Genomic DNA, 57,671 nt, shown 5'->3' on the forward strand with positions numbered 1-57,671 from the left:
TGACGAATAACACCTGGGACATCGGCAAGAACTCTTATAGCCAGGTGGGAATTCTCGGCGATATCAAAACAACACTCCCACTGATCAACAACCTTGTTCGTCAGAACCCCCCAGCAGAGGCGGTAAAGCGCAACGAGAATCTGCGACAACTCAATGTCCAGCGACATCAACAGTGGCAACAATATTTGGAACTAGCACTAACAAAAGATGAGATTTGGGCTGTTGTCATTGCTGACGCGCTCCGCGAGGCGATTCAGGAGCGTGGTCTGGAGAAACAGTTTGTGTACGTCCATGAGGCAGTCTCCGATCCAGCACCGTTCCAGTATTTTCTTCCACTTGGCAATGATGGGGCCACACCCATTAGCTACTATTGCGTAGCTGGCGGCTCCCTCGGCTGGTCAATGCCTGCTTCTCTGGGAATTAAACTCGAAAGCTTTGGTTGGCAAGGCATCGAGACGCGCCTGGTCGTTAACGCCGTCGGTGATGGCTCATCGCTGTTTTATCCGCAAACTTGGTGGACTGCGGCACACCGCGAACTCGGCATACTCTATATCATTACGAACAATCAGGAATACCAAACACTGCAAAGCGGACTGCAACAGGTCGTCGCTGCATATAGCTCTGCACCTGGCTATGGCTGGAAACCGAAGACTAACGACCCTGAGTATCTGCGAATTGAGAGGCCAAAACTCGACTTTGTAGCTCTGGCGAAGGCCTTCGGTGGTCAAGATGGTGAGATTGTAGAGACTTCCCAGGACGTTAGTTCTGCTGTACGGCGCGGCATCGATTATGTATTGGAGAACCGGCGCTCGTATATCCTCGATGTACGAACTGCCAAAGACACGCTCTCAACGCCATTGACCCAGCAGATATCTGCACGCTATACCGCACAACCGCCACTCAACTTTTTTCATCGTCAGGTGGAAAAATCATTTTTGCGGACGCAGGCTCCTAGCGCAGCGGTGAATGTTCCGATTATTTTTTAAACCAAACACCAATAGAGGATGACAAATCATGGCAGAAATCGATATTGCGATCGTCGGTGGTGGTGTATCAGGCGTTTATAATGCGTGGCGGCTCAAACAAGCCTACCCAGATCAAAATATCGTTGTCTTCGAGGGGAGCGATTATATTGGGGGGCGTTTGCTCTCAGTGCGCCCGCCCGATATTTCAAACATGGTTGCGGAACTTGGGGGAATGCGTATTCTCCCAGCAGTGCAACCACTGATCGCAAAGCTCATCGGAGAGCTTAATAAAGTCCTCCCACTAGAGCAGCAGATTGAGTTGTATGATTTTCCGGTCGATCAACCACAAAACATCGCCTATCTCCGTGGCGTCTATCTTCGGCTTTCCGATTTCACTATCAAACCGGATAAAGTGCCGTATCATCTCTCCTTTCTGGAACGTGGTGGTACAGCAGGCAGCATCATCATCAATGCGATTGAGCAGATTGTACCGGGAATCACAAATCCAAAGCTTACTGAATCTCAACGCCGAGAGATGGCGCATAACGCGAGCTTTGCTGGAACACCGCTATGGAAACAAGGCTTTTGGAACGTGCTAATACGCATCATCAGCGGCGAAGCTTACGAGCTTGGCATCGATGCTGGCGGCTACAACTCAACACTCACTAACTGGAATGCCGCTGATGCAATTCCCTGGTATCTCTCCGATTTTGGCATTGACCCGCAATACAAGGGTTTTAAGAAAGGATTTCAGGAGGTGCCCAAATCATTAGCGCAGCTTTTCTCCAAAGCTGGTGGCGAAATTCGGCTCAATACTAGGCTCGACGGCTTCGATTGGAAAAACGCCACATTTGAACTGAGCATCCAAGGAGAAACGATCACTACAAAATCATTGATCCTCGCTATGCCGCGCCGCTCACTCGATCTGCTTGTGCCTACAAGTCCACCTATGCTGGAGATTCAGCACCTCATCACTAGCGTCACACCGCGCCCACTCTTCAAGCTCTTCACAACCTATACTAACCCGTGGTGGCGTGCAGCAGGCTACACGGACGATGGTAAGTTCATTCCAGTTGAGTCTGGACGAACAGTCACAGACCTGCCAGTGCGGCAAACCTATTACTGGCCCAAGGACGACGGCAAACCAGCCACCGAGGGGCCATCGATGCTGATGGCAAGTTATGATGATGGCACAGACATCGGCTTTTGGGACGGTCTCCGCCCACGACGACATCAGGCTTGGCAAGCGCGTCGGCAGGTTGCGGAATTAGTGAAAAATCCATACCTGGGGTCAAGCAAGCAACAGTTTAACAGCGAATGGGACAAATACGTGGCACCGGCACCGATGGTTGAGGAGGTGGCACGCCAGCTTGGGATCATCCACGGTCTCAACTATACACCGGATGTTCAGAACGCCGCATTCCGCGACTGGGGTGACGACCCATTTGGCGGTGGATGGAACAGTTGGAATATCGGTGTAAAAAGCTGGGAGGTGAAGCAACAAATTATCCAACCGCTCGGCACTGATTGCTCACTCTACATCTGTGGTGAAGCCTATTCAGACGCTCAGGGTTGGGTTGAAGGCGCACTGCAAACGTCCGACATGGTGCTGGAAAAGTTCGGTATTAGCCCCTTACTGTCTAGTACAGTACAGCGTAAAAAGCAGACCATTAAATAGCCAAAACTTTGCCCTTGTATGTCCACTTAAAAGGTCACGAGAAACGCATCTTATTTACTTACTAATAAAAACTAAATGGACATAGCCACAACAAGCAATACCCGTGTTCAGTTCTAAAAATACTAAGGAGTCATGATCATGAGTACTAAACCAGAACAAAGTCCATTAAGCTTTGTTGCCCCAATTAAGGCCCCAGTGCCAGAAAACTATAAAGCCCTAAAGGAAATTTTAGAAACTGGGACTTTTGGAACAGCACTAGATCAGATTGGTACAGTGCATTTTGGGCGTTTTATGTTCCTCGAAAAAGTTACGCCAGAATCAGGGGAAGAGTATTATGCTAAATTTGCACTCTTTACTGCCTATGACGGAGATTTTAAGAAATATGTTGATGACTTTGTTGCAGTAGTTAGTGACTTTTTCAATGCAGTGTTAGTGCATTTAGAAAATGCTGAAGGGTTAATTCCAGTCCAAAAAGACTCCGAAGCTTTTGCTGATTATATAAAAAAATATAATCAGCCAGTAAAAGTTTGGTATAGTGCTTACCCTACTTTAAGTGTGGTTAAAATTCGTCAGCTAGCGTCTAACGGTTAAGAGGTTATCTGGAAAGTGTTTCACTGTGACTTTATGCACTTTTAGATCCCCCCTAACCCTTCGATAAATCGGGGGAAACCGGAATCAAAGTCCCCCAATTAATCGGGTAATTTAGAAGGATCTAAACTTTTGATACCGACAAGAGGACTTTTCAAACATCCTTTAAACTAAAACTTACTTTAGTGGCAACCACACCCCTAGAGTAAGTTTTAGTTAATTAATCTGAAAACTTCTATTTGGCAACGCTTTTATTTAGAACTGGACTGAGCAAAAAGGCAGAAGATATAAGTTTTTGTCGCCAACTTTAAGGCAATAATTCTCCATTTGTCAAACATTCTACTTCTGAAATTGAGAAAATCTATGACAAATGAAAAAACTCTAACGCAGCTTAACTTTAGTGATATCCAGGGTTATATTATCCGTGGCTATAACATGAACAATGTGCGACATTTTGTTCTATATATTAAAGATGCGAAGGCCGCAAAGAAATTTATTGGTAGCTTGGTAAGCGGTATTGATGAATCAATTCCTCAGATCACCACTGCTGCATGGTGGGACATAAAACCGAGTTATTGCTTAAATATTGGATTTACTTTTGAAGGTTTAAACGCTCTCCAAATTGTTGCAGATATTGGTAAATCCTTTTCCGGTTCCAACTACAAATCATTTAGACAAGGTGCTATTGCTCAAGCAACTCAAGTAGGTGATATTGGAGAGAGTGCCCCTGACAAGTGGAAAGGTGGATTAGGAACATCTAATACTCATGTTTTGCTCTCGCTCTATGCTCAAGATAGTAAGGTGTTAGAGCAGCAATCGGATAAACTGCGATCGCTCTTTAAAGAAGGAGACGCACTTAAAGAGTTATCTTGCTTTGATGGAGCTAAACTTCCTGATGAGAAAGGCCAACCCAGCGATATAGTTCATTTTGGTTACAAAGATGGAATTTCACAGCCGAAAATAGAAGGTGTTCCTACAAAGCGTGGACTTTCAAAATTCCTCGACCCCCAACCTATTATTCCTGCTTATGAGTTTATCCTGCTGGATGATGAAAAAGCTCCTTACTACGTACCGACACCTCCGGAGTTGGGCTTGAATGGTAGTTTTGCTGCTTTTCGAGTCCTGGAACAAGATGTAGCTGGCTTTGAAAAGTTTCTCCAAGAGCAAAAAGATAAAATTGATTCAGACAAACTGGCAGCTAAAATGTGTGGCCGATGGCGCAATGGTGTCCCTCTAGACCTTTCTCCAGATGCTGATCAACTAACCCCTCCTAAAGAACCAATTATTTACGAACAATTTAATAATTTTGATTATTCTAATGATCCACAAGGATATAAATGTCCGATTGGTTCACATATACGACGCACAAATCCTCGTGCGGCAAAAATACAAGGGGTGACAAATATTCACAGACTCATCCGTAGGGGAATTCCCTATGGGTCTCTTTATAATCCTAACTCTCCTAATGATGGCATTGAAAGGGGATTGCTAGGTCTATTCATCTGTGTGAATCTCAAACGTCAATTTGAATTTGTCATGGAAGAGTGGGTGAATAAAGGAGATTTTGCTGGTTTACCTACAGATGCTAAAGCTCCCCTGATTGGTGCTAATGACAATAAAAGTGGTCAATTTGATATTCCTGTCTCCCCAGACAACCCTTCCATCAAGTTGACGGGTTTTGATCGATTCATTACAACCAAAGGAGGAGCTTACTGTTTTATACCTAGTATTACCGCGTTGCAACACATAGCTACTCATTCAACTAAGTAAGTCGGGAAGAAAATTTATAGTCTTCGTCGAAAGGAAAAGAGTTTCACTAAGTAAACTTATTTACCAATCTTGAGATAATTCCTATGACATTTACCGATCAGAATCTAGCTACACAGCGACCGGATAGTCTAAAAGACTTTTGTTTGCCTCGACGCGAGAATTACTTTCCCTCCCCTGCGGATTGGAGAAATGAAGTGCTTTATTTTCTCTTACCCGATCGCTTTAGCGATGGTAAAGAGGATACACGTCCTCTGCTGAATCGACAGCAACTGAATCTGGCCCGCCCTAATCTACCGAATGGGCAGTCTTGGCGATTTGATAAATGGGCAGAGTCGGGAGGCGATCGCTGGCAGGGTGGGACACTCAAAGGATTAGAGTCGAAACTGGATTATCTGAAGCAACTGGGCATGACGACGATCTGGGTAGGTCCAGTTTTTCAACAACGGGGTCACTTGGATAGCTACCACGGTTACGGCATTCAAGATTTTCTAGAGGTCGATCCTCGCTTTGGGACTCGCCAAGATTTGGTCAGTCTGGTCAATAAAGCCCACGAAAAGAGACTACGCATTATCCTAGATATCATTTTTAACCATTCAGGATCTAACTGGCTCTATGCTCCGAATACTCCTGGAGGAGAATTGGAACCACCTTATACGTCTGGTTGGTATCAGTTTGGCTCATGGCTAGGCGATCGTGGGCAACCCATTGCGGTAAAGCCTCAAACGAGCGCAGAAGGAGTGTGGCCGAAGGAACTTCAGGAAGCAGATTGCTACACTCGTGCTGGCAAGGGAGATTTGGGGCGAGGAGACTTGGATGATCCCAATGCGGAATTCCGGCGTTCGGATTTCATCACACTACGAGATTTTCAGTTGGAGTATCCCCATCTATTAGATAACTTAGCCCGATGTTATAAATACTGGATTGCGCTGACAGACTGTGATGGCTTTCGGATTGATACACTCAAGCATGTGACCTATGAACAAGCCCGAAATTTTTGCGGAACTATTAAGGAGTTTGCAGCCAATCTAGGTAAGAGTGACTTCTTTCTAGTGGGAGAAATAGCAGGCGGAGACTATAACGAAGACCGCTATCTGGATGTGGTGGGGCAAAATCTAAACGCTGCTCTGGATATCGCCGAGATGCGGGTAAATCTTAACCTGGTTGCTAAAGGGCTGATAGATCCAAGAGCCTACTTTAACGGGTTTGATCCAAGGAAAGCTGTAATGGGGTCGCATCGGAATATCGGACGGCGGCATGTTTCAATTTTGGATGATCACGATCATGTATTTGGTGAAAAAATCCGCTTTTCCAGTGAAGCTGCATCGGATCATCAGGTGATTGCCGGAGTAGCATTGCAACTGTTTACATTGGGAGTGCCCTGCATTTACGCTGGAACTGAGCAGGCATTGGCAGGGCCAGAACCGTCTGAGCGAAGGTGGTTGCCCGACTGGAAGAAATCCGATCGCTATTTACGGGAGGCGATGTTTGGTCCAGAGCATCCCCGACAATCTGGTGTGGCGGGACTGCAAGCCCTCGATCAAAACTTACCTGGTTTCGGGCCATTTGGGACAGCAGGCGCTCATTGTTTCGAGCCAAATCACCCTGCCTATGTCCGGATTACGGCAATGGCAGCAATCCGTAAGCAGTTCCCAGTGCTGCGATTGGGACGGCAGTATTTGCGACCGATCGCGATTCCCTTCTTAAACTTGCCCTTTGGCGACCACGGACGGAGTGGAGAAATTATCGGTTGGTCAAGGATTCTAGATGATGAAGAGGTGATTTGTGTGCTAAACAGTCATGGAACTGATAATCGAGGAGCAAGAGTTTTGGTGGATGCCAATCTGAACGCGATTGGAAGTTCAATGACGGTGATTCTGAATACGGCTGAAGTGGCAAATCTGCCGGGTTACACAGGTCCTCACAAAGTGGGATCAACAGTATTGGTGCAGCACCAAGATGGAACTGCCTATGTTGAAATCCAACCGATTTCAGCATCCGAATTTTTGATTCTGACGAATCATCCCTGAGGTCAAGCTGAGGTTGTGCGATCGCAGATGCTAAACAACTGACTGATTTCCTACCAGGAGAATAGTAGTCTGCCAACCCAAAATTGTTAGGTGAGGGCTGGGAAAAGGTTAAAGGTTAAAGGAATAAACATCTTTTCCCTTTCCCCCTTCCCCCTTGCCCTTTACCCCGCCAAGTTTCCTTGGCGAACCAATAGGAGGAAACTATGAAGATGAACAGGAAAAACAGTTATTTTCCCTCGAACCGATTTAAATATCTAGCAAAATCATTAGGCGTGTTCATCCTGACTCTCTGTTTTGCGATCGCTGTCTTTCCCACATCAGCACAAGCCAGAGTTATGCAATACCAGAAAGGTAATCCTGCTGATGTGAATCCACTCTCAATACTTTTCGGTTAAGGGGGAAAGGGGAAAGGGGAAAGGGAAAGGGAAATTCAAACCCTTTCCCCATTGCCCTTTAACCTTTCCCCAGACCAAAAGAGAGATTATTGGGTTTAACCGAAAAGTATTGAATCCACTCTTATCTGGGATGGTCTATGACTTAGGCGGTGGGGGGCGTGATGTTGATCCGGCAATTCAGTGGATTGGCTTATTCGTCTCAGAAAGCTCCCTCCAGATTTAAAAACAATATGTGTATTCTGTAACTGTTTCTAACAGTCACGCCAGTATGTTCTTAGCAAAAATTTCCTGGTTAACAGCTATGTTTTCTTTGACAAAGTAAGAATTATGTGCACAAACTGAATCATAGCCAAACCATTGTTGTGAGCAACTTGTTGGGTTAAGTTTTAGAGTTTCCTCACTGATATCGAATATACCCCATAAAGTACCGCCAACGAAATCACCTTTGGCATCAAGGTTGATCCATTTGTTTACCATAGAGGGTCGGCGACCATCTCTATTTTCTGGGCGTAAGAAGTCGCGCACCGTTCCAATTGATAAAGCACTACCTACGGTAAAAAAGTTCGAGACATATCTTTGTAAAAATTGCTCATTAGCTTCAAGTTCCCGCAATCCTTCGTAGGCAACTACAGTACCCCAACTGTGAGAAATGATGTCGATTTGGTTGTTATTAATCAGAAGAGGCTTGACAACATCTGTGAAGCAATCAATGATGCGCTGGCGCATTCTGCTGTTTAACATATAAATGAGAAAGTCATCAATTGCCAGAGCCGCTGCATTGCTTTCTACCCAATGAGTCTGCATTGCTGAACTTCTGTGGAAACCACCGTTGGTATTTGTCGCTAGTTCTTGTCGCCGTCGATCTTCTAAAATAGCCATAATTTCTCGCCGCAGTTGCTTTTGCTTGTTGGTATCAACTGCATTGACAGCATTGACAAAAGTTTCGGTATTGACTAAATAACTCCATAGCACCTCCAAGCGCGTGTCACCAAGGTTTCCGTTCTTGAAAACTTCTCCGACGTGCGGTTGTAACGCCTGCCACCAACTGTCGGAATAATGCTCTCTATGTTGGCTAATCCCGTGTACATATACAAGATAATGGTTTCCAACTATGCGTGGTGAGCCATTGCCTAACTGTTGCGATCGCGTGATTGTATCTCCTGAGAAGACACTCCCATCTAGTAGTTGTTCCTGACCAGAAATCGAAATTCCTACCGCATCGAAGGCGCGGGCGATCGCCTGCAACTTTGCATTCCGAACCTCAATCGCATCGCCTCGGAACAAGGTACGACCAACGAGTTCAATCGCCCGCCGACTGTCTCTGAATAAGGAAGTCCGAGAGAGATACTGAGTCAATGTTAGGTAGAAAAGCGCTGCAAGACTTTTGTGATCAAACAGATAAGCTCCTTGCCTATCCTTAGCTGTCATAATTTTGTAGGCAGCTAAATTGTGGATGCCGCTGTTGAAGTGAACGCCTCCCCAGTCACCGGCTTCAGTAATCGGCAAGTTCAGGTAATCTCGCATATGTGCAGGTTGCCGATATTTGCTAGGGTTACTGAGATCCCGGAGCGGTATCCCCGTACCTTGAAGTTCCTCTCCCATTTCCCAGTTCCATGCAGACAGATTTGGCTCTTCAAAATTAGAGACAATGATCCCAAAAATATCTGAGTAGGATTCGTTTAAAGCTCCAGATTCCCCCACATACTGGAGCCGTGCCGTCCGATCAGTTACTCCGTGGAATATCTCGTGGGCAACAACATCAAGCCCTACAGCATAAGAACGGAGCTGTCCACGAACTTTCCTTTGACCATACACCATTTGCCCTTCTACCCAGGCCGCGTTCCGCCACTCCTGACCGTCCGGACTTTCATTTGCAACTATGCAGTTGACGCTGGAAATTAACGGCCCACCTATATTGTCAACACCATTGCGACGGAGAACGTCCCGCAGGAAAATTGCTACCACCGCTGCGTTGGCGTGGGCACTGATCGCTCCTGGTGCCCACTCTGGTGGTTTACCCACATAATTACCTGGTAACAATCCCGAATTCAAGTCCCTAAATTCAAAGTCGTAAGTATGAACATTCAAATCAAGGTCTTGTAGTGTTTTCCTATCTCCTGTCATTAAGCACGAAATTTTACGAAGCTTTTCAAGACCGTCTAGTGCTTCTTCAACCTGTTGTTGAGAAGGAGAGGCTCTATCTAGAACAGCGACACTCGGCGTTCGAGGTAATTTAGCAACGATCTCGCCATTATGTGCATCAATTAAGTAGTCCATTAACAGTGGTATATGCTTGTCTGTTTGTGTTTTCTCCCGACTTTGTTGGCGTACATCCTCAATTAGGTATATTAAGCGCCATCGATCAACTGCGGTGTCGAAGTAGTAACACAAACGGGGTGTTGCTTCGAGTGGTTTCAATCCATATCCCGCTAAGTCACGAACCTTATTCAACGCCTCGGCTGGTGAAATCTGCGCTATGGTGTCTACATTTATCGGCTCTCCCAGTGACGAGTTGACTGCAAGTAGCTCGTTCCCATAGTCCATCTCAATAGTGATTAAGGAACCGTAAACTGGAATTTTGTTGTATGTTTGACGAAACTTTACAGTTTTCGTCTCAGTAAGGGGCAATGTCTCGGTGCCAAGGATTTTGAATTCACAAGTGGCGTTGTTCACTTCTGGAGCAGTAAACTGCGGCAGTTCCTTACTTGCCAGAGCCTGATTTAAGTGCTGACGAGCGGCTGTTTCTGGATCAAGGTTACGCAGACCTACAGCTTTTGTCGTGGCGAAGGCAGCTAACGAAGGTCTTTCAGTCCGCAATATATTAGCTACCCGATCTGAAGTTTCGTCTTTTGTGTGGAATGCAAAGGTGTGAAGTCCGTTCTTACTCATTTATTTTTCCTCCTTTTTAATCGTGGAGTCAACTCCTAATGTGTGATGAGTTACAGACATAATTTCAATCTTTAGCAAGAGCTAAAGCAAAGAGAGTTAAATCAAGAGCAACTATCGAATTATTTTTCTTTATTAATTGTTTTAATCAACATAGAACATCAAAATCTAGTATTTTAAGTCCTTTTGATAGATAAAATGGTTTAGACTACTTAATTGGATAAAGTTCAGCTTATAATATCTCAAATTTTAATCAATTATGTTATGAATGAGACAGAGAACTGTAGGAAACTACAGTGCCAAAGTTAATTAGATTGTCAGGTATGTACTCTGAAAGGCGACTTTGTAGATAAAGGAGATACTAACAATAAGTTTCTCAGTAAATAGAGCCTCTCTATTAAGCTTGGGCATTCTGAAGGATAAGAGGATAAGAAATGAAATGTAAAAATGTTCTTATAATTTGAAGGTTATATAAATCTTTTGGCAATGAACGCAATAATTTAAAATTCTTAACGCAAAAATGCTTAAGTACTCGATTCGATTAATAATACATTATTTTAAGTTCTTGGTATTGATTGACCAAATCTTATATTGTGCTAATTAGATCATGATGAAGACGACGTTTTGCTGACAAGGTACTTTAGAAAAGCTAATCTACGATGTTGAACTTTATACTGGGCTACAGGTGCTTGTTGGATTTATATAAGTAACTGGGCGTTGCTGAGTTCGGTATGAATTAATCAAATACCAGGATAAAACGATACTTCAAGTAATGAAGTAATAATCGAATAGAGTATTGCTTCTGGCACCTCAGTAATTTTCATATTGCTGAGATCGAGTTCTATTGCTCCCTCTCGTCGTGCTTTTTCAATACGCTGTTTTGCTTCCCGATAAGCTTTATCTCGTGCCATGACCGAATGGCACTAAGAAAAGCTGAAAGCTTTGCCTGGAGTGGGTGTGGGAGGTGTGGGGAGTGTGGGGAGTGTGGGGAGTGTGGGGAGTGTAGGGAGTGTGGGGAGTGTGGGGAGTGTAGGGAGTGTGGGGAGTGTAGGGAGTGTGGGGAGTGTAGGGAGTGTGGGGAGTGTGGGGAGAATGAGGAGGAATTGAGAATGGGTGCGGCATCTATCGCTTGGGAGCAACACACTACCTCCCACACCTCCCACACCTCCCACACCTCCCACACCTCCCACACTCAAAAGCCTTACAAATAATGGATTCGCCGTTATCTTAGTGCCATTTTGCCATGACCAAATCCTTTCTCTCACTAACAAAATCGGAGTAATAGCCAGACTTTTTCTGGGTAACAGCCGATACAGGTGGTTTAGCCAGAAAATCTCAGCCTACATTCTAATAAACAGCAAACAACGCCAAAGATGAGTCTTCACAAGTTTCTCAACTTCTTATCCTAATGTCAAAAGTAGATCCGGCTTAGTCATTGCTAGCCCTTAGAGACACAGGTGCTTTGAAGATGAACAAGAGAAGCTTTGCAACCATAGACGGTAATGAGGCTGTTGCCCAAGTCGTCTATCGACTCAATGAAGTCATTGCGATTTATCCCATTACTCCTTCTTCACCAATGGCTGAGTGGGCGGATGCTTGGGCTAGTGAAAGCAAACCCAATATTTGGGGTACTGTTCCCTCGGTGGTAGAGATGCAGAGTGAAGGAGGTGTGGCTGGTGCTGTACATGGGGCTTTGCAAACTGGTTCATTAACAACCACATTTACAGCATCACAGGGATTATTGTTGATGATCCCCAATATGTACAAAATTGCTGGGGAATTAACACCTACAGTATTTCATATTGCCGCGCGATCGCTAGCCGCACAAGCTCTATCTATTTTTGGCGACCACAGCGATGTCATGGCAGCGCGTAGTACTGGTTTTGCTATGTTGTGTGCCGCATCAGTGCAAGAAGCACAAGACTTTGCTTTGATAGCAACACGCGCAACCCTAGAATCACGAATACCCTTTCTTCACTTTTTTGATGGCTTTCGTACCTCCCACGAAATTAACAAAGTAAAAACTTTAACAGAAGATAATTTGCGAGAATTCATTCCCGATGAATTAGTATTCGCCCATCGCTCACGCGCTCTCACTCCCGATAAACCAGTTCTGCGCGGTACAACACAAAATCCTGATGTCTACTTCCAAGCTAGAGAAACTGTCAATCCTTACTATCTAACTTGTGCAGATATCACCCAAAAAGTCATGGATGAATTTGCCCAAATGACTGGGCGACAATACCAACTATTTGAATACCACGGCGACTCAGAAGCCGAACGAGTCATTGTACTGATGGGTTCCGGTTGTGAGGCTGTACATGAAATAGTAGATTACCTCAACGCCCGTGGTGAGAAAGTAGGCGTTTTGAAAGTACGACTATATCGCCCTTATGATGCGATGCGATTTGTCACCGCTTTGCCAGCAACTACCCGTAGCATTGCAGTTTTAGACCGCACCAAAGAAACAGGCGCATCTGGTGAACCCCTTTACCTTGATGTAGTTACAGCTTTGTATGAAGTATGGGGAGCAGGGGAAAAATTAGCATTAGATTCCCCTCTGCCCCTCCGCTCTTCGGTCACTGAGCGTAGCCGAAGTGCTGCCCCTCTGCCTAAAGTCGTCGGTGGTCGCTACGGTTTATCTTCTAAAGAATTCACGCCAGCAATGATTAAAGCTGTCTTTGATAACCTGGCTGCGGCTGAACCAAAAAATCATTTTACTATCGGTATTAATGATGATGTCACCTACACCAGTTTGAATTATGACCCTAACTTTAGTATTGAACCAGATACCACGGTAAGGGCGATTTTTTATGGTTTGGGCGCTGATGGTACAGTGGGCGCTAATAAAAACTCAATCAAAATTATTGGAGAAGAAACAAACAATTATGCTCAAGGTTATTTTGTCTACGACTCCAAGAAATCAGGTTCAGTCACCGTTTCGCATCTACGCTTTGGTTCACAATTAATTCGCTCGACCTATTTAATCAGTAAAGCTAACTTTGTTGCTTGCCATCAATGGGAATTTATTGAAAAATTTCCTATCTTGAAAGACATCGTACCAGGTGGAACATTCTTAGTTAATTCTCCTTATGAAAAGGATGAAGTTTGGAATCATCTACCGCCATCAGTACAAGAACAAATTATTCAAAAGCATCTGAAATTTTATGTAATTAATGCCTATAAAGTTGCTCGTCAAGCAGGCATGGCTGGCAAAATCAACACGGTAATGCAGGTTTGTTTCTTCGCCTTATCGGGTGTACTAGCACGAGAAGAAGCGATTACAGCAATCAAAAACTCTATCCGCAAGAGTTACGGCAAGAAAGGCGACGAAATTGTGCAGATGAACCTCAAAGCAGTAGATACCACTTTAGAAAATTTGTTTGAAGTGGGGAATAGGGAATTGGGAATTGGGAATGGGAAAGAAAAACAATCTCCAATTCTTGATGCTGCACCCCCATTTGTCCGTGATGTTCTTGGTAAAATGATTGCCCGTGAAGGGGATGAACTATCTGTTAGCGCTTTACCAGCAGATGGTACTTATCCCACTGGTACGGCGAAATGGGAAAAACGTGACATTGCCCAGGAAATACCCGTTTGGGATACAGATGTCTGCATTCAGTGTGGCAAGTGCGTCATGGTATGCCCTCACAGTGTCATCCGTAGTAAAGTTTACGAACCGCAGCAGTTAGAAAATGCACCATTGATGTTTAAGAGTGCCAATGCCAAAGACCACGATTGGCAAGGTTTGAAATATACTATCCAAGTGGCAGCAGAAGATTGTACTGGCTGCGGAATTTGCGTAGATGTTTGTCCGGCGAAGAATAAATCAGAACTACGCCGCAAAGCTATTAACATGGAACCGCAAAAGCCATTACGCGAACAAGAACGAGAAAATTGGGATTTCTTTTTGAGTATTCCCAATCCAGATAGAAGTCATCTGAAGTTGACTCATATTAACCAACAGCAGATGCAAGAACCATTGTTTGAATTTTCTGGGGCTTGCGCTGGTTGTGGCGAGACACCTTATATTAAGTTAGCAACACAGTTATTTGGCGATCGCATGATTGTTGCCAACGCCACTGGTTGTTCTTCTATCTATGGCGGTAATTTACCAACTACACCTTGGACACACAACGCCGCAGGACGCGGGCCAGCTTGGTCAAACTCGTTATTTGAAGATAACGCCGAATTTGGCCTCGGTTTTCGCATTTCGATTGATAAACAAGCAGAATTTGCCGCAGAATTACTCAAAGACCTGATAACAGATGTGGGTGAAGAACTGGCAAATAGTATCCTCAATGCCCAACAAAAAGATGAAGCTGATATTTGGGAACAGCGAGAACGAATAGAATTGCTGAAAAAACGGCTAGATGAAATCGTCAATTATCAATCAAACCCCAATCAAAAATCCAAAATTCAAAATCTCAAATCCTTAGCTGATTATTTAGTGAAAAAGAGCGTTTGGATTATCGGTGGCGATGGCTGGGGTTACGATATCGGCTTTGGAGGATTAGATCACGTCTTAGCCAGTGGACACAATGTTAATATTCTCATTCTCGATACTGAAGTTTATTCCAATACAGGTGGACAAATGTCCAAAGCCACCCCCAAAGCAGCTGTAGCCAAATTTGCATCCGGGGGTAAAGCTGCGCCTAAAAAAGACTTGGGTTTAATGGCCATGACTTATGGCAATGTCTATATTGCCAGCGTCGCAATGGGCGCACGAGATGAACACACTCTCAAGGCATTCTTAGAAGCTGAGGCTTATCAAGGCCCATCACTAATTATTGCCTACAGCCATTGTATTGCCCACGGGATCAACATGAGTACAGCAATGCAGAATCAAAAAGCTGCTGTCGATTCCGGTCAATGGTTGCTGTATCGGTTTAATCCAGACCGCATCAAGCAAGGAGAAAACCCACTACAACTTGATTCACGCACACCAAAGTTACCGCTAGAGCAATATATGTATCTAGAAAACCGCTTCAAGATGTTGACTAAGAGTAACGAAGAAGGGGCACAGCAATTACTTAAAGAAGCTCAAGCAGATGTGAAGACCCGTTGGCAGATGTATCAATACTTAGCTGCAAGAAATTATTGAAAACTGGAGTCATCATAATGGATTTAACTACAACTTATATGGGAATGAAATTGCGATCGCCTTTTGTTCCCTCTGCATCCCCTCTATCAGAGGATATTGACAACATCCAACGCATGGAAGATGCAGGTGCAGCCGCAGTGGTGATGCATTCATTATTTGAAGAACAGTTGCGCCTAGAACGTTATGAACTCCACCATCACCTCACTCAAGGAACTGAAAGTTTTTCTGAAGCCTTAAGTTACTTCCCTAACTCAGCTAGCTTTCGGGTAGGGCCAGAAACTTATTTAGAGCATATCCACAAAGCCAAGCAGAAGGTGAGCATTCCAATTATTGCCAGTCTCAATGGCTCATCTGTTGGTGGGTGGACAAACTATGCCAAACAAATTCAGCAAGCGGGAGCAGACGCGCTGGAATTGAATATTTATTATGTCCCTACTGATATGGAACTAACAAGCAATGAAATTGAGCAAACCTATATTAATATTCTTTGTGCAGTCAAAGCAGCAGTAACTATCCCCGTAGCAGTCAAACTCAGCCCGTACTTCACCAATATGGCAAATATGGCAAAACGTTTGGATGAGGCGGGTGCAGATGCTTTAGTACTATTTAACCGCTTTTACCAGCCGGATATTAATCTCAATCTCCTTGATGTTGAACCCAATGTACTGTTAAGTACACCGCAATCAATGCGATTACCTCTGCGATGGATTGCCATTCTCTATGGTCGTATTCATGCTGATTTGGCAGCAACAAGTGGTATTCACAGGGGTGATGATGCGCTAAAAATGCTCATGGCTGGTGCCAAGATTACGATGCTTTGCTCGGTACTGCTACGAAATGGGATCAACCACATTAGAGTCATCGAACAGGAAATGCGCGAATGGATGCAAAAACATGAATATGAATCAGTCCAACAAATGCAGGGGAGTATGAGTCAAAAGCATTGTCCAAATCCCAGCGCTTTTGAACGTGCCCAATATATGCGCTCTCTTGCCACTTATAAACCTGAATGGGCAACAATTCACGACACTTCCTATTACTTCGGTTAAAAGTTTGAACACTATGAATATCCAAGTCAATTTTTTAACGAACCGCCAAGGCGCAGAGGACGCAGAGAGAAGAAAGAGAAGGAAAAAATTGCTTAACTGAACTGTATTGGATTTAGACCCATATTCCGTTCTGCTTCACGGCAAGAGGAAGAGGCTCATTTCCCCCTGCCCCCTGCCTCTTTTTCAATTACCTTCTTCCGCACTTGCTATTTCTAAAAGATTTTTCAATACGGAGTCAGGGTTAAGACTGATAGAATCAATACCTTGCTGAACCAGAAATTGGGCAAATTCTGGATAGTCGCTCGGTGCTTGACCGCAAATACCAATTTTACGTCCGTGCTTTTGAACTGTGGCTATGGCTTTGGCAATCATCAGCTTCACCGCTTCATTCCGTTCGTCAAATAAATGCGCTACTAATTCCGAATCTCTATCTACTCCTAATGTCAATTGTGTCAAGTCATTCGAGCCAATTGAGAAACCATCAAAGATTTCACAAAACTCATCCGCTAATTGCACATTACTAGGTAACTCGCACATCACATAAACTTGTAAACTGTTTTCTCCCTGCACCAAACCATGCTTGGCCATCTCTGATAGCACACGCCGACCTTCTTTGGGAGTCCGACAAAATGGCACCATTAAAATTACATTAGTTAAACCCATGCGATCGCGCACATTTTTCATCGCTAGACATTCTAAAGCGAAGCCTTCACGATAGCGTTCATCGTAGTAGCGAGAAGCACCACGCCACCCCAACATCGGGTTTTCTTCTTGGGGTTCAAACTGCTTGCCACCCAAAAGGTTAGCATATTCGTTACTCTTGAAGTCTGACAGGCGCACAATCACAGGTTTGGGATAAAAAGCAGCTGCGATCGTGCCAATACCTTGAGTTAGTTTATCGATAAAGTATGCCGCTTTATCTTTGTATTGGGCAGTTAACTCAGCAATCTGAGATTTTGCAAACTCATCTTCTAATTTATCAAAGTGAATTAACGCCAGTGGATGCGTTTTAATATGATTAGCAATAATAAATTCCATCCGTGCTAATCCCACTCCATCATTAGGGATAGCGGCATAACTCAATGCTTCTTCTGGATTACCCACATTCATCATAATTTTGGTACGAGTGTGGGGCAAATTTTCCAATGCTAATTCTTTCACTTCATAAGGCAATAAACCTTGGTAAACTTTGCCAGTTTCACCTTCTGCACAAGAAACGGTAATTTCTTGTCCTGTTTTCAAAACGGTGCTGGCATTACCACAACCAACTATTGCCGGAATACCTATTTCTCTAGCAATAATTGCACTATGGCAAGTACGCCCACCTTGATTAGTGATAATTGCACTAGCACGTTTCATGATTGGTTCCCAGTCAGGATCGGTGCGATTTGTGACTAGCACTTCTCCAGGCTGAAACTGGTCAATTTGCTGCACATCCAGAATAACTCTGGCTTTACCTTGACCAATCATTTCACCCACACTCCGCCCTGTACTCAACACTTCACCTTTTTGTTGTAATTGATAAGTGCGGAGAACATTTTTTGATTTCTGAGATTGTACTGTTTCGGGACGCGCCTGCACGATAAAAAGTTCATTGGTAATCCCGTCTTTGGCCCACTCAATATCCATTGGTGTGTAGACACCACGAACTTTTGAGTAATGTTCTTCAATCAGACAGCAAGCTTGGGCTAGTTGTAAAATTTCTTCATCACTAAGGGCATATTTTAAGCGATCGCTGGCAACAACACTGATATTTTTGGTCAATTTCGATCCGCCGACATCGTAGACCATCTTGATTTCTTTTGTACCCAGGCGTTTTTCTAAAATTGGGCTATATCCCTGCTTAAGTGTAGGTTTAAATACCAAGTACTCGTCTGAATTGACCGCTCCCTGTACTACATTTTCTCCCAAACCATAAGCAGCAGTAATTAGTGCTACATCTTGAAAACCTGTCTCAGTATCAATTGAGAACATCACACCAGATGTTGCTAGGTCAGAACGCACCATTTTTTGTACGCCTACTGAAAGGGCTATGCTAAAGTGGTCAAAACCTTTGAGTTCCCGGTAAGAAATAGCACGGTCAGTATATATCGAAGCAAAGCACTTGTGACAGGCTTCTAGAATAGCTTGTAACCCGTGGACATTAAGGTATGTTTCTTGCTGTCCGGCAAAGCTAGCATCAGGTAAGTCTTCTGCTGTGGCACTAGAACGGACTGCGACATCAGTGTTTGTGCCATATTGTTTTTCAAGGTCTTGATAAGCTTGGGTAATTGCTTGTTGCAATTCTAGTGGAAATGGAGTTTGCAGTATTAAAGACCGTGCTTGCTGACCAATAAAATGGAGATTGTTCACATCTTCTACATTTAAATTGGCAAACAATTGCTGCAATTTTGGTTCCAAACCAGCACAAGAGATAAAGTAGCGATAAGCGTAAGCTGTAGTGGCGAATCCTGTGGGAACTTTAATGCCTTTGGGTACAAGCTGTTGAATCATTTCTCCCAAAGAAGCGTTTTTGCCACCCACTAGGGGTATATCAGCAATTCCAACTTCGCTTAAAGGTAATACCAAGTCTTTGTCTTGAGAAAGTTGATGAGTAGTTTTTTGATTAACTAGTGCTTCTGGCATGGAAAATTTCCTTTTATCAAGCTAATCACGAGGGTTATAGTCGTCTCATACTTATGGTTATAGAAAGATTATTTGAGGAACTTGTGAGGGTATAGCTAAATAATTTACAGAAAAATACTGCAAATATTAGGTAAGTCGCTATGCTTAATTTACAAAGGTAGCTTTAAGTAAAAAATACTACCTGATCCTATTTTACTTTCAACCCAAATTTGCCCGTTGTGTTGCTCTACTATATTGCGACAAATAGCTAGACCTAAACCTGTTCCACCTTGCTTGCGAGAATCAGAAGTATCCACTTGATGAAACCGCTCAAAAATAGATTCTAACTTGTTAGCAGGAATGCCTCTACCTTGGTCTTGTACCTTCAATAACACATTTGACGTTTGGCCATCTTTTCCTTTAATTTCTTCTACTGCTATTGATACAGTAGACCCTTGAGGTGAAAACTTAATCGCGTTACTCAGCAAATTAGTTAGTACCTGAATAATGCGATCTTTGTCAACTGTTAAGTTAATATTTTGAGGTAAGGCTAACAGATTTATTCCGGCATTGTTAGCCATTATTTGCATTAATTCTGTAGCTTCTATTAATAAGTCAGCAGCATTAACTTGTTTTTTATTTAAAGTAATTTTTCCAGATTGTAATCTTTCTAAATCTAAAATTTCATTTAATAGCCTGACTAAACGTTCAGAGCTTTCTGAAACAATTTTAATGATGCGTTTACCCTGGTCAGAATCAAGTTTTACCAAACCAGTTTTCAATAAGCTTAAACCTCCTTGGATTGAAGTCATGGGTGTACGTAATTCGTGACTAACAACTGAGATAAACTCATTCTTTATTTTTTCTAAAGTATAACGTTGGGTGATGTCTTCACCAATACTCATAGTACCTACTATTGCACCTTGTGAATCTTGTAGTCTTGTATTGTTCCAGGCAATTACGCGTTCTTCTCTAGATTTAGTAATAATTTTGTTCTGGTAGTGAGAATGTAATTCTTGCTCTAACGTTTCTACAAAAATATTTTGGATATTATCTTGCTGATATTGCGGTATAAAATTGGCAATCCACTCTTTACCTAAAATTTCTTCTTGGGTATACCCACTCAATTCTAAAAAGAAAGGATTAACGTATTCAACTTTCCCTGTCTTATCCAGTCCAATAACTAACAACTGCACATTTTCTAATAAGCTACGCCAACGGCGGTCTGCTTCACGCAGTTGAGCTTCAATTTTTGTTTGTTGGTTAATAGTTGCTGTCAGAATATTGATTAATCTATGCAAGTGTGTATTTGCTTGAGATAATTCAGCAGTTCGCTCTGCAACTTTAATTTCTAATTCTGCTTTTGATTGCTGCAAAGCTGCTTCTGCTTGCTTGCGTTGGGTAATATCCAAACAAATACCAAGCATCCGTATTGCTGTACCTTCGTCGTCATAGATACATGTTCCTTTAGCCGCAATCCAGTGAATGCTACCATCAGAACAAATAACTCTGTATTCCACATAATACTCAGATTTATTGTCTTTAGCAGCAATTACTTCCTGGTTCACTGCTTCTCTATCATCAGGGTGGAGACAGGCGAGAAAAGCTTCGTAGTTACTTGCAAACGTACCTGGGGCCATACCAAATAATTGCTCTTGACGACTTGACCATTTGAGATGATTAGTAAAAATATTCCAATCCCAAGTTCCCATTTGAGCTGCTTCTAAAGCTAATCTTAAATGTTCTTCACTTTCCTGCAAAGCAATCTCGGCTTGCTTTTGCTTAGTTATTTCTTTTAAAAAAATTGATATACCTTCCAAAGAAGGATAAATGCGTTTTTCAAACCAGCGTTGGGTTGATGGATAAAATTTTTCTACTTGAAGAAAACTTTGTTCATTTAAAGCTTGTAAATAATCATTATAAGAATTATGACTAAGTAAATCGGGAGATTCTTGCCAAATATTTTTACCAATTAAATCCTTTGCTTTCTTCCCGACAATTTCTGCTGCTTTTTGATTAACGTATGTATAGCACCAATTAGTATCAATTGCCACAAAAGCATCACTAATACTCTCTAATATATTAAATAAACGATTTTTGTTTGCTTCTGCTTCTGCACAAGCAGCTTGTTCACGGATTATCATCTGTGATATTCTTTCTTCTGCTTGCTTGCGCTCTGTGATATTCGTCAGAGTCACTACACTACCAATAATTTGGTTGTCTAAATTTAATAATGGAGTAGCACTCAGCAATAAATTGAATTTGCTACCATCTTGGCGGGTTAATAATACTTCTACTCCTTGGAAACATTGATCTTGTAGCAAGCTAGATAGTGAAAATACTTCTTGCTTTTGCTGGCAATTTGCTGATTTATCAATAAATAAACATTTTTCTATATTTTGATAGCCATTACAATAACTACATTGCAGTGGAAACGACAAATCAAATTGTTGAAATAATGGATTATTACCACACAATTTCTGTGCTACTTGATTGGCGCGAATAATTTGCCAACTGCGATCGCATACAATAATTGCTTCGCCTGCTTGTTCCAGAATAGAATTTGCTAGTCTTTCAGCCGCCACAATTTCCGCATTACGTTTTTGTTCGGTTAAGTCGGTTACTACTATGCAAGTAACGGCTACGTCATCTATTTGCAATGGCTTAAAAGACAAATAAACAGGTATTTGAGTTTCATCCTCAGCAATTAAGTAAACTTCTCCTCGACAAAATTCCTGCTTTGCTTGGCGAAATAATCCTTGAAATACCTGTTTTTCTTGTGGCGCTATGTAATCCTCAAAGTTAGAGCCGATTACTTTCTCTAGTGGCTTTTTAAGCATTACCGCTAACGGGTGATTACAGTAAAGAATTGTTCCGCGATCGTCTATTGTCACAGCGCCTTCATGCATCTCTTGCAAAAAAGCACGGTAAGGATAATCAGCATCTTGCAAAGTAAAAATTCGTTCTTCTTGAGCGCTAAATACAATTAAAGCATCTACCTCACCCATTCTGATAGCTCTAAAAGTCTCTTCTAATACTTGTACTTGATTACGTAGAGCTATATTTTCTAGTTCAAGTTCTTGGCGTGTTTTCACTACAATCACCTATTCACCGACTAATTACTAATTCGTAGTTCGTAATTGATGGTACAATACCCTCAACTCGTTGATAGATAAAAATAACTTTCCCGTGTATTTCCTACCTATAGCTTTAGCAATAGAGAAATACTTAAAAAGTATAGTTGTTCAGTTAAAAATAATTTTGAGCTATCTTTGAATCTCAGGATTTTTTCAAGAAATATCTAAAGCAACAATCACCTTATCAACATTTGTTAAATCGCCAATCAACTGTTGTAAAGGTGGCGGAAGCTCTTTGATTAAAGTAGGCACAGCAAATATATGGTCTTTTTCCAAAATCTCAGGTTGTTGGTATATATCAACAATTTCCATTTCATAGCGTCCTTTTAAATATTTTTCACAAATTCTTTTCAGCATTTGAATAGCACGCATTGATCTAAGGGTATTGCCAGCTACATACAAACGTAAAACATATTTTTGTATGTCTGTATTTGCTAGCGCTTTTTCAAAATCTTCTGTAGATTCTATAATTAGTTCATGTGAACTATCGTTAGTTTGATTTGAATTATTCATGGCTATCCTTCGTTGATATTTAATTGACGTAAATCTAGCCCTACTAAGACTTTTTCAGTATTGGATAAGTCTCCAATTATTTGCTTGACAGGCTCAGGTAATTTTCTCACTAAAGTTGGAATAGCTAATATTTGATCCCCCTTAGCTAATTGGGGATTTTGCATAAGGTCAATTACTTCAATAAAATATTTCCCTTCCAGGTATTCTTCACAAATTTTTTTCAGATTGGCAAATGCTTTTAAAGACTTAGGAGTTTGTCCAGCTACATATAGCCGTAACTCCCAACTTTCTTCTCCTGTATGGCTAGATTGAGATAGGGTATTCATATATTTAACCGTGATAAAAATCTCTATTCATGTGTCAGCTTGGCGCAAATGTAATCTTTGTTTTTGTTCCTCTAATAAAACTTGTTCTTGTGTCTTTTCGAGAGAAATTAACCTTTCAATTTCTTTCTTTTCAATTTCAAATTGAGCTTGTATAGCTTTGACTTGTGCTTCTGTCAGTAAACGTTTACGTTCAATCTCACGCTGTTTTTGCTCAATTTTTTGTTGGCGGGCCATAGCAGCAGATTTGTCTTTAGCTTCTTGTATAATTCTTGCTGTACCTGTTAGTACACCTTCCGTCCCTAAATACACATCTAATAACTGTAGCCCTTCAGTAGTTAAAATAAATTCTCGCACTTGATTAGAGTGTGACATACCGCGAGATTTAAGTACATGAATTAAACGGTTGCGCTCACCATTACTCTCTACAGTTCGCAGCAGTATCCAAGTATCTGCTAATGAAGAAATCCCTATCTCTGTATATTCTACAAAAGCACTATTAGCTTCATTTAAATTTGTAAAAATTGTTGTGATATTTTTTGTTTTCAAATAATCAATCAAGCGCATCATAAAAGATTTCATCTGAATATTGCTACTACCATAAGTTAAGTTAGATATGGGGTCGAGAATGACTGCATTAGGTTGAAAGTCATTAACTGTACTCAGCATATTCACAAGGTGCATTTCTAAACCATAAAATGTTGGGCGTAAGGCTTGGAATTTGAGTAATTTTTTATTAACCGCAGTCTCTAAATTGATACCAATAGAACGCATATTGCGAATAATCTGTTGGGGAGATTCTTCAAAGGCGAAATAAAGACATTTTTCTCCTCTTTTACAAGTAGCATCAGCAAAATGAGCGCAAAATGAACTTTTACCAGTTCCCACAGTACCGGAAATTAAGATACTGCTACCACGAAAAAAACCTTGTCCTCCTAACATGGTATCGAGGCGTTTGATACCACTAGGTATCCATTGGGTTGTGACTGGATAATCTAAGCCGACAGAGGTAATTGGGAGAACGGAAATACCATCTTCCTTAATCAAAAATGGATACTCGTTTGAGCCGTGTCTAGAACCACGATACTTAATAATTTGTAACCATCGGGTTGAAAGTTCATTACTGACACGCTGTTCTACGCGGATGACACAATCTGAAACATATTCTTCTAAACCATGTCGTGTGAGGCTATTCTCTCCACTTTCACTGGTAATAATAGCTGTGACACCTTTGGTTTTAAGCCACAGAAATAATCGCCGCAATTCGGCTCGCACGATCGCAGCGTTATTTAAACCACCAAATAATACTTCTAGTGTGTCGATGACTACTCTTTTAGCTGCGATCGCATCAATTTCATAGCCTAATCTAATAAATAATGCTTCTAGGTCATATTCGCCTGTTTCTTGAATCTGACTGCGCTCAACTTGAACGTGGTCAATTACTATTTTTTTTTCTTTGATTAATTCTGCTACATCCCACCCCAAAGAAGCAACGTTTTGGATTAACTCTTCAGACGTTTCTTCAAAGGCCATAAATACTCCTGGTTCATCAAATAGGGTAGCACCCCGTACCAAAAATTCCATTGCCATCAGTGTTTTGCCACAACCTGCTCTACCACAAAGTAGTACTGGTCTTCCTTGCGGCAACCCTCCATAAGTAATTTCATCTAAACCTTGAATACCAGTTGGGCATTTGGCAAGCGTTGTAGGTTTTAGTCGTGTATTATTTTTTTCTTTATTCATATCTCATCTAGATGCTTATTTGAGAGTAATCACAACAGTATGGGCTAGTATTTCTAATAAAAATTAACTCTAAAAACTACCTTGATTCTATTTCCTTGTACTAATTTATAGAAAGTTTGTGAGGATTTTGTGAAGAAGTGTAATCCTTTCGCAAAACCAATGTATTATCTGGAAAAATAGTTATTGAAAATGATTATCATCTTCTTAAAGGCTGTCTTGTTAAATCAGACGCGGCTGTAGTACTGCCCCAGAATCCCGTGATAAATATCCAACAGAATTCCTGTTTTACTATTAGATTTTTCTTGATTAATTCATTCTTATTAAGAAATTATTATCTTGCTCAACCTATAGCTACTAATTAGCAACATAGAAAGAATATTGGGTTGTGAGATATTTTTATTGCTAGTTATATTAAATTTATTTAAGTTTTTATCCCCTCACAGAATCTTCACAATTATTGGTTAACATCTTATTATTAGGATATTAGACGAATTTTCTAAGCTTATTACTTACAGCCACAATCAAAAGAAAATTTGCTAATCAATACTAGTGTTTGATTGATAAAAGTATCTGTAGAAAAACAAGGGGTAACAAATATGAAAAAGCGGCTATTGATAATTGAGGATGAAGATAGTGTGCGGGAAATTATTCAAATCTCGTTAGAATCATTGGCTGGTTGGGATATACTAACAGCATCTTCAGGTAGCGAGGGAATAAAAATTGCAGCATCTGAGCATCCTGATGCCATTTTACTAGATGTAATGATGCCTGAGATAGATGGGCCGACTACTTTTAAGCAGCTACAGGCAACTGCTGCAACCTGTGACATTCCTACTATTATGCTGACGGCTAAAGCTCAACCTAGCGAACAACAGCAGTTGAGAAATTTAGGAGTAGCAGGGGTAATTACTAAGCCTTGTCTACCCCAAGAATTAGTTGATGACATTTGTAAGATGCTTAATTGGAATCCAGTTATCCATCTATAAACTAAACGACTTTTATAAAAGTATCGAAATGTAGACTACAGTTTTAAAGACTCTACATAGATTATTCTATTAATGATGAAAAGGCTAGTTCTCTCAATGCAAAACCCTCGCTAATTTTCAGCTTCAGGCAATTTTGAACTGGATTTTTACAAAGTCTCATTAAATTTTGTCTTGACGATCGCTGGAGTAATGTCGCCAATGTAAGTACTAAGCGATTGCGCAGTTTCCACTAAGAAATTATTGGCATCTACAAAACATGGACTACAAGCCAAGACTGCTTCTAAAGGAACTGCTACAACTTGTCCATTTTGCCAGGCTACCATCTGTGCAGATTGCCCATCAGCTAATAAATCTACCGCAGCTTTGCCAAAAGCGGTTGCCACCAAACGGTCTAAAGCTGAGGGAATACCACCTCGCTGGATGTGTCCTAAAACGGAAACCCGAATGTCAATTTGATGGTTACTGCAACAGCGAAGTTCATCGGCAATATATTGACCCATACCACAGGATGGCTTTTCGCAGGATGGAGGGCTAGATGAATCGGCTGCTATTTGAGCGCCTTCTGCCACAACGACAATTGCAAATCTACGTTCCCAGCGATCGCGTAATTCTGCTAAATGTTCGCACACACCTCTAATTGTGTAGGGAATTTCGGGAATCAAAATCACATCTGCACCACCTGCAATACCGGAGTGTAGTGCTAAGTGACCTGCTTTGCGTCCCATAACTTCAACAATCATGACGCGATCGTGACTGGCCGCTGTAAATGTCAAACGATTTAGAGCATCAACAATCGTATTAACTGCCGTATCAAACCCAACTACTCTTTCTGTCTTGCCGACATCATTATCAATTGTTTTCGGAATGGCGATAAACTGCCAGTTTCCCTGGCTTTGTAGTTGGTTGAGAATTGCTAAACTGCCATCTCCACCAATACCAATTAAGGCATCTAGTTCTAAAGCATGATAGCCTGCAACAATCTCGTCAATATGAGCTAGAGTATCGCCTTTGTTGATACTACCCAGAATTGTACCCCCCATATTCAACAAGGGGTCAATCCCACGTAGGTCTAGACCATGTATCCTCAGAGGAATTGCCTTTCTCTCTAAAAGCCCTCTAGTTGCATAAGGGATACCCACTACCTGCCAGTTATAGGTGAGGGTGGCGTGACTAACAACTGCCCGAATCACAGCATTAAGTCCGGGACAGTCGCCACCACTGGTAAGAATGCCAAGTCGTTTTTGCATAGTCATCACACCTCAACAATAAAAGTAGAGGAACCACTGACTACGTTCTATCTGTTGTAGCAGGTGGCGTGGCAGAAAGTAAGAGGCGGAAGATTAGGATTTCTTCTGCCTCGGCATTTAAACCCTGTTTTGTCTATATATTGAGGTTAAGCTAAAAATCTGTGGAAGTTGTGAGGATATAAACTTATAGCGTTGATAACGCGGCGAAAATTAGGCATTATTTCCGAAATCATAAGTCTTTTCTCTGGATCTCTGCGCCTGGAGCCTGGTTAAATCATATCCTTATCCAGCAAAGCCAAAAATTTACTTCCTCTCCTCACAAGTTCCTCAAGTTGTTTTCTTATCATCAAAACTGTGAGACTCGTAATATCCTGAAGAGAGGAGAGGCTCAAAGGATGAATTCAATATCTGGTGTTAAAAGTAACAACACAACAAAAATATCTTCTATAACTCATGGTGATAAGCGCTTTAAAATGCTGGAAGCAACTATCAAACGCTACCAGTATGAACAGGATGCACTCATTGAAATATTGCATAAAGCGCAGGAACTTTTTGGCTATTTAGAAAACGATATATTAATTTACATTGCTCATAGTCTCAAACTGCCACCTAGTCGAGTTTATGGTGTTGCCACGTTCTACCATTTGTTTTCACTTGCACCTAGTGGCGTGCATACCTGTGTGGTGTGTATGGGTACAGCTTGTTACGTCAAAGGCGCTCCAGCTATCCTGGCAAAAGTAGAAAAGTCTACTCACATTCACGCTGGTGAAACCTCCGCAGATGGTCAAATTTCACTGTTAACAGCAAGATGTCTGGGTGCTTGTGGAATTGCGCCTGCTGTAGTTTTTGATGGCACTGTTTTAGGCAATCAAACTGCTGAATCAGTCCTTGAGCGCATCAAAGGATGGTTGCAAGATGGATCTACCTGAATTAATTGAAATTTCCGAAAAAGAACGTGCTTTAGAGAAACCTGTGCAAATTCGCTGTTGTGTTGCAGCTGGTTGTCTATCTGCCAATTCACAAGCCGTCAAACAGCGTTTGGAAGAGGCTGTTACAGCAGAAAATTTGGCAGAAACAGTAGAAGTTCGTGGCGTTGGTTGTATGCGTTTGTGCTGTAAAGGCCCATTAGTACAGGTTAGGAAAAACACCGAACCAGAAAGTCTAGGTAAGCTTTATGAGAAAGTTACACCTAGTGATGCCTCCTCAATTATCACTGCTCTCAATGGAGGAGAAACAACAGTTCAACAAGGTGATTTAACTCATCCATTTTTTACTGCTCAGATGCCGATTGTTTTAGAAAACAGTGGCGAAATCGACCCAGAACGCATTCAATCTTATATTGCTACCAAAGGTTATCAAGCGCTTTACCATGTCTTACGGGAGATGACACCCAACGAAGTAGTAGATGCGATTACCCGCAGTGGTTTAAGGGGACGTGGTGGTGCTGGTTATCCTACAGGTTTAAAATGGGCAACTGTTGCGAAAGCAAAAAGTAGCGAACAAAGCGATCGCAAATTCGTAATTTGTAACGCTGATGAGGGAGATCCAGGGGCATTTATGGATCGCAGCGTCTTAGAAAGCGATCCTCATCGCGTTTTGGAAGGAATGGCGATCGCAGCATATTCTGTAGGCGCAAATCAAGGCTACATCTACATTCGGGCAGAATATCCTATCGCTATCAATCGTCTGCAAACTGCCATTCGTCAAGCCCAACGCCTTGGCATCTTAGGCACTCAAATTTTCAACTCTCGATTTGATTTTAAGATTGATATTCGTATCGGTGCAGGGGCTTATGTTTGTGGTGAAGAAACTGCTTTAATGGCTTCTATTGAAGGTAAACGCGGCACTCCTCATCCCCGTCCGCCCTACCCTGCTGAGTCTGGTTTATGGGGTCATCCGACTTTAATTAATAACGTTGAAACCTACGCCAATATTGCACCCATTATTCGCAATGGTGCTGACTGGTTTGCCAGCATTGGCACCGAAAAGAGTAAAGGCACAAAGGTTTTTGCCTTGGCAGGCAAAATCCGTAACACAGGTTTGATAGAAGTACCGATGGGAACTTCATTAAAGCAGATTGTGGAAACAATGGGCGGTGGTGTACCAGATGGCGGTGTGGTAAAAGCAGTACAAACTGGCGGCCCTTCCGGGGGATGTATCCCAGCCACAGCTTTTGATAGTCCGGTAGATTATGAATCACTCACTCAATTGGGTTCGATGATGGGTTCCGGCGGCATGATTGTTATGGATGAAACTACCAATATGGTGGATGTCGCCCGCTTTTTCATGGAATTTTGTATGGATGAATCGTGTGGTAAGTGCATTCCCTGTCGGGTAGGAACGGTGCAGTTGTATCGGTTGTTAACAAAGATGAGTGAAGGTAAAGCATCTCTTGCTGACTTAGAATTGTTGGAAGAACTATGCGACATGGTGAAGCATACTAGTTTGTGTGGTCTTGGGCAGTCTGCACCCAATCCGGTATTTAGTACCTTACGTTATTTCCGTGATGAATATTTGGCTTTGATCAACGAACCCATTAGTTAAAGCTCATATTAGAGAGTGTGACTAAGTTAGTCACCTTAATTAAACAATGTGTGTTCGTCTGGAAGGGATTTATATATTGGTGCATTTTTTGATGACATATCTGATGCTAAATTACCGCTTTTGCCGACAGGGAATTTGAATAATAAACTCTGCACCCTGTCCAGGTGCAGAAATGCACTCTATTGTCCCGTGATGTTTGTCTACTACGATTTGGTAAGTGATTGATAATCCTAAACCAGTACCTTGTCCTACAGGTTTAGTAGTGAAAAAAGGATCAAATATTTTTTGTCTGACACTATTACTCATACCAACCCCATTATCCCTAATGAAAATAGCCACTAAATCAGGATTGATTAGTTGGGTACGAATAGCGATCGCACTACAATCACTCTTAATTTCCTCTGCTGTTGTTTCCTGATTTGACCTTTCTAAAGCATCAATCGCATTATTCAGAATATTCATAAATACCTGATTGAGTTGCCCAGCATAACATTCCACGTTTGGCAACTCACTATAATTTTTGATAATCTCAATTGCAGGCTTACCTGGTTTGGCTTGAAGACGGCTTTGTAAAATGAGTAACGTACTCTCAATTCCCTGATGAATGTTAACAGGTTTCATATCAGCCTCATCTAAACGAGAGAAATTACGCAATGTCAGCACAATTTCTCGAATGCGTTGCGTACCAATTTTCATCGAAGCTAAAGTTTTAGGTATATCTTCTTTAATAAAATCAACATCAATATTCTCTAAAAACTCTTCAATCTCTGGTGCGACATTAGGGTAGATATTTTGATAAATATTAATTAAACTAAGTAAATCCTGTGTGTAATTATTAATGTGATCTAAATTGCCATGAATAAAGCTTACAGGGTTATTAATTTCATGAGCAATACCAGCAATCATTTGGCCCAAACTGGACATTTTTTCTGTCTGAATAAGTTTAGCTTGAGCTAATTTTAATTCATGCAGTGTTTGATTTAATTGGACATTTTTTTTATTTAGCTCTCTCGTTCTTTCCTCAATTTTTTCCTCTAAATTTGCGTAGAGTCTGGCATTTTCTAAAGAAATAGCTGCTTGCGAAAATAGTATTTTTAATACTTGTATTCTATCCGAAGTAAATGCTCCCACTGTCAAATTATTTTCTAAGTAAAGTAACCCAATTAGTTTGCCTTGATTCACAATACAAGTACACATAAGAGATTTTATACGATGCTCAATAATGTACGGGTCTATCGTAAAACTTCCTTCAATACTGGCATCAGATAAAACCACATCTTTTTTTGTTCTTGTGACATAATTAATTACAGATACAGGCAATTTCTGACTATTTTCGACTGGTATTGATTGGCCAACAGTTAAATCATCTTGGTCTACATCTGCTTGAGCCTCAATAAATAATTTTCCTCCTTTATCTAAAAGCAATATACCAATTTGAGCGCCAGCATTCTCAATTACAATTGTCATTAATTTTTCTAGCAAACTTTCCAATAAAATTACTTCTGATAAAGCTTGCGATGCTTTAATAACTGTAATAAAATCTAGTCCGCTTGACTTTTCATTAGCAGTAGAAGTAGTAATAGTATTACTTGTAAAGCCTAGTTGAGAGTGAGTGGGAACCTTAGCAATTAATTCTGGGTATTTTGATTCCAGATCCTTAAATTTAGCACTTGCTCCCCAACGGCGATAACCATAATGTGCCTTTGTCATGTATAGGGAGGCAAATTCATTTCTTCCTAGACTGAGATAAAATTCTGCCGCACATTCATAAGCTAGCGCCTCTTCATGAATATATCCAAAATTATGAGCCCCTTGAATGGCGCGATCGTAGTGTTCCATTGCTACTAAGACTTGGCCTAAAAATCGTGCTTTTTCTGCCTCTACTAGATCGTATTTGTGCTGATTATTTGCAGGTGCATGATCTGCCCATTCTTTTAATTGTTTTTGATTTTGTTCTACTATCTCTATATCAGCTTTTATATCTGTTTGAGAAGTAGTCTTTAAAAAGAAGGCTAATACTGCCAGAGAATAATAAAATTTATATTCACATAAATAAACAGTCCCACCAACGGCAACTTCATACTGTTGTGCTAATTGAGCATTTTTAACAGACTGGCTATAATCTTTAAAGAAATAACTCAAAATGCTTTTGGCAAGATAACTATAAAAGATAGCTGTAATATTTCCTGCCATTCTCTGCATTACAGATTCATTAAAACTATCACCTTCTAAGTAAGATTCATTATCAGTTCCTTGACCTAGTTCGATTACCATCTGTTTTAATATCAGCAAACAAATGGTAAAATGCTCTTGCTTGATCTTGTGTGCTAAATTAATATATTGTTCTAGTCTTTGTTCAACAATTTCTAAGTTTTCTCCAACCCAAAAAGGATGCCAACAAACTAATAATCCATTGTAACCCACATACTCAATATCACCTGTATCTAAACCACTTTGAACACCATCTTGTAAAGGTTCTATAGTTGCTTTAATATGTTCTTTCCAATGTCTAACAAAAATATTAAATAGTGCATAAACTTTAGATTTTATTTCTCTAGCGTTGAATTTATCTAAAATCTGTAAAGATAATTTACCAAATCTATAACCTGATTCAATCTCCTTAAGAGGCCCACATAAAATTAGCCCATAAAAACCATAGGCATAAGCTGCAAAAGATGAATTGCCATACTGCACACATAAATCAACCATCGTAAAAGCAATCAATGGTAAAAGTGCAGGATCAGCTAAATAAGCCGGAGGCATAGCTGTCATTAGTATCCTCATAGCAGCTAGCTTATGAGCATCAGTCATTTCTGGCAGATTGACTAATTCTTCAACTTTTAACTCTGCTGGTGGAGTTTGAGATAAAGAGACTCCCAGCATCTCTAGCACCTGCAAATCTAAATCTAATGCTTCTCGCATTTGATTTTGAGCAACGTAAAACTGAATTTTCTTCTCATATACTTTAACAGCATCAAGAATAGTTTTACTATTGTTTGTAACACTGATAAATAATGCTTCTGCTTGCTCAAAATTTGTATTTAAATACTCTGCTTCTACAGTTTCTACATGGAGGTTAAGAGTTAGTTCATAATAGTTTTGCCAACAATCAACTGCAAGTAAACTCAGACCTTGCCTCAGAAACTTTACAGCAGATTCGTAAGCAGCAGAATCCTTAGCTTTCTGTCCAGAAATAAGATTTAACTTAGCTAGTTTATATCTTTCTTCTGGAGAGGTAATCAGTTCAATACCGATATTTAATTGGTTAACAATATCGAAGATTCTTTCTTCTAGTAAACTTTCGTCTATATTCTTTAATAGCAGTCTACCAATATTTAAATGAATCTCCTTTTTCTGCTCATCGGGTATCAAAGCGTAAGCCGCTTGTTGCACGCGATCGTGAAGAAATTTATAATCAATTACAAAAATATCAACATAATCTAATAGATGTGGTAATTTATAATTATCGCTTAAAGGTAGAATTAAACCAGCTTGTAATGCTTCCCAAATCTCCAAAGCTGTGTCATTATGAGATTTTTCGTTAACACAAGAAAGTATATTTAAATTAAATCGATTGCCAATACAGGCAGCTATTTTTAAAATGTTTTGTGTAGTGTCTTTGAGTTTTTGAATTTTACCTATCATTAATTCAACAACATTCTCAGTAATTCCTAGTGTCTGAAGGTGCTGAATATCCCATTGCCATTGACCAGTGACAAAATCAAATAAAAGTAAATTTTCTTGATGAATAAACTTGAGTAATTGATTGATAAAGAATGGATTGCCAGCAGTTTTATTGAAAATCAATTTTGCTAATTCTTTGGAGTTCTCTAAACTAGATTTTAGAGTGTCACTAACTAATTGACAAACATGAGTAATTTTTAGATTTTGACAATGAATAATCTGGACAGGGCTACTATCTTTTTCAATTTCCTGCAAAACTAACATTAAAGAATGACTAGCATCAACTTCATTATCTCGATAAGCTCCTATGAGCAATAAATATTGAATTTCAGCATCTGTAGTTAATAACTGAATTAATTTTAATGAAGCTAAATCTGCCCATTGTAAATCATCTAAAAATACAACTAATGGATGTTCTTTTTGAGCAAACACATTGATAAACTTTTGAAAAACCAAGTTAAAGCGATTCTGCGCTTCTGCTGAAGCTAGTTGTGGAACTTCTGGTTGTTGACCAATAATCAGTTCTAGTTCAGGAATGACATCAATAATAATTTGAGCATTTGGAACTAAAGCCTCTAAAAGTTTTTCTTTCCAAGTAGATAATTGTGCTTCACTCTCTGTCAGTAATTGCTGCATTAACTCTTGAAATGCTTGAATCAGGGAAGCATAAGGAATATTGCGCTGAAATTGCTCAAATTTACCAGCAATAAAATAGCCTCTGTTTTTGATAACAGGTTTATGAATTTCGTTAACTAATGCTGATTTACCAATACCTGAGTAACCTGCAACCAATATTAATTCTTTATTTCCTTGATTAACTTTTTCAAAAGCATTCATTAAGATATCTATTTCTGCCTCTCGTCCATACAACTTTTCGGGAATTTGCAGTTGGCTAGAATGATCCTGCTGGCCAATAGAAAAGTTGGTTATAGAGTTAGTTTGCTCTAATTGATCGAGACAGGTTTCTAAATCCGCTTTAATTCCAAAAGCACTTTGATATCTTCCCTCAGCAGTTTTGCTGAGTAATTTCATAATAATTGCAGAAATTACTTGAGGGATTTGTGGATTTAATTGTTCTACTGCTATGGGTTGTCTAGCAATATGACAATGAACTAACTCCATTGGATCGGTTGCTGAGAATGGTAACTGACCTGTGAGCATTTCATAAAAAGTTACACCCAAGGAATAAAAGTCTGTACGGTAATCAACTGACCGATTCATTCTTCCCGTTTGCTCTGGAGACATATAGGCTAGAGTTCCTTCAAGCAAACCAGGATTACTGAGTTTGGGTTTCTCTTGAAAAAGTAATGATGAGATAGAAAAATCAATGATTTTAACTTGACAGGTTGCTAAATTAACAATAATATTTTGTGGTTTAATATCTTTATGGATAATATAACTTTGATGTAATTCACCTAAAGCTTGAGTAATTTGAATGCCTATATTGAGAAAATTTCGTAACTCAATTTTTTCTGTCTGGATAGTTTTGTAGAGAGAAATGCCATCAAAGTTTTCTAAAACAATAGCAAAACCATTGTTGTATTTTTCTAAACTATGAGCTTGAATAACTCCTGGGATATCTAAATCTTTGATTAGCTCATATTCATGTTTAAAGGCTGCTATATCTCTTAGCTCAGGGTATTCTGTTTTTAAAAGCTTAATAACTACTATTTGACCATCTTGATTTCTCCTGGCTCGATAAACAGCAGTTTTTATCCCTTCATCAATTAATTCTATAATTTGATAATTTGATAATATAATCATTGGTAATACTAATATTTGAATAACATTTCAAAGTTTTAACTAACGATCCTATTATTCAGAGAATAATAAATACATTTTTAAAGTCCATTGTACAACAAACTTTAAAAATGTATCGGTTTACGAAATAGTCTAGGTTTTAGCAACCTCAATCATGCTAAATTATGTTGAATTTGTCAAAATACTCCTGATTAATTTGAATATACCCTTATAACCAAGAATCCCACTCACCAATAATTTCTTTGGTGTATTTTATATGGAAGCATTGGTTGAGAATAGCTCGTGTTGCTTGCATTGCAGACATGACTGTAGCTTCCACACAACCGGAATTGTAACCGTTGTTAATCCAGTCGCCAGCTAGATAAAGGTTATCAAACCCAGATTCATCAGTTTTGAGTCGATGCTTGCTACTTCCAGGTACAGACAGTACATAGCGTTCTGATGGGTTAATGTTAACTCGCCAGTATTGAGCTTTAAAGCGTTCTACTCCCTGACGGTTTTGAAAATCTATTAGTAAATCCCAATTCAAACCTTGGGGATTTTTTGGCTGAGTAGCATCAGGCCAAAGCTGTCCGATGTGATTGTTGAGGAAGTTAATTGCTTCTTGTTCTACCTTTTTTTGGGCTTTAGCTGGAAAATCATAAGCTGTGTGGGGAGGAATCCCTGGATCTGGAATTACACCGGTGAAATAAGCTGCATTGTAAGGATAATGATCGGAAGGCCAATTTTCTCGTTGTACTAACTCGCTCATATCTGCATAGACATCGAGTGGTTCAACGTAAGCTCCTAGCACAGGGCTAGATTGTTGCCATCCTAATTGCGATAAGGTAGGCTTAAGCCATATTTGTCCCCCTTGAGTAGTTACTGTTTTGACTTGTGTTAACATCTCGCTCCATTTTTGGTGAGCCGGATTTTTTTTAGCATGGAGCAATTCACTGCAAATGGAGGGTAAGGCGGCTATAGAAATTCCTAACAACACAATATCGAAATCATTGCCTTTTGTGAGGGTAATTTTGTCTACATTCTGCCAAGGTGTCCAATATGACTCAAGGTTAATTTCTTGATCTTGGAGTTTTTGGGCTTCTTCATCGACAATCTGATCGTAAAGAGGTTCACTAGGCCAACAACCAATGTCTTTAACTGTGATAAGTGGTTGATATTCTTGCTTTGGGTTTTTTAAATTTACTTGACGAGCCAAAGTTATACTGGCAATTGATTGCTGATTTTGATCCAAATGTAACTGCTTGACAACATGGAAGAACTTGAATTTTACACCGCGACGCTTTAGCACTTCATATAGTGGAGTGATGACTACCTCTGCCATCCCTGATTGCATTTTCCACATGATTGCGCCATTGTATTTGAACAAGATAGTGGTGAGGACACGAATAGCTGTTCCGGCTGCTAGTTGGGGTTTATCGGTATTACCTTCTGGAAAACCATACACTAAATCGTATAAGACGCGAATAAATGCTGATTTAACGCTTGATTCTCTAGCCCCGTGTTTTAGTAGCCAGTCTCTGTAGTTGTACTCATCTAAACTATCTAGGGAACGAAAATGAATTATCTCATCCACAAACAAACCCCGGATGTTTGCTAATGCTAAATCGATGAGTGTTAAACGCCAAAACATATCAGGGTTTTGCCCAATCTTAGATTCTATCTGACAGATTAACTGTTCTTTAAAGCGGTCTATGAGCTTAAGAATTAACTGATGATGTTCGCGTCTGTGAGTTTTGGTATTTTTGGGCAGTGATTTAGCTAGGTTGTAGGCAAGATTTAAGAATACTTTTTCAGAAGTAAAATCTAGGTTTTGAAGGATATTACCAATAAATTGGTTGATATTGTCCAACCATGCTCCCCAAAACATGGGCTGTTGGAGAAATAACTGAATCAACTGGTTAGGAAATTGTAAGAGACTACTATCTGATAAACATTCCATTACCTCTTTGCCTAATGCTATTTGTTTGGCAAGAGATGTTGGAGAACTTTTGGTAGACTTTGACTGACTATAATCATCAATTACTCCGTAAGTCTGAATGACGAATTCAATGGTTGTGCAGATATGTTCCCAAAGGGAAGAAATGCCGCCACCTTCCCAAGGAACTAGAGAATTGGTAGGAAAATCAAAAGGCAGAGTTTTCCAATTTTTATTGATGTATTCTTCTAAGACGATGAGACTGTGAGGTTTGAATGCGTCTTCTATGGTGCTGAAAGGCCCATTACCACCTAATTCGTCGTAGCATTGTTTGAGTAGACGAAAAGCATTTTCGTAGAATCCAAAAAAAATGTGCAGTCCGTGTTCTTCGATGCGATAGTCTGGTTCAGAATTGGGTGTATGGGGTTTGATGTTGCGTCCAGTTGCACATTTACCACCCAAACGCCAACCTGTTTGATAAATAGTAATATCGTAGAGACTATCCCACCCTGGTTGACTGGTTAATTCATAAGCAGTGGCTAGGGATGATATTCCACCGCCTAAAATAGCGATTTTTTTGGGCTTAAAGGTTTCAGACATATTTGTTTTTCGTGATAGGCGCGAGTTGAGAAAGTTTGGGCGACTAGAAGTCGCACGCCAGGTGCTACCCTGCGGGAACGCTAAGAACGAACAAGTCGGCAAAGCCGCCCAACGCACTGGCTTGGCTACACAGGCAAAACCTACCTTCGCAGGTTAGTAAACCCTTGATTTTGCATTAGATGGACTTTGCTTGTGTAGTAGGGAATTATATATTTGCCCAATGCTAATTTTTCTGTGGTGCTTGCCAAACGGCTTTCCCATCTTTGAGGGTGAAGTCGAAGTGCAGTACGAAACCAAGTTTTACGGGGATAGTTATGGATTCGCTACCTGCGGGATAGCCTTTGTGTAGTCCTAAGTCTTGGACGATTGGTTGGCTAGCGAAATTATTGATTTTTAGTTGAAATTGATCGCCAAAGAGTTTTCCGCCATAGAAGGTTTGTAGCTGCATGGGGGATTCAATCAGTGCTTGATAGCAGGCTTTTTTGCTGTTTTCTACGTCGCGGATTTGTTTGAGGGTAACGAGAGGGACGATTTTTTCTAGGAGATATTCGAGGAGATTGAAGGGTAACTGTAAGCCAGGAATCACAATTTCGTTATTGTCAAATAATAAACTAGCGATCGCTCTTGCTGCTTCCTCAAAGGTGTCCCATGTCTTGATGGCTTGATGTTCCTCTCCTGTATTGACGCGTTGAACTTCCAGCAGGCGAGCATCTATAGATTGGCTTGTAGGAGAAAATTCTTTAAATACTAAGGTGTCTACAGTGAATAAATCCGGTTCTTGATTTAATTCAGGGATGTGAAATAGGCCAAGTTCTTTAAAGAAGCCATAGACTTCTCTACCTGAAACTAGGATGGGAGAATTATTCACGTACACGTAAGGCATAAACCAAGCTAGGCGTTCGGCTATAAATAAAGGCCCGACTCTTTTACCTACCACTGTTAACATCCAAAAGATGGCTTCTTCTTCATGCACAGTTCCTTTGTCATAGTCGGGAGGATAGATGGAACTTAAAGAATCTATCTTGTTGAACGTCAGGACGAGATAGTTCATGGCTGGCCGATATTCAATCTCTCCGTTATTGGGATCGTTGAGATATTTATCACACACCTCTTGCAACTTCGCCATTGAACCCTCAACGACAAAGCCGTACATTTTTGTCCCTTTGATTTCATAGGGTTGGTTAAAAGCCTGTCCATCTGCTCGTTCTATATATTTGGGATATGGTGATTTGTCACCACCTCCGCAAAAGTAATTTTTGAAAAAACTATTCATATCTTGTTCCATATTTTTGCCTTTTACTGCTAAATCTTGGAACAATTGATCTGGCTTTTGTTGCATCCAGGTAAAGTAATTCGTGAGTTTTTGGGGCTCCTGAAGTAGGGTCGTAAATTCACTAACAGCACCTAAAGCCGTATGGAAACTTGTTTGCATTATCTGCAAAGGGTTGTTGGGGTTCATCGTATTTTGGGTAAGTGGCTTAGTTTTTTTATACCAGTCTAGTTGCCTAATCATATATACAGAGAGATGAGAATATTAGATACCTCTCTGTTTCTGTCCTATTGTGTCAAAGGAGTTTTAATTTGTCCTTATTAAAATTAGAAATTTTGGAAAAATGCTTAAAAATGCTTATATTAAGTGCGTTTTAAGCTTTTCTGTGGTGCGGGGAAGCTGTGAATAATCATGGTTTTGTCCATAAATTTGGCTACATAGAGAATCTAAATGTTTTGATAGGTTCAGCTTTTGTATTTAGCCGTTGCAGAACTACAGTCAGTATATGAAGTGTCAAAATCGTAAAGGTATTGTGGGGTAATACTTTCATCCTCGATAATTTGTAATTTGAATCCCATTAGTACAGGGTCTTGTTTTAAGTCTTCCCTCAGCAGATGCTTTTATACCAAAAGGATCTGCCAAACCAAATCTTCGCGCCAGATTTCCCGCCAACTCCCCACTCCAATGACCCACATCAGCAGTGATTTCGCAAATTTTGAGATCGACCGCGATCGCCTACCCCTCACATAAGAGAGCGATGCCTACATGGCTAAACTACGCATCCTTAACTTTGACTATGTAATATCTGCTTAACTTCATAGAATTGACAATTTGCCAATGCCTGCGCTGTCACAGAAACCATCGGTAAGTACTGGAATTTCACTAAAAAATGATGGGGCTTCATGTTGCCCAATAGGAATTTCAACTCTTTCTGTCTAGCGGGTAAAATTCATTACCTTTGACTAGGCTAAATAAGCCGTATTCCGGTTCTCTCTTATGTGTTATTCAATACTTATCTGGTGCTTAATTCATCCGTTTGAGCGCGATCGCAAATCCACTGTAATTGCTCTTTAGAAAACTGTAGAAAGCTGTTCAAACAAATCTAACTTGATCAATTCTTCAATACACAACATGAATCAACCTACTAAGTTTGTCTTGCTCAAGCTAAAGATTGATCAGATAGCGCTTACCACCGCAACTGCCATAAGGAGTAGATCAATTATTCCAATAATTTGATCTTAACTTTACAAACGTTAGAAAATAGTAAATTTTTATTCAAGAATGAAAATTAAACTTGCGTAATAGAACGTAAAAGCAGTAGATTTATCAAAAGACTTACACCGAAATCATACGAGATTATTTACCTTTTGTATCTTATTGATTTGTGTGAATAAATGTTTTAAATCCTTTATGAATATCCTATTTAATTCAGTAATACAATCCTTGGTCGGAAGGTTTTGCATTCTCTACTATCACTTACTTCAATCAGATTTATGATGAGTATTTCAGTAATATTATAGGCTATTTTTCATATCAAACTTCATGTAATTGTTTAGCGATTATTCTGACTAATTTAAAGCAACGTAAGACTTTGACTTTATAAGGAATTAATTCACTCAAAAATTTAGTTGAAGAAGAATTCAGAAGTCAGAATCAAGACGCGACGCTCTCTACAAGACGCTGCGCGTAGCGTCTCTAATTGCTATGCCGCAAGCTTTACGCTACGCTATCCGCTTTTTCGTTCAGGGTCAGAATGGGCTAAACCCTAGCTATCCACTAACAGAATGAATTAATTTGTTTTGATTAAAATCACTTGCCCTAAACCTGAAAACTCAATGCTGTATCAAAATTTTCAAACTCAAGCCGAGCTAGATTACCAGTACAATCCCAGTGAACTAGGTCTTGATATACCTGGATACATGAATTTGTATGCAGCAAACAGTGCTAAGGTGCGTGAAAAACTGCGCTGTCATCTAAATGTTTTTTTTGGTTCTACCGTAGTCGAACATCTAGATATTTTTCCTGCAACGCAACCACAAGCACCAATTTTGGTATTTATCCACGGTGGCTATTGGATAATGTCCGACAGTAAAGATTTTAGCTTTGTCGCCCAAGGTCTTGTAGCTGCCAATGTTACAGTGGTGGTGGTCAACTATGCCTTGTGTCCCAAAGTAACTATTGATGAGATTGTCCGCCAAAATCGTTCAGCGATCGCCTGGATTTATAATAATGCAGAAAGCTTTGGTGCAGACCCCAATCGCATCCATGTAGCTGGTCACTCAGCCGGTGGTCACTTAACTGCGATGCTCATGGCTACAGACTGGAAAAACGACTATGGACTACCAGATGACATCATTAAAGGTGGTTGTGCTATTAGCGGTTTGTTTGATTTGATGCCATTTCCCTACACTTGGCTACAACCCAAAATACAATTTACTTGGGGTGAAGTTCTTCGCAATAGTCCTATCCGCCATCTTCCTGAAAAAGCTGGTTCTCTACTTGTAACTTATGGCGGCAAAGAGACTTCAGAGTTTGAACGACAATCGCTAGATTTTCTGGCTGCATGGAAAGAAAAAGAATTGTCTGGTGAATATTTACCACAGCCTAATGAAAACCACTTTACGATCGTGAATGGTTTTTTAGATAGTGACAGTCCATTGTGTACGGCTATTTTGAGACAAATAATGGTATTGGAAAAGGAACCCAAATTATGAAGCTTTAGTTTCTTCTAATACTACAGTAGAGCAATTATTTTTATCTTTTAAGAACGTCGGGATGAGGGGGCTAGCACTGCAATCTTTAAAGTACTGCAACAAATATAATTGTCATCATCAATCCCTGTGGTTAGGGATTAATCTAGCGATCGCTCATACGGAACCGCGATCGCTTTTCTAATGAATCAAGCCGCGATCGCACTACTTCACGAATCCCGCACAACGAACCTACTAGTTCGCCAAGTGAACTTGGCGGGGTAAAGGGTAAAGGGAGAAGGGGGAAAGGTTTCAAATCCCTTACTCCTTACCCCAATACGGTTCGGATAAGCATTTTTAACTTTCCTTGTGGTCTGGGTAAGGGGTAAAGGGGAAAGGATGTATTCAAAACCTTTCCCCTTTCCCCAGCCATCACGCAGCATTTTTGGGTTGGCAGACTACTACAAGGCTTTTGCAGCAAGCCTTAATGTGTGACAGTTTGGCGCACTAGCGGAAATTTTTATTTTTGGGTAGTAGAATATTTTGCACAAAGCGATCGCGCCCTGCTGCCTTTGCTTGATACAATGCCCGATCTGCTGCGGCAATCATTTCTTCCAAGTCAGAATCTGACTGAGGAATTTCTGTCGTAAACCCGACACTAATGGTTACATGAGGACTAACTTGGGAATTTTCATGAGGTATTGCTAATGTTCGGACAGTATGGCAAATTTTCTTGGCAACATGAGTCGCCCCTTCGGTGTCTGTGTTAGGTAAAATTACAGCAAATTCTTCCCCACCATAACGGGCAACTAAATCTCCGGGACGTTTAATAATATTTTTAATGGCCTTAGCAATTTCTTGAAGACAGCGATCGCCTACTCGATGCCCATAAGTATCGTTATATAATTTGAAGAAATCAACGTCGCAAAGAATCAGGGAAAGAGGCCGTTGATCCCGTTTTAGACGCTGCCACTCTTGGTTAAAATACTCTTCAAAGCGTCGGCGGTTAGCTATTTGAGTTAATCCATCAATAGTAGCTAATCGTTGCAATTCCAAATTAACGGTTTCCAGTTTTTGTTGTAACTGAGATTGCTCAATCAAGCGTTTTACCCGTTGTCGCAAAACTGGCCAGTGAATCGGTTTGGTAACATAGTCCATTGCTCCCACTGCAAATGCCCGGTCAACTGACTCTTGATCCTCAAGTCCTGTAATCATTAAAACTGGAGTATGCTTGCTGTAATCAAGAAGTTCTAAGTTAGTGCAACACTCGAACCCATCCATATCCGGCATGATGGCATCAAGAAGTATTATGTCAGGGCGCAGTTCCTTAAAAGCAGTTAAAGCCTCTCTGCCATTTTGAGCTTCCGCTATTTTATAGCCTTCCCGCTCCAAGAAATGCCGAAGTATCATCCGGATAAAAGGCTCATCATCAACAATTAGAACTAAAGATTGGCTTTCTTGAGCAGTAGCTGTCATGGTGTTTCCTTCGCAAGTTCTTTTTCTAAGGCAGTTTTAACTTGTTCATATTCCTGGTATAACTGCGGGAGTAATTCTATGGTGTTTTCTAATTCACTGCTCCGTCCCTGTGTTTCTAAAACCTTGCAAAGCTGTGCTAAAGCGATCGCTCCAATTGAGGCACTGCTAGACTTAAGTTGATGGGCTGCCTTCCATATAGTCTGGGCATCCCGATTTGCGATCGCAGTGCTAATATCTTGTACCAGTCTCGGTGTCTCTGTAAGATAACACTTAATTAGTTCAGCAAATACGACACGATCGCCTCTGACGATATCCCGTAAGGATTGGAGAATTTTGGCATCAATTTTGGCACTTTTTAATGTCTGGTTTTGCCCTTCTTGGAGAATATTTTGCAAAGGTTGCAATTCTAAGTACATCGCTCGATCTTGTTTGACTATGGAAGTGACTTCAAGACTTCTTTGGCGTGGGCATTTGCTGAGTGCCTGAGCTAATTTTTGAAGCTGAATCGGTTTGCTAATGTAGTCATTAATACCAGCAGCAAAACAAATTTCGCGATCGCCTCGCATCGCATTGGCAGTTATCGCAATGATATGCGGACGAAAACCAACTTTCCATTCTTGACAGATTCTCCGAGCTGTTTCTAAACCATCCATTTCGGGCATGTGGACATCCATCAACACTAGGTCATAAGGCTGTTTTTGCAAAGCCTTGAGTACTTCTACCCCATTAGTTACGACATCAGCTGAATAACCTATTTTCTGTAGCATCAGTAAGGCAACTTTCTGATTGACAACCGTATCTTCTGCCAAAAGAATCCGTAATGGCAATGGATGGGCCAAATGCCGATCAACCAAGGGAAAATCAGAAATACTCGCTTGGCTTGGCTGATTTCCTAAAACACGGGTCATAACATCGTAGAGTTGAGACTGTTTGATGGGTTTGCTCAAAAAGACAGCATCGAGATCACTAAAGTCAGAGAATGTTTCTCCTCTACCTAAAGAAGTAAGAATCACTAGAGGTAGATCTTGACAACCAGATTGCCTGCGGATTTGACGAGCTAGGGTTATGCCATCCATTGCTGGCATTTCCATATCTAAAATGGCAATATCAAACTGTGTTCCCTGAGCAAGTTGAGCTAACGCTTCTTTCGCAGATTTGGCAGCATAAGTTTCCATTTTCCAAGACTCTGCTTGCAAGCTGATAATTTGACAGTTAGTCAGATTATCGTCCACAATCAACAGGCGCTTTCCCTGAAGCTGCATCGGCGAATTACTAAATTCAGCTTCTGGTACAGCAGACACTTGGGCAGTAATCGTGAAGTAGAATGTTGAACCTTGGGAAGAGTCAGGAGATGATAATAATTCTCTACTTTTCCATCTAGGGCTAGGATTGCCACCAACAATCCCTTGGCTTTCCACCCAAAGAGTGCCCCCCATCATCTTACTAAGCCGCTTGCTAATCACTAGTCCTAGCCCTGTGCCGCCATATCTTCGAGTCATGGAGACATCAGCCTGAGTGAAAGGATGAAATAACCGCTCTATTTTCTCTGATGTGATGCCAATACCTGTATCTTTGATGGCAAATTGAATTTGGATTGGGGACTCGGAAGAGGCAGAGGAGCAGGGGGAAGGGTGCAGAGGAAAGGAATTTTCCCCCTGCTTCCCTGAATCCCCAGCCCCCAGTTCAACAGAGAGTAGCACTTCTCCATGTTCGGTAAACTTAATGGCGTTGTTGAGGAGATTCATTAAGACTTGCCGCAGACGTGTCATATCGCCAACGATCTGAGTCGGAACTTGCGGTTGGATTAGGTAAACTAGTTCGATATCTTTTTGGGCAGCTTTCGGGGCTAATAGAGAAATAGCCTGTTCTACACAAGCTCTCAAATCAAAAGGCTGTTCTTCTAATTCCAGCTTTCCCGACTCAATTTTTGAGAAATCTAGAATGTCGTTGATGATGGTGAGCAAAGCATCTCCGCTACTGCGAACTGTTTCTACAAAGTCTTGCTGTTGAGGGGTGAGGTCAGTATCCAGCAGGAGATCGGTCATGCCAATAACAGCATTCATTGGAGTCCGAATTTCGTGGCTCATCATTGCCAAAAACTCACTTTTTGCCCGATTTGCGGCTTCAGCCTGACGTTTTGCCTGCTCCAAAGCAAAGTTTTTCAAGGTAAGTTCTTCCCGTCGGCGGGTTTCTTGTTCCAGTAAGTGAGCCTGTGCTAGAGCAATACCCAGTTGAGCCGCTACTGCTTCTAGTAATTCGATTTCGTCTGGTGTCCACTGGCGAAAATAGCTGCACTGATGTAATCCGATCGCACCATTGGGTTCTCCTTGGTATGAGGTGCGGATTGACAGCATAGACTTCAGCTTAATTTTTCGGCAGATAGGTTCAGCCGCCTTAAGTAAAGGATCGGCGTACACATCAGGAGAGGCGATCGCAGTTTCTTGTGCCATCATCTTCTCTGCATGGGGATTATTAATCATGGGAACTTCCAATCCCAACACAGAGCAGGGACTGGAAAGTGTATTATACTGTGCTACTAAAGGAATTTTCGGAATGGGGTCGCAAACATAAGAATGGATCAGACAGCGATCGACTTTAAACGCTTGTCCAATTTGGGTAGCAGCTGTCTCAAAGATTTTGCTGGTATCAAGACTTTGACGAATTTCTTGAGTAATTTGTTCAAGTAGTAGGGTGCGATGCAATTGGCGTTGCAATGCTTCTTTAGCTCGTTTGTTTTCGGTAATATCTTGATTTATGCCAACAGTGGCAACAGTTTCTCCCTGTTCATTCTGTAAAGAGACTACAGTTGTTTCGCAAATTCTCTCACTGCCATCTTTACCAAGAAAGTGTATTTCCCCTGACCAGCGTCCTTGCTGGTTAACTGTTTCGAGAATTTTGGTGCTTAATGTTGCGGCTACTTCCGGTTGATGCAAAATACTGATATGTTTAGCCAAAATCTCAGCTTTAGCATAGCCAAACATACTTTGGGCAGCAGGATTCCAGTCAATAATATTTCCGGTTAAATTTGTGATAATTACGCCATCATTCATGTTTTCAAAAGTGAGAGCTTGCCAATGCAGGCTGGCTTCAGCTTGCTTGCGGTGGCTAATATCTGTCTGAATTCCAATAAAGTGGCTTAACTTACCATTTTCGTCATGAATAGGAGAAATACCCAATTCATTCCAGAATAAGATACCATCTTTGCTATAGTTACGGAGAATAACTTTACAACTTGTTCCAGCTTGAATACATGAGCGCAGTTCATTGAGTGCTGATTGCTGTATATCTGCGTGTTGTAAAAATCTACAGTTTTGCCCAATCACATCAGTAGCGCTGTAGCCTGTTATTTGTTCAAAGGCGCAGTTGACGTAAATTACTGGATTATAGGGAAGTTTAGCATCGGCAGTGATAATTCCATTATTGGTAGCAGCAAGTACCCTCTCCTTCAGCCTCAAGGTTTCTTCAATCTGCTTTAAATCACTAATGTCAAACATAAACCCTTTCAGCGTAGTAGGATTTTCTGCTTCTTCGACTACCCTAACAATGTCTCGCAGCCAAACAACTCGCCCATCGGCTGCTAGCATCCGGTATTCTAATTCGTGATTCTCGCACCTAGCAGTTGCTTCTTGACGAAAACGAACGGATTTTTCCCGATCATCTGGATGCAGATGATTGTACCAAAAATTTTTCTCGTACCATTCTGCGATCGCATAATTTAGCAAGTCTACTGCTTGCGGCCCAACGTAGGTAAATCGACTAGTTTTCAAGTCTAATTCCCAAGGGATGACTTTGACAGTTTCCAGTAGCTGGTGCAGATGCTTCTCACTGCAACGACGGTCAAGTTCTATTTGTTTCTGTTCAAAAATCTTGTGAGTTAAATCCTGATTTATTGCTTTTATCGCCAGGACAAAACAGATTGGTAATGTCAGCGTGACAACCAATAGCCCTGTAATTAATACTACTTGTGTTAATAATTTTGGAGTCTGAATTGAAAGTCGCTGGCAGAGTAAAACTACAGAGATTGAGAAGAAAATCCCCAGCAATAAAGCTAGTAATTTTTGTTTGTGGAAAAATATCACAGCTTTTAACCAGTGATATCGGCACTGTTTGACCACTGATGAACCCTCAAGCACTTTCTTTCAGGGCTTATTACACTAACCTTTACTTTTAAGTAATTTAAAATATCAATAGCAAGGGGACAATTACGGATTTTTTTAAGTAATATATTTGTATATAAACCTTGTCTACTTGAGAAGCGTAGTTTTGTAGTTTTGTAGGTTGGGTGGAGCGATCGCGTAACCCAACATAAATCAGGTGGTAATATTGGGTTGCGTTTCACTCCACCCAACCTACATGAATATATCTTTTAAAAAACTCTTGGTTTCAACATAGATGAGTTTTAATATAATGGAAAAAAATTTAATAACTTCTGCTTCTTAATTAAGTAACTAGGCAAGAATAATCAAAGGAAGTTAAGTAATGTAATAAATACAGAGGATTGCAAGTAAGTGAGGTATCCGATGCAGAATTCACGCATTAGTTTCTATCTCCTGCCTCCTGCCTCTAAACCAATAGCTTTATACTTTATGCAAAGTAAAACTGCTGTATTGAAATTAGTTTGTAGTGAGCGCTGTTCGCTTTCGACGAACTACACCTACACATTTTTAATTTTTTTGCGGGCAAAAAGATACATTAAGAGCAAGGGTTAAAGGGATTGGATTTTCCCCTTAACCCTTCCTTTTTCACCACAAGAATGTAAAAAGATACTAATGAACAGAGTAAGGACAAAGCACCCCCTACGCAAACACAATCTAGAACGAAAATTTCTTTCTCTGTTCCCTATTTTCAAAATAGGTCTATTGCCGAAATTTGTACTTTAAATCACAGATGCTTCGCGTTGGCAATCAAAAACAACCATATATGAAGCATTTGGTATTTCCTGGGGGAGGTGTCGCATATAGCCATCGGCATCAGAACGACTGCGGAAGCGAGCAACAATTTCCCGTTGCGTATTAGGAAGCTGACGAGCGATCGCCCAAGAATTGAGGCGTTCTTTATAAGCAATAGGCTGATTGTCTGATTTAGAAGCTTGGTTAACCGTATTTTCTGGCATAATGATGTTATCCGTATGAAGTTTAATGAAGGGCGTTAATTAGTTTCTAGGTAGGAATGCACTAACGCTTTTTTTTATGCTGCTGCCACCTTGTTATTCGATTATTAATAAGTTGTCAACACTTAGCGCTAAATTTTAGACTAACTAAGTTGTAATTTTCAGGTAGCAATGAATCTCAAAGCCTTAATTTGCAACTGTTTTCAGCATCAAAAAATCTTCAAGCAGAAGGTTTACCAAATATTGAGTTTTCATGATTTGTTTGCATACGCAGAAGGAAAATCAGTATCAGTGGTAAACTTAATGTTAGTGTCTTAAAAGAGACTATCAAAAGCTCATTTGAGAATAATATTAATGTTCCCCCGATAAAATTATAGTTATCATAATGGAAACACCATTTGTAACATCAATCATTCAAAAAGTAGCAGAGGAAATAGGAGCAGTAGTTTTAGTAGATCCAGAATGCACCTTTGTGGGACTGATTACCTTTAAAAATGGGAATCAAACTTTTTTTAGGAATACCAGATTTAGTATTAATTCTTCGGGTTCAACAGCAATAGCAAAAGATAAAAGTGTTTCCAGCTTTTTTTTGAATAATTTTGGCTACAAAGTTACCGAAGGAAAAACATTTTTTAGTGAAGAATTATGCGAAGAAATAGCTAATATCAGAAATATAGATCAAGGATTCTATTATGCTAAAGAGTTGGGATTTCCTGTAATTGTCAAGCCAATTAATCTCAGTCAAGGAATATTTGTTACCAAGATTCATAATAAGCAAGAATATTATCAAATAGCCAAGAAAATCTTGCAAAAAGTCTCAGGTTTTATTGTAGAACGATTTTATAGTGGCAATGATTATAGAATTGTAGTACTTGATGATAAAGTAGTTTCGGCATATCAAAGAATTCCCCTATTTATAAACGGGGATGGTCAGTCTAATGTTTTAGAACTTATGCAACAGAAGCAAGAAAATTTTATCAAAAATGGTAGAAAAGAAATTATAGATTTTGAAGATTACAGAATTAAAAAAAACTTGCGAAGACGGAAGCTAAATTTTAGTAGTGTGATACCTAAAAATAATATTGTATATCTTTTAGATAATGCCAATTTATCGACTGGAGGCGAGGCAGTAGACTTTACAGAAAGCATTCATCCTGATTTTCAAAAACTCGCAGTAAGTATTACAAAAGATATGCAACTGAGATTAGCAGGTGTGGACATTCTTGCTAGTGATATAACCTCACCAATAGTAGATTATACAATCCTTGAAGTAAATGGCGCTCCTAGCTTAAGCCACTATGCTTCATTTGGTGAAGTTCAGACCAAAAGAGTAGAAAATCTATATCTCAAAATTCTCAAAATACTTGAAAACGAAAATAACAGAGAAAAGTATTGATTGTGCTTGGAGGTGCAGCAATACTTACTTGCGTTGACAGTCAAGAGGCAAGAAGGATTTTTGAGTTGTACTGAGTTTTTCAAAAATCAAATATGAGTCCTATCTCTAACTATCTATTCACCAGTTCTTATCTAGTAGAGATTCAAATTCAGCTTGTAAAGCGGTTATATCTGCTAATCTTGCGACTAGTAAATTATCTTTACCAGCATTACTTAAACGTACTTTCCAATAACTAATACTATCTGAGTTGTTCAGCCAAAACTGAATCACGGTATCTACCACTTGATCTAGATTCCAATCCCACTTCGCTGGAACAGATTCTACCGATTCTAGAAAGGTATCTAGTGTACACGTATACATCCCCAAATATTCTACACCTTGGTGGGGTGGTTTTTGCTCATTTTGCTGTTGGTGGTTAAAAAACTGTAAAAGTGGAGATACTCCTACAATATCAAAAGTGTATTTCATGCTAGTACTCCGAGTTATAAATTACTTGCAGGAAGCTTTACTTTATTCTATATTATAATACTTTTAACCTAACTTAAGCATATAGAAAAAGTATACTTTTGGTTTATATCATAGGTATTAAAGTTCAGTTGGATATTAGCACTAACAAGCTTTGAGTGCTAAATTTTTAAATTTTAATTTATTATTAAATAGTTTAAAATATTGATTAAAATTTGTATACATTTTTAATTAGATAGGACTCATATTTGATTTTTGAAAAAATTCAGTATAGCTCAAAGAGCCTTCTTTCCTCTTGCCTATTGTCTGTTGCCTGCCCACAAAAATAAATATGGCTACGCCACGCTGCGCGAACAGAAGTCAAATCGGATTGCTATAGTGAGAAAAATTTTGCAAAAACTCTCTAACTTCCTTGGGCTTGTGGAGAATAATGACTTGCTGATTTGGTGTTAGTTGATTAAGTTTTTCTAAAATTATAGGACGGCGAGTAATTGGGTATGACCAGATATATTTGAGAAATTCCCAATTCAATCTTTCAGGACAATCTGATGCCATATCAGGTCTGGATTGTCCAGCATACATGAAGCGACGCTTAATCACCCGCGACAAACATAAAATCCGAGAAAAATCCAAAAATATTACCGTATCTGCAACCGATAAACGAATGTCGAGAGTACCGCCATAGTTACCATCCATAATCCAAGATTCTCGCAAGGTTAAGTCTTGGATAATACTTTGCCATTTAGCTTTTGGAGTCTCAACCCAGCCAGGATTCCAGTACCAAGTATCTAAGTGAATGACTTCTAAGCCTAAGATGGTTCCCAGTTCGCAGGCTAGGGTAGATTTACCAGCACCCCCCGAACCAATAATCAAGATTTTCTTCATCTTAGGTTTAGAACTTCCTTTTCAAGCTCATCAGGGTAAGCATTACTCACCCAAATAACCGTCTTCAGCGCAGCTCAATACGCCGCTACAATAGTACCACTACAAGGATTATGCCGAAATTAGTGATATTATGACGACTGCTACAACTGTAAAAACTGAGTATGAAGCGATTATTGGTCTAGAAACCCATTGTCAGTTGAGTACCAAGACCAAAATTTTCTCTAATAGCTCTACGGCATTTGGTGCTGACCCAAATACTAACATTGACCCGGTTTGTATGGGTTTACCTGGGGTCTTACCTGTACTCAATGAAAAAGTATTAGAATATGCTGTCAAAACTGGTTTGGCACTGAATTGTCAAATTGCGAGATATAGTAAGTTTGACCGGAAACAATATTTTTATCCTGACTTACCCAAAAATTACCAAATTTCTCAATACGATCTACCGATCGCAGAACATGGTTGGTTAGAAATTGAGTTGGTAGATGCTGAGGGGAATCCCAGCCGCAAACGCATTGGAATTACACGTTTGCACATGGAAGAAGATGCGGGAAAATTGGTACACGCAGGTAGCGATCGCCTTTCCGGTTCTTCCTATTCTCTGGTAGACTACAATCGCGCAGGTATTCCATTAGTTGAAATTGTCTCGGAACCTGATTTGCGTTCTGGATTAGAAGCTGCTGAATATGCCGAAGAGTTGCGCCGGATTGTGCGCTATCTCGGCGTGAGTGATGGCAATATGCAAGAAGGATCTCTGCGTTGCGATGTCAACATCTCTGTGCGTCCTGTGGGACGAGAGGAATTTGGCACCAAGGTAGAAATTAAAAACATGAACTCCTTCAGCGCCATTCAACGAGCGATTGACTACGAAATTGATCGCCAAATCGCCGCCATCGAAGCAGGTGAGCGCATCATCCAAGAGACTCGGCTGTGGGAAGAAGGCGCTCAACGTACAAGTAGTATGCGGGTGAAGGAAGGTTCTAGCGATTATCGCTACTTCCCCGAACCAGATTTAGCACCAATTGAGGTGACGGATTCAGAATTAGAGAAGTGGCGCAACGAATTACCAGAATTACCAGCCCAAAAACGCCATCATTATGAAAGTGAGTTGGGGCTTTCGGCTTACGATGCGCGAGTGTTGACAGAAGATCGTCCAGTAGCGGAATATTTTGAAACTGCGATCGCATCTGGAGCAAATGCCAAAGCTGCTGCAAACTGGATTACTCAAGATATCGCCGCCTACCTTAATAAGCAAAAACTCAGTATTACTCAAATCGGGCTGACTCCTACCAATTTAGCTGAGATCATTACTCGCATTGAAACGGGTAAAATTAGCAATGCTCAAGCTAAAGAAAAGTTACCAGATTTGCTCAGTGGGATTTCTCCTGAAAAAGCTTTTGCAGGTCAAGAGTTAATCACTGATCCTAGTGTACTAGAACCTATCGTTGATGAAGTCATAGCCGCCAATCCCAAAGAACTAGAAAAGTATCGCAACGGTAACACCAACCTCAAAGGCTTCTTTGTTGGACAAGTTCTCAAAAAAACAGCCAAACGTGCTGATCCTAAGCTGACTAACGAATTGGTAGAAAAGAAACTGAATGCTTAGTAGTCTGTCAAAGCAGGTTTAAAGGCTGAGAGAGCAGGGAGTAAGGGAGAAGAGTTTTCCTCTCTGCCCCCTGCCCCTCTGCCTCTTTTCAATGCCCAATGTCCCATACCTAAAGTAAGTATTTTCTCGGTGTTTCTTCATGAAATCTTCATATAAAAACTGGTGACTACCCGCATACCTAAAATGATATAGTGTGGTAAGTAGATGCACCCTGATGATCTGGAGAGCTGCCTAAGTAGCTCTCTTTTTTATCTAATTTTGTGGTATCTACGGAGCATTTTCATTAAAATTTTAGAAGAAATCTTAATCAATAAGTATTAACTCTTAGATAATTAAATATATACTGTGACTAAAAGATGCACCGTAATGATCTGGAGAGCGACCCAAGTTGCTCTCTTTTTTCATAATTTGTCTTTCGTCATAAGAAAGGTAAAACAATTATGCTAATCGCCAACTGGTGCATTATTATTGCCATCAGCAAATAAACTCATAATAGTAACTGGGAATTGGGGAGCAAGGGAACTGGGGGGAAACTCATAACTCTTGTACAGACGGGAGTAATCGCGTCTCTTCGCACTTTTTTAAAGCACAAATTGACCTATCCAACCTGATAGTTGTAAGGAAGAATAATGGCAGATTGGCAAAAAATTACAGGTGGTGTCACAGCACCAAGGGGGTATCAGGCGGCGGGAATAACCGCAGGGTTGAAACCTTCGGGGTTGCCAGATTTAGCTTTGATATTCTCAGAGGTGGAAGCGATCGCAGCTGGTGTATTCACCACCAGTCAAGTTAAAGCTGCCTGTGTAGAATATTGTCGCCAACGCTTGCAAGCCAAACCTAGCGCTCGTGCCATCCTTTGCAACGCTGGACAAGCAAATGCCGCTACAGGTAATCAAGGCTACCTTGATACCCTAGAGTCTTCTCTGGCAGTAGCCCAAGCACTAAACATCTCGTCTGAATCTATCTTATTGGCTTCCACTGGCGTGATCGGTCAAAGAATTAAGATGGATGCTTTGCGAAGTGGAATTCCCAAAGTAGTAGCAGCACTATCTGCAACAGGTTCAGATGCCGCAGCTGGGGCGATTATCACTACAGACTTGGTAACAAAATCTATTGCTTTAGAGACAATTGTAGGCGATCGCCCAGTACGAATTGGTGGTATTGCCAAAGGTTCTGGCATGATTCACCCCAACATGGCAACCATGCTGGCATTTGTTACTTGTGATGCTGTGGTTTCCCCAGCCCTGTGGCAGCAAATGTTAGCAAGGGCGGCTGATAGAAGCTTTAATTCCATTACCGTGGATGGTGATACTAGTACCAACGACAGCTTAATCGCCTTGGCAAATGGTCAATCTCGTACCCCAGCAATTATAGAATGGGGCGCAGAAGCAGAGAAATTAGAGGCGATGTTAACAGCAGTTTGCCAGCATTTAGCCAAAGCGATCGCTCGTGATGGTGAAGGTGCAACCTGTCTAATTGAAGTGGAAGTAACAGGGGCCCATGATGAAATTTCAGCCCGACAAATAGCCAAAACCATCGCCGGTTCATCCTTAGTTAAATCTGCAATCTTTGGACGCGATCCAAATTGGGGACGCATCGCCGCCGCCGCAGGACGTGCAGGTGTGCCATTTGAGCAAGAAAATCTGCAAATTAAGCTAGGAAATTTCTTAATGTTAGAAAACGGGCAACCCTTAACTTTTGACCGTGCAGCAGCGAGTGCCTATTTGAAAAAAGCAGCGACGGGTGCTTATCTCCAAGATGATACGGTGTTAATCTCCGTTAACGTTGGCAATGGTTATGGCGTGGGTAAAGCCTGGGGTTGTGATTTGAGTTATGACTACGTGAAGATTAACGCCGAATACACTACGTAAACTACTCCCAATTGTTTGCGTTGTAGAGACGCGATTCATCGCGTCTTGAGTCAAGGATGTTTTGCAATCATTAATTGAATTGGTATCAGAATAGTCTGACAGTTTCTCATACTGTGGCTGGACGGGGGAAAATGCCTAAGAAGCATATAGAACTTAGAAGGAAGAGGTACTTCAAGCTCAGTTCACAAATCGCTCAGTTGGATAATGCACAATTGGGTTCTCTATTTGACAATAGTGAGTCGCATGAGTCGAGTACGGGTTGGGGAATGAATCACACCATCGTCCTTGGGGAATCCAAGGTCTTTGTGAAACGTGTTCCGGTTACAAACATCGAATATGACAACCTGTTCTCCACCAGAAACCTCTATAACCTGCCGACTTACTGTAATTACGGCTTCGGTTCCACTGGTTTTGGGGTCTTCCGGGAACTCGTTACCCATATCAAGACAACCAACTGGGTATTGTCGGGGGCAATTGTCACTTTCCCACTGATGTGATGTACCATTATCGGATTATTCCTTTCTCTGGGCGGCGGGCGGATGTCGATATGGAACGTCTAAAAGATTATGTGGAGTACTGGGGCAATAGTACCAACGCCGGGAATTATATGTTAGATAGAGCGATCGCCAACTATGAGTTGGTTCTGTTTCTAGAGTATATACCGCATGTTCTGGAAACATGGCTGCGGGAAAACCCCAACAAACTTCAAAAACCCCTGGATGACTTACGCACGACGATTAACTTTTTGAGGACGAAGGGAATCATCCACTTTGACGCACATTTTCGCAATATCCTCACCGACGGTAAGCGGACATATTTGACCGATTTTGGTTTGGTACTTGATAAGAGTTTTACGTTGACGAAAGATGAAGAATCTTTTTTTAAGCAGAACAGATTTTATGACTACGGAGAAGTTCTGCGGAATCTTGGTCATCTGATTCGATCGCCGTATGATTTATGTTCGGAGAACGATAAACGCCGGATTATGGAAAAATATGGCATAAAAGAAGGCTTAAAACCTTATGAACTGCGCTCTATATTACTCGACAACATTGAGCAGATACATGCTGATGGAGTCATGAAGTTAGATAATTTTTATGTTGCCAGCATCGTCAAGTACCGTGGCATCATTGCGCTGATGCAAGACTTCTTTTCTGATATGTGGGAAAACAACAACAAGGACACTAAACTTCGTCACGCAGAACTACGGCTGCTGCTTAAAGAGACGGGGTTTATTCGTGGTGTTGGAAATGGCAGATAGTTGCGCTCGCTGGATAAGAAATACACCTATTTGGGGTGTTTACTTAGGTCTACAGCTTTCCCAGCCTTACCATCTCACTCTCATCGCAATGCGCTCCTAAATTATAGAGATAACATAATGGTTGTGATAAGTAAAAACTTATAGATAACAAATTACTACTAAAATTAAGTTACAAAAGAAGTGGAGATAGTCAATCATAAAGTAAACATGATAGTCTTCATAAATAAGAGTTGATATATTAAAAATTATTACTATAGTTAAGGATAATAGATAAATTTTTACTTATACATCCAATCTAATATTTGTTTAATAATCGCGACTCCAAGTTAACAATTTCGGCTTCAAAGGCTGTAAACTGATTTCAACAAGGTGAATGACACCTCTGCATCACACTATAAAAGCAGAGCCAATAATTTAACCGAGTTCTTATATAGGTAGCTATTTCATTGATGAAATGGCTGCGATCGCTTGATCAAATATAGCTTGATTAATCATTAATAATGCAAGAAACACAAGGTTTTTTGCCTAAATTGTCATAGCTATAAAAAATAACATTTACATTTTCAGGAGATATTTATGACAGAATTTTTTAATCAAATTTCTCGCCGCAAATTCATCTTCACAGCCGGAGCATCTGCGGGTGCTGTATTCCTTAAAGGCTGTTTAGGTAATCCTCCTGAAAACCTAACTGGTGGAAGCACTCAAGCACAACCAACTGCTCAGTCGGTTGCTAATACTAATTCCGGACAAGCACCAGAGACTACTACAGTCAAGCTGGGGTATATTCCCATTGTGGAAGCGGCTCCACTAATTATTGCTAAAGAAAAAGGCTTTTTTGCAAAGTATGGCATGACTAATGTTGACCTTTCCAAGCAAGCTTCTTGGGGTTCAGCAAGGGACAACGTAGAAATTGGTTCTGCCGGTGGTGGTATAGATGGCGGTCAATGGCAGATGCCAATGCCACATTTAATTTCAGAAGGTTTAATTACCAAAGGCAATCAAAAAATCCCCATGTATGTCTTATGTCAATTGATTACACATGGGAATGGAATTGCGATCGCAAACAAGCACGAAGGCAAAGGTATTAATTTACAACTCGCCAGCGCTAAGTCTTTAATTAAGGATTTAAAATCTTCAACACCCTTCACCGCCGCATTTACCTTTCCCCACGTCAACCAAGATTTGTGGATTCGCTACTGGTTAGCAGCAGGCGGGTTAGATCCAGATGCAGATGTCAAGCTGCTGACAGTACCTGCGGCGCAAACTGTGGCCAACATGAAAACAGGAACAATGGATGCTTTTAGTACAGGCGACCCCTGGCCTTATCGCCTTGTTCAAGAAAAAATTGGCTATGTAGCAGCATTAACCGCAGAAATTTGGAAGAATCATCCTGAAGAATATTTTGCCATGAGAGGCGATTGGGTTGATAAAAATCCCAAAGCTACTAAAGCAATTTTAAAAGGAATTATGGAAGCCCAACAGTGGCTAGATAATTTTGATAATCGGAAAGAAGCGGCTCAAATTTTGGCTGGACGAAATTATTTCAATCTTTCTTCACCAGAAATCCTGGCTGATCCATACCAAGGGAAGTATGACATGGGTGATGGTCGCAAAATTGATGATAAATCAATGGCTGCTTACTACTGGAAAGATGAAAAAGGTAATGTTTCTTATCCCTACAAGAGTCACGATTTATGGTTCATAGTTGAAAACGTTCGCTGGGGATTCTTGCCCAAAGATTACATTGACAATAATGCTGCTAAGGCTAAGGAACTTATCAACAAAGTCAACCGCGAAGATATTTGGAAAGAAGCTGCAAAAGAAGCTGGGATTGCTGCTGCTGATATTCCCACAAATACATCCCGTGGTGTAGAACAGTTCTTCGATGGCATCAAATTTGACCCCGAAAAACCAGAAGAATATTTGAAGAGTCTCAAAATCAAGAAGGTCAGTGTTTAGAGACGCGATTCACCACTTGTAGAGACGCGATGAATCGCGTCTGGGACAAATAACAAATAAAATTTGCGGAGAATACAACATCATGACAATAGCTCAAAAACGCCCTGCAAGCCCTAGATTGAGTAATGGCTTTATATCCAGCCTGAAAAAGCAATTTCCT

At 40.6% G+C, this 57,671-nt stretch carries 37 protein-coding genes (2 of these 37 only partly in view); 18 read left to right on the top strand and 19 right to left on the bottom strand.

Annotated elements, in window-relative coordinates:
- From H6G86_RS02820 to H6G86_RS02845, 6 genes are all read left to right on the top strand, one after another.
- On the top strand, positions 1–986 hold the 3' portion of the coding sequence (locus H6G86_RS02820) for a thiamine pyrophosphate-binding protein (protein WP_190933004.1). 934 nt of this gene lie to the left of the window's left edge; the window shows 986 of its 1,920 coding nt (coding positions 935–1,920); the start codon falls outside the window, past its left edge; its stop codon occupies positions 984–986.
- 28 nt (positions 987–1,014) lie between these two features.
- Complete coding sequence (locus H6G86_RS02825; protein ID WP_190933005.1) at positions 1,015–2,643, top strand: flavin monoamine oxidase family protein; 1,629 nt, start codon at positions 1,015–1,017, stop codon at positions 2,641–2,643.
- Positions 2,644–2,781: 138 nt separating this feature from the next.
- Positions 2,782–3,234, top strand: a complete 453-nt coding sequence (locus tag H6G86_RS02830) for a hypothetical protein (RefSeq protein WP_190933006.1) — start codon at positions 2,782–2,784, stop codon at positions 3,232–3,234.
- A 360-nt stretch (positions 3,235–3,594) separates the two neighbouring features.
- On the top strand, positions 3,595–5,001 hold the full coding sequence (locus tag H6G86_RS02835) for a Dyp-type peroxidase (protein WP_190933007.1): 1,407 nt from the start codon (positions 3,595–3,597) through the stop codon (positions 4,999–5,001).
- Positions 5,002–5,084: 83 nt separating this feature from the next.
- Positions 5,085–7,028 carry an alpha-amylase family glycosyl hydrolase gene (locus H6G86_RS02840; protein WP_190933008.1) on the top strand — a complete coding sequence of 648 codons (1,944 nt, stop codon included), beginning with the start codon at positions 5,085–5,087 and terminating at the stop codon, positions 7,026–7,028.
- 203 nt (positions 7,029–7,231) lie between these two features.
- Positions 7,232–7,423: a hypothetical protein gene (locus tag H6G86_RS02845; RefSeq protein WP_190933009.1), complete on the top strand. Its 192-nt coding sequence runs from the start codon at positions 7,232–7,234 to the stop codon at positions 7,421–7,423.
- Between the two features lie 258 nt (positions 7,424–7,681).
- On the opposite strand, the gene H6G86_RS02850 is transcribed toward H6G86_RS02845, so the two are convergent.
- From H6G86_RS02850 to H6G86_RS02860, 3 genes are all read right to left on the bottom strand, one after another.
- Positions 7,682–10,312, bottom strand: coding sequence for a M4 family metallopeptidase (locus tag H6G86_RS02850; protein ID WP_190933010.1), 2,631 nt, complete (start codon positions 10,310–10,312; stop codon positions 7,682–7,684).
- Between the two features lie 737 nt (positions 10,313–11,049).
- Positions 11,050–11,220, bottom strand: coding sequence for a hypothetical protein (locus tag H6G86_RS02855; RefSeq protein WP_190933011.1), 171 nt, complete (start codon positions 11,218–11,220; stop codon positions 11,050–11,052).
- A gap of 12 nt (positions 11,221–11,232) precedes the next feature.
- Positions 11,233–11,574: a hypothetical protein gene (locus tag H6G86_RS02860; RefSeq protein WP_190933012.1), complete on the bottom strand. Its 342-nt coding sequence runs from the start codon at positions 11,572–11,574 to the stop codon at positions 11,233–11,235.
- Positions 11,575–11,777: 203 nt separating this feature from the next.
- On the opposite strand from H6G86_RS02860, the gene nifJ reads away from it, so the two are divergent.
- Positions 11,778–15,413, top strand: coding sequence for a pyruvate:ferredoxin (flavodoxin) oxidoreductase (gene nifJ / locus H6G86_RS02865; RefSeq protein ID WP_190933013.1), 3,636 nt, complete (start codon positions 11,778–11,780; stop codon positions 15,411–15,413).
- A 17-nt stretch (positions 15,414–15,430) separates the two neighbouring features.
- On the top strand, positions 15,431–16,462 hold the full coding sequence (locus H6G86_RS02870; RefSeq protein ID WP_190933014.1) for a dihydroorotate dehydrogenase-like protein: 1,032 nt from the start codon (positions 15,431–15,433) through the stop codon (positions 16,460–16,462).
- Positions 16,463–16,645: 183 nt separating this feature from the next.
- Here H6G86_RS02870 and ppsA read toward each other — a convergent pair whose 3' ends face one another.
- From ppsA to kaiC, 5 genes are all read right to left on the bottom strand, one after another.
- Entirely contained in the window at positions 16,646–19,087 is a 2,442-nt protein-coding gene (ppsA, locus tag H6G86_RS02875) for a phosphoenolpyruvate synthase (protein ID WP_190933015.1), read from the bottom strand.
- 149 nt (positions 19,088–19,236) lie between these two features.
- Complete coding sequence (locus tag H6G86_RS02880; protein WP_190933016.1) at positions 19,237–22,161, bottom strand: PAS domain S-box protein; 2,925 nt, start codon at positions 22,159–22,161, stop codon at positions 19,237–19,239.
- Between the two features lie 195 nt (positions 22,162–22,356).
- Positions 22,357–22,716 (bottom strand): circadian clock KaiB family protein, encoded by a 360-nt coding sequence (locus H6G86_RS02885; protein ID WP_190933017.1) that lies wholly within the window; start codon positions 22,714–22,716, stop codon positions 22,357–22,359.
- A gap of 2 nt (positions 22,717–22,718) precedes the next feature.
- On the bottom strand, positions 22,719–23,042 hold the full coding sequence (locus H6G86_RS02890) for a circadian clock KaiB family protein (RefSeq protein WP_190933018.1): 324 nt from the start codon (positions 23,040–23,042) through the stop codon (positions 22,719–22,721).
- 27 nt (positions 23,043–23,069) lie between these two features.
- Entirely contained in the window at positions 23,070–24,782 is a 1,713-nt protein-coding gene (gene kaiC, locus H6G86_RS02895) for a circadian clock protein KaiC (protein WP_190933019.1), read from the bottom strand.
- Positions 24,783–25,378: 596 nt separating this feature from the next.
- Between kaiC and H6G86_RS02900 the strand changes: the two genes are divergently transcribed.
- Positions 25,379–25,768 (top strand): response regulator, encoded by a 390-nt coding sequence (locus H6G86_RS02900; protein ID WP_190933020.1) that lies wholly within the window; start codon positions 25,379–25,381, stop codon positions 25,766–25,768.
- A gap of 146 nt (positions 25,769–25,914) precedes the next feature.
- Here H6G86_RS02900 and H6G86_RS02905 read toward each other — a convergent pair whose 3' ends face one another.
- Positions 25,915–27,015: an ATP-dependent 6-phosphofructokinase gene (locus H6G86_RS02905; protein ID WP_190933021.1), complete on the bottom strand. Its 1,101-nt coding sequence runs from the start codon at positions 27,013–27,015 to the stop codon at positions 25,915–25,917.
- 395 nt (positions 27,016–27,410) lie between these two features.
- Here H6G86_RS02905 and hoxE point away from each other — a divergent pair, with 395 nt between their 5' ends.
- Together hoxE and H6G86_RS02915 are read left to right on the top strand one after the other, a co-directional pair.
- Complete coding sequence (hoxE, locus tag H6G86_RS02910) at positions 27,411–27,944, top strand: bidirectional hydrogenase complex protein HoxE (protein ID WP_190933022.1); 534 nt, start codon at positions 27,411–27,413, stop codon at positions 27,942–27,944.
- Positions 27,931–29,559 (top strand): NuoF family protein, encoded by a 1,629-nt coding sequence (locus tag H6G86_RS02915; protein WP_190933023.1) that lies wholly within the window; start codon positions 27,931–27,933, stop codon positions 29,557–29,559. The genes hoxE and H6G86_RS02915 overlap by 14 nt, the downstream gene beginning before the upstream one ends.
- A gap of 111 nt (positions 29,560–29,670) precedes the next feature.
- Here the strand turns inward: H6G86_RS02915 and H6G86_RS02920 are convergent, their stop codons facing one another.
- The 3 genes from H6G86_RS02920 to H6G86_RS02930 form a co-directional block, all read right to left on the bottom strand.
- The gene (locus H6G86_RS02920; protein WP_190933024.1) at positions 29,671–35,007 is read right to left on the bottom strand and encodes a trifunctional serine/threonine-protein kinase/ATP-binding protein/sensor histidine kinase; all 5,337 of its coding nucleotides are present in this window, start codon (positions 35,005–35,007) and stop codon (positions 29,671–29,673) included.
- A gap of 205 nt (positions 35,008–35,212) precedes the next feature.
- Complete coding sequence (locus tag H6G86_RS02925) at positions 35,213–37,522, bottom strand: NAD(P)-binding protein (protein ID WP_190933025.1); 2,310 nt, start codon at positions 37,520–37,522, stop codon at positions 35,213–35,215.
- Between the two features lie 223 nt (positions 37,523–37,745).
- Positions 37,746–38,981, bottom strand: a complete 1,236-nt coding sequence (locus tag H6G86_RS02930; protein WP_190933026.1) for a hypothetical protein — start codon at positions 38,979–38,981, stop codon at positions 37,746–37,748.
- A gap of 1,646 nt (positions 38,982–40,627) precedes the next feature.
- On the opposite strand from H6G86_RS02930, the gene H6G86_RS02935 reads away from it, so the two are divergent.
- The gene (locus H6G86_RS02935) at positions 40,628–41,506 is read left to right on the top strand and encodes an alpha/beta hydrolase (RefSeq protein ID WP_190933027.1); all 879 of its coding nucleotides are present in this window, start codon (positions 40,628–40,630) and stop codon (positions 41,504–41,506) included.
- Positions 41,507–41,648: 142 nt separating this feature from the next.
- Here H6G86_RS02935 and H6G86_RS02940 read toward each other — a convergent pair whose 3' ends face one another.
- The 4 genes from H6G86_RS02940 to H6G86_RS02955 form a co-directional block, all read right to left on the bottom strand.
- On the bottom strand, positions 41,649–41,798 hold the full coding sequence (locus tag H6G86_RS02940; protein ID WP_190933028.1) for a hypothetical protein: 150 nt from the start codon (positions 41,796–41,798) through the stop codon (positions 41,649–41,651).
- A 191-nt stretch (positions 41,799–41,989) separates the two neighbouring features.
- A complete protein-coding gene (locus tag H6G86_RS02945; RefSeq protein ID WP_190933029.1) occupies positions 41,990–42,958 on the bottom strand; it encodes a response regulator in 969 nt (322 codons plus the stop codon).
- A complete protein-coding gene (locus tag H6G86_RS02950) occupies positions 42,955–47,073 on the bottom strand; it encodes a PAS domain-containing hybrid sensor histidine kinase/response regulator (protein ID WP_190933122.1) in 4,119 nt (1,372 codons plus the stop codon). The genes H6G86_RS02945 and H6G86_RS02950 overlap by 4 nt, the downstream gene beginning before the upstream one ends.
- Positions 47,074–47,834: 761 nt before the next feature.
- Positions 47,835–48,071 carry a hypothetical protein gene (locus H6G86_RS02955; protein ID WP_012408924.1) on the bottom strand — a complete coding sequence of 79 codons (237 nt, stop codon included), beginning with the start codon at positions 48,069–48,071 and terminating at the stop codon, positions 47,835–47,837.
- A 382-nt stretch (positions 48,072–48,453) separates the two neighbouring features.
- On the opposite strand from H6G86_RS02955, the gene H6G86_RS02960 reads away from it, so the two are divergent.
- Positions 48,454–49,464 carry a cyanophycin synthetase gene (locus tag H6G86_RS02960; RefSeq protein WP_190933030.1) on the top strand — a complete coding sequence of 337 codons (1,011 nt, stop codon included), beginning with the start codon at positions 48,454–48,456 and terminating at the stop codon, positions 49,462–49,464.
- Positions 49,465–49,581: 117 nt separating this feature from the next.
- Here the strand turns inward: H6G86_RS02960 and H6G86_RS02965 are convergent, their stop codons facing one another.
- Positions 49,582–49,932, bottom strand: a complete 351-nt coding sequence (locus H6G86_RS02965; protein ID WP_190933031.1) for a hypothetical protein — start codon at positions 49,930–49,932, stop codon at positions 49,582–49,584.
- A 357-nt stretch (positions 49,933–50,289) separates the two neighbouring features.
- A complete protein-coding gene (locus H6G86_RS02970; protein ID WP_190933032.1) occupies positions 50,290–50,814 on the bottom strand; it encodes a DNA topology modulation protein in 525 nt (174 codons plus the stop codon).
- A gap of 130 nt (positions 50,815–50,944) precedes the next feature.
- Between H6G86_RS02970 and gatB the strand changes: the two genes are divergently transcribed.
- Both gatB and argJ read left to right on the top strand, forming a co-directional pair.
- On the top strand, positions 50,945–52,420 hold the full coding sequence (gene gatB, locus H6G86_RS02975; protein WP_190933033.1) for an Asp-tRNA(Asn)/Glu-tRNA(Gln) amidotransferase subunit GatB: 1,476 nt from the start codon (positions 50,945–50,947) through the stop codon (positions 52,418–52,420).
- Positions 52,421–53,049: 629 nt separating this feature from the next.
- The gene (gene argJ, locus H6G86_RS02980) at positions 53,050–54,291 is read left to right on the top strand and encodes a bifunctional ornithine acetyltransferase/N-acetylglutamate synthase (protein ID WP_190933034.1); all 1,242 of its coding nucleotides are present in this window, start codon (positions 53,050–53,052) and stop codon (positions 54,289–54,291) included.
- Between the two features lie 221 nt (positions 54,292–54,512).
- Here argJ and H6G86_RS38505 read toward each other — a convergent pair whose 3' ends face one another.
- Positions 54,513–54,731, bottom strand: a complete 219-nt coding sequence (locus tag H6G86_RS38505; protein ID WP_242064660.1) for a hypothetical protein — start codon at positions 54,729–54,731, stop codon at positions 54,513–54,515.
- A gap of 53 nt (positions 54,732–54,784) precedes the next feature.
- Between H6G86_RS38505 and H6G86_RS02985 the strand changes: the two genes are divergently transcribed.
- From H6G86_RS02985 to ntrB, 3 genes are all read left to right on the top strand, one after another.
- Complete coding sequence (locus H6G86_RS02985; protein WP_242064661.1) at positions 54,785–55,552, top strand: BUD32 family EKC/KEOPS complex subunit; 768 nt, start codon at positions 54,785–54,787, stop codon at positions 55,550–55,552.
- A gap of 576 nt (positions 55,553–56,128) precedes the next feature.
- A complete protein-coding gene (locus H6G86_RS02990) occupies positions 56,129–57,511 on the top strand; it encodes a CmpA/NrtA family ABC transporter substrate-binding protein (RefSeq protein WP_190933035.1) in 1,383 nt (460 codons plus the stop codon).
- Positions 57,512–57,593: 82 nt separating this feature from the next.
- Positions 57,594–57,671 carry the 5' portion of a nitrate ABC transporter permease gene (gene ntrB / locus H6G86_RS02995; RefSeq protein WP_190933036.1) on the top strand. 762 nt of this gene lie beyond the right edge of the window, so 78 of the gene's 840 nt are visible here — the first part of the coding sequence; its start codon is at positions 57,594–57,596; its stop codon lies beyond the right edge, outside the window.

It is taken from the genome of Nostoc sp. FACHB-133 (assembly GCF_014698055.1).
GTDB lineage: Bacteria > Cyanobacteriota > Cyanobacteriia > Cyanobacteriales > Nostocaceae > Nostoc.

What these genes read in the sequence shown, in the direction of transcription:
- H6G86_RS02830 (WP_190933006.1), top strand. Translation starts at nt 2,782, where the DNA reads ATGAGTACTAAACCAGAACAAAGTCCATTAAGCTTTGTTGCCCCAATT.
- H6G86_RS02970 (WP_190933032.1), bottom strand. Translation starts at nt 50,814, where the DNA reads ATGAAGAAAATCTTGATTATTGGTTCGGGGGGTGCTGGTAAATCTACC.
- H6G86_RS02955 (WP_012408924.1), bottom strand. Translation starts at nt 48,071, where the DNA reads ATGCCAGAAAATACGGTTAACCAAGCTTCTAAATCAGACAATCAGCCT.
- kaiC (WP_190933019.1), bottom strand. Translation starts at nt 24,782, where the DNA reads ATGAATAAAGAAAAAAATAATACACGACTAAAACCTACAACGCTTGCC.
- H6G86_RS02890 (WP_190933018.1), bottom strand. Translation starts at nt 23,042, where the DNA reads ATGAATACCCTATCTCAATCTAGCCATACAGGAGAAGAAAGTTGGGAG.
- H6G86_RS02885 (WP_190933017.1), bottom strand. Translation starts at nt 22,716, where the DNA reads ATGAATAATTCAAATCAAACTAACGATAGTTCACATGAACTAATTATA.
- H6G86_RS02930 (WP_190933026.1), bottom strand. Translation starts at nt 38,981, where the DNA reads ATGAACCCCAACAACCCTTTGCAGATAATGCAAACAAGTTTCCATACG.
- H6G86_RS02935 (WP_190933027.1), top strand. Translation starts at nt 40,628, where the DNA reads ATGCTGTATCAAAATTTTCAAACTCAAGCCGAGCTAGATTACCAGTAC.
- H6G86_RS02960 (WP_190933030.1), top strand. Translation starts at nt 48,454, where the DNA reads ATGGAAACACCATTTGTAACATCAATCATTCAAAAAGTAGCAGAGGAA.
- H6G86_RS02905 (WP_190933021.1), bottom strand. Translation starts at nt 27,015, where the DNA reads ATGCAAAAACGACTTGGCATTCTTACCAGTGGTGGCGACTGTCCCGGA.
- H6G86_RS02845 (WP_190933009.1), top strand. Translation starts at nt 7,232, where the DNA reads ATGAAGATGAACAGGAAAAACAGTTATTTTCCCTCGAACCGATTTAAA.
- nifJ (WP_190933013.1), top strand. Translation starts at nt 11,778, where the DNA reads ATGAACAAGAGAAGCTTTGCAACCATAGACGGTAATGAGGCTGTTGCC.
- H6G86_RS38505 (WP_242064660.1), bottom strand. Translation starts at nt 54,731, where the DNA reads ATGGGTAACGAGTTCCCGGAAGACCCCAAAACCAGTGGAACCGAAGCC.
- H6G86_RS02965 (WP_190933031.1), bottom strand. Translation starts at nt 49,932, where the DNA reads ATGAAATACACTTTTGATATTGTAGGAGTATCTCCACTTTTACAGTTT.
- H6G86_RS02945 (WP_190933029.1), bottom strand. Translation starts at nt 42,958, where the DNA reads ATGACAGCTACTGCTCAAGAAAGCCAATCTTTAGTTCTAATTGTTGAT.
- H6G86_RS02850 (WP_190933010.1), bottom strand. Translation starts at nt 10,312, where the DNA reads ATGAGTAAGAACGGACTTCACACCTTTGCATTCCACACAAAAGACGAA.
- H6G86_RS02825 (WP_190933005.1), top strand. Translation starts at nt 1,015, where the DNA reads ATGGCAGAAATCGATATTGCGATCGTCGGTGGTGGTGTATCAGGCGTT.
- H6G86_RS02920 (WP_190933024.1), bottom strand. Translation starts at nt 35,007, where the DNA reads ATGATTATATTATCAAATTATCAAATTATAGAATTAATTGATGAAGGG.
- H6G86_RS02925 (WP_190933025.1), bottom strand. Translation starts at nt 37,522, where the DNA reads ATGTCTGAAACCTTTAAGCCCAAAAAAATCGCTATTTTAGGCGGTGGA.
- H6G86_RS02900 (WP_190933020.1), top strand. Translation starts at nt 25,379, where the DNA reads ATGAAAAAGCGGCTATTGATAATTGAGGATGAAGATAGTGTGCGGGAA.
- gatB (WP_190933033.1), top strand. Translation starts at nt 50,945, where the DNA reads ATGACGACTGCTACAACTGTAAAAACTGAGTATGAAGCGATTATTGGT.
- H6G86_RS02870 (WP_190933014.1), top strand. Translation starts at nt 15,431, where the DNA reads ATGGATTTAACTACAACTTATATGGGAATGAAATTGCGATCGCCTTTT.
- ppsA (WP_190933015.1), bottom strand. Translation starts at nt 19,087, where the DNA reads ATGCCAGAAGCACTAGTTAATCAAAAAACTACTCATCAACTTTCTCAA.
- hoxE (WP_190933022.1), top strand. Translation starts at nt 27,411, where the DNA reads ATGAATTCAATATCTGGTGTTAAAAGTAACAACACAACAAAAATATCT.
- H6G86_RS02990 (WP_190933035.1), top strand. Translation starts at nt 56,129, where the DNA reads ATGACAGAATTTTTTAATCAAATTTCTCGCCGCAAATTCATCTTCACA.
- H6G86_RS02915 (WP_190933023.1), top strand. Translation starts at nt 27,931, where the DNA reads ATGGATCTACCTGAATTAATTGAAATTTCCGAAAAAGAACGTGCTTTA.
- H6G86_RS02835 (WP_190933007.1), top strand. Translation starts at nt 3,595, where the DNA reads ATGACAAATGAAAAAACTCTAACGCAGCTTAACTTTAGTGATATCCAG.
- H6G86_RS02855 (WP_190933011.1), bottom strand. Translation starts at nt 11,220, where the DNA reads ATGGCACGAGATAAAGCTTATCGGGAAGCAAAACAGCGTATTGAAAAA.
- H6G86_RS02840 (WP_190933008.1), top strand. Translation starts at nt 5,085, where the DNA reads ATGACATTTACCGATCAGAATCTAGCTACACAGCGACCGGATAGTCTA.
- argJ (WP_190933034.1), top strand. Translation starts at nt 53,050, where the DNA reads ATGGCAGATTGGCAAAAAATTACAGGTGGTGTCACAGCACCAAGGGGG.